This window comes from bacterium SCSIO 12844 (assembly GCA_024397935.1).
GTDB lineage: Bacteria > Pseudomonadota > Gammaproteobacteria > Francisellales > Francisellaceae > M0027.
Window position 1 is genome coordinate 747,334 of the sequence record CP073743.1, and the last position, 57,671, is coordinate 805,004.

62 protein-coding genes, 1 tRNA gene and 2 pseudogenes (2 of these 65 only partly in view) are annotated in these 57,671 nt (G+C 31.9%); 44 read left to right on the forward strand and 21 right to left on the reverse strand.

The annotated features are described in order from the left end of the window. From KFE69_03585 to KFE69_03635, 11 genes are all read left to right on the forward strand, one after another. Positions 1–81, forward strand: the 3' portion of a protein-coding gene (locus KFE69_03585) for a hypothetical protein (protein UTW43237.1). Its footprint begins 90 nt before the window's first position; only the last 81 of its 171 coding nucleotides appear in the window; its start codon lies off the left edge, out of view; the stop codon is at positions 79–81. 37 nt (positions 82–118) lie between these two features. After that, complete coding sequence (locus KFE69_03590) at positions 119–901, forward strand: hypothetical protein (protein UTW43238.1); 783 nt, start codon at positions 119–121, stop codon at positions 899–901. 192 nt (positions 902–1,093) lie between these two features. Further along, the gene (locus KFE69_03595) at positions 1,094–1,312 is read left to right on the forward strand and encodes a hypothetical protein (GenBank protein UTW43239.1); all 219 of its coding nucleotides are present in this window, start codon (positions 1,094–1,096) and stop codon (positions 1,310–1,312) included. A 210-nt stretch (positions 1,313–1,522) separates the two neighbouring features. Then, entirely contained in the window at positions 1,523–2,131 is a 609-nt protein-coding gene (locus KFE69_03600; GenBank protein UTW43240.1) for a hypothetical protein, read from the forward strand. A gap of 18 nt (positions 2,132–2,149) precedes the next feature. After that, positions 2,150–3,028: a hypothetical protein gene (locus tag KFE69_03605; GenBank protein UTW43241.1), complete on the forward strand. Its 879-nt coding sequence runs from the start codon at positions 2,150–2,152 to the stop codon at positions 3,026–3,028. An 88-nt stretch (positions 3,029–3,116) separates the two neighbouring features. Next, positions 3,117–5,477: a hypothetical protein gene (locus KFE69_03610; GenBank protein UTW43242.1), complete on the forward strand. Its 2,361-nt coding sequence runs from the start codon at positions 3,117–3,119 to the stop codon at positions 5,475–5,477. A 92-nt stretch (positions 5,478–5,569) separates the two neighbouring features. Further along, on the forward strand, positions 5,570–6,835 hold the full coding sequence (locus KFE69_03615) for a hypothetical protein (GenBank protein ID UTW43243.1): 1,266 nt from the start codon (positions 5,570–5,572) through the stop codon (positions 6,833–6,835). Positions 6,836–6,968: 133 nt separating this feature from the next. Next, positions 6,969–8,474, forward strand: coding sequence for a hypothetical protein (locus KFE69_03620; GenBank protein ID UTW43244.1), 1,506 nt, complete (start codon positions 6,969–6,971; stop codon positions 8,472–8,474). 133 nt (positions 8,475–8,607) lie between these two features. After that, positions 8,608–9,306 (forward strand): hypothetical protein, encoded by a 699-nt coding sequence (locus KFE69_03625; protein UTW43245.1) that lies wholly within the window; start codon positions 8,608–8,610, stop codon positions 9,304–9,306. A 214-nt stretch (positions 9,307–9,520) separates the two neighbouring features. Beyond that, positions 9,521–10,048: a PadR family transcriptional regulator gene (locus tag KFE69_03630; protein UTW43246.1), complete on the forward strand. Its 528-nt coding sequence runs from the start codon at positions 9,521–9,523 to the stop codon at positions 10,046–10,048. A gap of 61 nt (positions 10,049–10,109) precedes the next feature. Then, positions 10,110–11,033 (forward strand): hypothetical protein, encoded by a 924-nt coding sequence (locus KFE69_03635; GenBank protein ID UTW43247.1) that lies wholly within the window; start codon positions 10,110–10,112, stop codon positions 11,031–11,033. Here KFE69_03635 and KFE69_03640 read toward each other — a convergent pair. Next, positions 11,026–12,123, reverse strand: a complete 1,098-nt coding sequence (locus tag KFE69_03640; GenBank protein ID UTW43248.1) for an IS4 family transposase — start codon at positions 12,121–12,123, stop codon at positions 11,026–11,028. The genes KFE69_03635 and KFE69_03640 overlap by 8 nt on opposite strands. Before the next feature lie 46 nt (positions 12,124–12,169). On the opposite strand from KFE69_03640, the gene KFE69_03645 reads away from it, so the two are divergent. From KFE69_03645 to KFE69_03665, 5 genes are all read left to right on the forward strand, one after another. Beyond that, positions 12,170–12,538: a hypothetical protein gene (locus KFE69_03645; GenBank protein ID UTW43249.1), complete on the forward strand. Its 369-nt coding sequence runs from the start codon at positions 12,170–12,172 to the stop codon at positions 12,536–12,538. Positions 12,539–12,629: 91 nt separating this feature from the next. Further along, on the forward strand, positions 12,630–14,030 hold the full coding sequence (locus KFE69_03650; protein UTW43250.1) for a hypothetical protein: 1,401 nt from the start codon (positions 12,630–12,632) through the stop codon (positions 14,028–14,030). A gap of 298 nt (positions 14,031–14,328) precedes the next feature. Then, on the forward strand, positions 14,329–14,661 hold the full coding sequence (locus KFE69_03655; GenBank protein ID UTW43251.1) for a hypothetical protein: 333 nt from the start codon (positions 14,329–14,331) through the stop codon (positions 14,659–14,661). Between the two features lie 39 nt (positions 14,662–14,700). Then, on the forward strand, positions 14,701–15,120 hold the full coding sequence (locus KFE69_03660) for a transposase (protein UTW43961.1): 420 nt from the start codon (positions 14,701–14,703) through the stop codon (positions 15,118–15,120). 283 nt (positions 15,121–15,403) lie between these two features. Next, complete coding sequence (locus tag KFE69_03665) at positions 15,404–15,997, forward strand: hypothetical protein (protein ID UTW43252.1); 594 nt, start codon at positions 15,404–15,406, stop codon at positions 15,995–15,997. 250 nt (positions 15,998–16,247) lie between these two features. Here the strand turns inward: KFE69_03665 and KFE69_03670 are convergent, their stop codons facing one another. Then, the gene (locus KFE69_03670; GenBank protein ID UTW43253.1) at positions 16,248–16,439 is read right to left on the reverse strand and encodes a DUF2065 domain-containing protein; all 192 of its coding nucleotides are present in this window, start codon (positions 16,437–16,439) and stop codon (positions 16,248–16,250) included. 89 nt (positions 16,440–16,528) lie between these two features. Here KFE69_03670 and KFE69_03675 point away from each other — a divergent pair, with 89 nt between their 5' ends. Then, positions 16,529–17,833, forward strand: coding sequence for a transposase (locus tag KFE69_03675; protein ID UTW43254.1), 1,305 nt, complete (start codon positions 16,529–16,531; stop codon positions 17,831–17,833). A 143-nt stretch (positions 17,834–17,976) separates the two neighbouring features. Here the strand turns inward: KFE69_03675 and KFE69_03680 are convergent, their stop codons facing one another. Beyond that, positions 17,977–18,222, reverse strand: coding sequence for a hypothetical protein (locus KFE69_03680; GenBank protein ID UTW43255.1), 246 nt, complete (start codon positions 18,220–18,222; stop codon positions 17,977–17,979). 160 nt (positions 18,223–18,382) lie between these two features. Between KFE69_03680 and KFE69_03685 the strand changes: the two genes are divergently transcribed. Genes KFE69_03685 through KFE69_03720 form a run of 8 tightly spaced genes read left to right on the forward strand, consistent with a single transcriptional unit; the run spans position 18,383 to position 24,105 of the window. After that, entirely contained in the window at positions 18,383–18,631 is a 249-nt protein-coding gene (locus tag KFE69_03685) for a hypothetical protein (protein ID UTW43256.1), read from the forward strand. Next, entirely contained in the window at positions 18,631–20,115 is a 1,485-nt protein-coding gene (locus KFE69_03690) for a phage portal protein (protein UTW43257.1), read from the forward strand. Before KFE69_03685 ends, KFE69_03690 begins: the two co-directional genes overlap by 1 nt. Further along, the gene (locus KFE69_03695; GenBank protein ID UTW43258.1) at positions 20,090–21,964 is read left to right on the forward strand and encodes a phage major capsid protein; all 1,875 of its coding nucleotides are present in this window, start codon (positions 20,090–20,092) and stop codon (positions 21,962–21,964) included. Before KFE69_03690 ends, KFE69_03695 begins: the two co-directional genes overlap by 26 nt. A gap of 10 nt (positions 21,965–21,974) precedes the next feature. Beyond that, positions 21,975–22,160 carry a hypothetical protein gene (locus tag KFE69_03700; protein UTW43259.1) on the forward strand — a complete coding sequence of 62 codons (186 nt, stop codon included), beginning with the start codon at positions 21,975–21,977 and terminating at the stop codon, positions 22,158–22,160. Beyond that, positions 22,160–22,480 (forward strand): hypothetical protein, encoded by a 321-nt coding sequence (locus KFE69_03705; protein UTW43260.1) that lies wholly within the window; start codon positions 22,160–22,162, stop codon positions 22,478–22,480. The genes KFE69_03700 and KFE69_03705 overlap by 1 nt, the downstream gene beginning before the upstream one ends. Next, on the forward strand, positions 22,461–22,964 hold the full coding sequence (locus KFE69_03710; protein UTW43261.1) for a hypothetical protein: 504 nt from the start codon (positions 22,461–22,463) through the stop codon (positions 22,962–22,964). The genes KFE69_03705 and KFE69_03710 overlap by 20 nt, the downstream gene beginning before the upstream one ends. After that, positions 22,964–23,440, forward strand: coding sequence for a hypothetical protein (locus tag KFE69_03715; GenBank protein UTW43262.1), 477 nt, complete (start codon positions 22,964–22,966; stop codon positions 23,438–23,440). The genes KFE69_03710 and KFE69_03715 overlap by 1 nt, the downstream gene beginning before the upstream one ends. 2 nt (positions 23,441–23,442) lie before the next feature. After that, on the forward strand, positions 23,443–24,105 hold the full coding sequence (locus KFE69_03720) for a phage baseplate assembly protein V (GenBank protein UTW43263.1): 663 nt from the start codon (positions 23,443–23,445) through the stop codon (positions 24,103–24,105). Positions 24,106–24,118: 13 nt separating this feature from the next. Here KFE69_03720 and KFE69_03725 read toward each other — a convergent pair whose 3' ends face one another. Both KFE69_03725 and KFE69_03730 read right to left on the reverse strand, forming a co-directional pair. After that, the gene (locus KFE69_03725) at positions 24,119–24,424 is read right to left on the reverse strand and encodes a helix-turn-helix transcriptional regulator (GenBank protein UTW43264.1); all 306 of its coding nucleotides are present in this window, start codon (positions 24,422–24,424) and stop codon (positions 24,119–24,121) included. Beyond that, positions 24,414–24,694, reverse strand: a pseudogene (locus tag KFE69_03730) (type II toxin-antitoxin system mRNA interferase toxin, RelE/StbE family). Before KFE69_03730 ends, KFE69_03725 begins: the two are co-directional and overlap by 11 nt. A gap of 426 nt (positions 24,695–25,120) precedes the next feature. Here KFE69_03730 and KFE69_03735 point away from each other — a divergent pair. The 4 genes and pseudogenes from KFE69_03735 (at position 25,121) to KFE69_03750 (ending at position 27,685) form a co-directional block, all read left to right on the forward strand. Then, positions 25,121–26,590 (forward strand): hypothetical protein, encoded by a 1,470-nt coding sequence (locus KFE69_03735; GenBank protein UTW43265.1) that lies wholly within the window; start codon positions 25,121–25,123, stop codon positions 26,588–26,590. 70 nt (positions 26,591–26,660) lie between these two features. Then, complete coding sequence (locus KFE69_03740; GenBank protein UTW43266.1) at positions 26,661–26,945, forward strand: transposase; 285 nt, start codon at positions 26,661–26,663, stop codon at positions 26,943–26,945. An 87-nt stretch (positions 26,946–27,032) separates the two neighbouring features. Next, positions 27,033–27,410: pseudogene (locus KFE69_03745) on the forward strand (transposase). A gap of 62 nt (positions 27,411–27,472) precedes the next feature. Continuing rightward, on the forward strand, positions 27,473–27,685 hold the full coding sequence (locus tag KFE69_03750; GenBank protein UTW43267.1) for a hypothetical protein: 213 nt from the start codon (positions 27,473–27,475) through the stop codon (positions 27,683–27,685). Between the two features lie 300 nt (positions 27,686–27,985). Here KFE69_03750 and KFE69_03755 read toward each other — a convergent pair. Next, positions 27,986–28,062 (reverse strand) — tRNA-Arg (locus KFE69_03755). A 257-nt stretch (positions 28,063–28,319) separates the two neighbouring features. Between KFE69_03755 and KFE69_03760 the strand changes: the two genes are divergently transcribed. Then, complete coding sequence (locus KFE69_03760; GenBank protein ID UTW43268.1) at positions 28,320–29,627, forward strand: hypothetical protein; 1,308 nt, start codon at positions 28,320–28,322, stop codon at positions 29,625–29,627. 128 nt (positions 29,628–29,755) lie between these two features. Next, a complete protein-coding gene (locus tag KFE69_03765; GenBank protein ID UTW43269.1) occupies positions 29,756–31,054 on the forward strand; it encodes a hypothetical protein in 1,299 nt (432 codons plus the stop codon). Here the strand turns inward: KFE69_03765 and coaE are convergent. After that, complete coding sequence (gene coaE / locus KFE69_03770; GenBank protein UTW43270.1) at positions 31,034–31,648, reverse strand: dephospho-CoA kinase; 615 nt, start codon at positions 31,646–31,648, stop codon at positions 31,034–31,036. The two genes, KFE69_03765 and coaE, sit on opposite strands and share 21 nt — an antisense overlap. A gap of 152 nt (positions 31,649–31,800) precedes the next feature. Here coaE and pyrB point away from each other — a divergent pair, with 152 nt between their 5' ends. Further along, on the forward strand, positions 31,801–32,718 hold the full coding sequence (gene pyrB / locus KFE69_03775) for an aspartate carbamoyltransferase (GenBank protein ID UTW43271.1): 918 nt from the start codon (positions 31,801–31,803) through the stop codon (positions 32,716–32,718). Between the two features lie 29 nt (positions 32,719–32,747). Here pyrB and KFE69_03780 read toward each other — a convergent pair whose 3' ends face one another. Further along, positions 32,748–33,038 (reverse strand): hypothetical protein, encoded by a 291-nt coding sequence (locus tag KFE69_03780; protein UTW43272.1) that lies wholly within the window; start codon positions 33,036–33,038, stop codon positions 32,748–32,750. A 239-nt stretch (positions 33,039–33,277) separates the two neighbouring features. Between KFE69_03780 and KFE69_03785 the strand changes: the two genes are divergently transcribed. The 3 genes from KFE69_03785 to KFE69_03795 are packed head-to-tail and all read left to right on the forward strand — an operon-like array spanning position 33,278 to position 38,054. Further along, complete coding sequence (locus KFE69_03785) at positions 33,278–34,456, forward strand: SAM-dependent methyltransferase (protein ID UTW43273.1); 1,179 nt, start codon at positions 33,278–33,280, stop codon at positions 34,454–34,456. Positions 34,457–34,483: 27 nt separating this feature from the next. Beyond that, positions 34,484–36,682, forward strand: a complete 2,199-nt coding sequence (locus KFE69_03790; protein UTW43274.1) for an ABC transporter substrate-binding protein — start codon at positions 34,484–34,486, stop codon at positions 36,680–36,682. Beyond that, positions 36,651–38,054 carry a phosphomannomutase/phosphoglucomutase gene (locus KFE69_03795; protein ID UTW43275.1) on the forward strand — a complete coding sequence of 468 codons (1,404 nt, stop codon included), beginning with the start codon at positions 36,651–36,653 and terminating at the stop codon, positions 38,052–38,054. Before KFE69_03790 ends, KFE69_03795 begins: the two co-directional genes overlap by 32 nt. 6 nt (positions 38,055–38,060) lie before the next feature. Here KFE69_03795 and KFE69_03800 read toward each other — a convergent pair whose 3' ends face one another. The 4 genes from KFE69_03800 to dprA all read right to left on the reverse strand — a co-directional run bounded on the left by KFE69_03800 (position 38,061) and on the right by dprA (position 41,066). Beyond that, complete coding sequence (locus KFE69_03800) at positions 38,061–39,320, reverse strand: DUF21 domain-containing protein (GenBank protein UTW43276.1); 1,260 nt, start codon at positions 39,318–39,320, stop codon at positions 38,061–38,063. 71 nt (positions 39,321–39,391) lie between these two features. Continuing rightward, on the reverse strand, positions 39,392–39,907 hold the full coding sequence (locus KFE69_03805) for a DUF494 family protein (protein ID UTW43277.1): 516 nt from the start codon (positions 39,905–39,907) through the stop codon (positions 39,392–39,394). A 20-nt stretch (positions 39,908–39,927) separates the two neighbouring features. Further along, positions 39,928–40,230, reverse strand: a complete 303-nt coding sequence (locus tag KFE69_03810; protein ID UTW43962.1) for a hypothetical protein — start codon at positions 40,228–40,230, stop codon at positions 39,928–39,930. Beyond that, positions 40,227–41,066 carry a DNA-processing protein DprA gene (gene dprA, locus KFE69_03815; protein UTW43278.1) on the reverse strand — a complete coding sequence of 280 codons (840 nt, stop codon included), beginning with the start codon at positions 41,064–41,066 and terminating at the stop codon, positions 40,227–40,229. Before dprA ends, KFE69_03810 begins: the two co-directional genes overlap by 4 nt. A 265-nt stretch (positions 41,067–41,331) precedes the next feature. On the opposite strand from dprA, the gene fkpB reads away from it, so the two are divergent. The 5 genes from fkpB (at position 41,332) to KFE69_03840 (ending at position 45,964) form a co-directional block, all read left to right on the forward strand. Beyond that, on the forward strand, positions 41,332–41,772 hold the full coding sequence (gene fkpB / locus KFE69_03820; GenBank protein UTW43279.1) for an FKBP-type peptidyl-prolyl cis-trans isomerase: 441 nt from the start codon (positions 41,332–41,334) through the stop codon (positions 41,770–41,772). Then, positions 41,768–42,718, forward strand: a complete 951-nt coding sequence (gene ispH, locus KFE69_03825) for a 4-hydroxy-3-methylbut-2-enyl diphosphate reductase (protein UTW43963.1) — start codon at positions 41,768–41,770, stop codon at positions 42,716–42,718. Before fkpB ends, ispH begins: the two co-directional genes overlap by 5 nt. Before the next feature lie 25 nt (positions 42,719–42,743). Next, the gene (aroH, locus tag KFE69_03830) at positions 42,744–43,106 is read left to right on the forward strand and encodes a chorismate mutase (protein UTW43964.1); all 363 of its coding nucleotides are present in this window, start codon (positions 42,744–42,746) and stop codon (positions 43,104–43,106) included. A 16-nt stretch (positions 43,107–43,122) separates the two neighbouring features. Next, positions 43,123–43,932, forward strand: a complete 810-nt coding sequence (gene pssA / locus KFE69_03835; GenBank protein UTW43280.1) for a CDP-diacylglycerol--serine O-phosphatidyltransferase — start codon at positions 43,123–43,125, stop codon at positions 43,930–43,932. Positions 43,933–44,038: 106 nt separating this feature from the next. Next, on the forward strand, positions 44,039–45,964 hold the full coding sequence (locus tag KFE69_03840) for a transglycosylase SLT domain-containing protein (GenBank protein ID UTW43281.1): 1,926 nt from the start codon (positions 44,039–44,041) through the stop codon (positions 45,962–45,964). A 1-nt stretch (position 45,965) separates the two neighbouring features. On the opposite strand, the gene KFE69_03845 is transcribed toward KFE69_03840, so the two are convergent. Next, on the reverse strand, positions 45,966–46,388 hold the full coding sequence (locus KFE69_03845; GenBank protein ID UTW43282.1) for a universal stress protein: 423 nt from the start codon (positions 46,386–46,388) through the stop codon (positions 45,966–45,968). A gap of 129 nt (positions 46,389–46,517) precedes the next feature. On the opposite strand from KFE69_03845, the gene KFE69_03850 reads away from it, so the two are divergent. The 4 genes from KFE69_03850 to KFE69_03865 are packed head-to-tail and all read left to right on the forward strand — an operon-like array spanning position 46,518 to position 50,417. Continuing rightward, positions 46,518–46,931: an Rrf2 family transcriptional regulator gene (locus KFE69_03850; GenBank protein UTW43283.1), complete on the forward strand. Its 414-nt coding sequence runs from the start codon at positions 46,518–46,520 to the stop codon at positions 46,929–46,931. Between the two features lie 13 nt (positions 46,932–46,944). Beyond that, positions 46,945–48,381: a Fe-S cluster assembly protein SufB gene (gene sufB, locus KFE69_03855; protein ID UTW43284.1), complete on the forward strand. Its 1,437-nt coding sequence runs from the start codon at positions 46,945–46,947 to the stop codon at positions 48,379–48,381. Positions 48,382–48,427: 46 nt separating this feature from the next. Beyond that, complete coding sequence (sufC, locus tag KFE69_03860) at positions 48,428–49,174, forward strand: Fe-S cluster assembly ATPase SufC (GenBank protein UTW43285.1); 747 nt, start codon at positions 48,428–48,430, stop codon at positions 49,172–49,174. 13 nt (positions 49,175–49,187) lie between these two features. After that, positions 49,188–50,417 (forward strand): SufD family Fe-S cluster assembly protein, encoded by a 1,230-nt coding sequence (locus KFE69_03865; protein UTW43286.1) that lies wholly within the window; start codon positions 49,188–49,190, stop codon positions 50,415–50,417. 74 nt (positions 50,418–50,491) lie between these two features. Here KFE69_03865 and KFE69_03870 read toward each other — a convergent pair whose 3' ends face one another. The 8 genes from KFE69_03870 to KFE69_03905 form a co-directional block, all read right to left on the reverse strand. Then, on the reverse strand, positions 50,492–51,238 hold the full coding sequence (locus KFE69_03870; protein UTW43287.1) for a porin family protein: 747 nt from the start codon (positions 51,236–51,238) through the stop codon (positions 50,492–50,494). Positions 51,239–51,343: 105 nt separating this feature from the next. Beyond that, on the reverse strand, positions 51,344–52,144 hold the full coding sequence (locus tag KFE69_03875) for a porin family protein (GenBank protein ID UTW43288.1): 801 nt from the start codon (positions 52,142–52,144) through the stop codon (positions 51,344–51,346). A gap of 135 nt (positions 52,145–52,279) precedes the next feature. Further along, positions 52,280–53,035, reverse strand: a complete 756-nt coding sequence (gene lptB / locus KFE69_03880; protein ID UTW43289.1) for an LPS export ABC transporter ATP-binding protein — start codon at positions 53,033–53,035, stop codon at positions 52,280–52,282. 2 nt (positions 53,036–53,037) lie between these two features. Further along, on the reverse strand, positions 53,038–53,781 hold the full coding sequence (locus KFE69_03885) for a hypothetical protein (GenBank protein ID UTW43290.1): 744 nt from the start codon (positions 53,779–53,781) through the stop codon (positions 53,038–53,040). Then, entirely contained in the window at positions 53,756–54,349 is a 594-nt protein-coding gene (lptC, locus tag KFE69_03890; protein ID UTW43291.1) for an LPS export ABC transporter periplasmic protein LptC, read from the reverse strand. Before lptC ends, KFE69_03885 begins: the two co-directional genes overlap by 26 nt. Further along, on the reverse strand, positions 54,339–54,899 hold the full coding sequence (locus KFE69_03895; GenBank protein UTW43292.1) for an HAD hydrolase family protein: 561 nt from the start codon (positions 54,897–54,899) through the stop codon (positions 54,339–54,341). Before KFE69_03895 ends, lptC begins: the two co-directional genes overlap by 11 nt. 83 nt (positions 54,900–54,982) lie before the next feature. Next, positions 54,983–57,301: a type I DNA topoisomerase gene (gene topA, locus KFE69_03900; GenBank protein UTW43293.1), complete on the reverse strand. Its 2,319-nt coding sequence runs from the start codon at positions 57,299–57,301 to the stop codon at positions 54,983–54,985. A gap of 175 nt (positions 57,302–57,476) precedes the next feature. After that, positions 57,477–57,671, reverse strand: the 3' portion of a protein-coding gene (locus KFE69_03905; protein ID UTW43294.1) for a type II toxin-antitoxin system PemK/MazF family toxin. It continues 165 nt past the right edge of the window; the window shows 195 of its 360 coding nt (coding positions 166–360); its start codon lies beyond the right edge, outside the window — the gene reads right to left on this strand; it ends in the stop codon at positions 57,477–57,479.

The window sequence follows — 57,671 nt, forward strand, 5'->3', positions numbered from 1 at the left end:
AGACATTTAAATAAATTATATCAATTGAATAAAGTAGAAGGCTTTGGTGGAGAAAAAAAACATATAATGATGATAATTTAAAATACCACATAACTTGTATTATGCAGTTAAATTTGCAATGGAAAAGATCAAAAAAATGCCTGGAGTAGGCTATAAATCAGTATTGGATGATAAAATACATTCAAAGGAGTTCAATGATCTATTAAATCTCGATAATTTTTTTGTAACTTATCTACTTGAATATCTTAATGAAGCAAAAATTAATAAATCTAAAAGTAGATCCCCATATACTCAAGGGTTGTATGATCTTGCTACTAAGAGACCTAAATTTGATAATGCATATAATAAATTAGAAGACTTTCTATCAAAACAATTATTAATTCAAGACTGTATTAATAAGCTTTTATCTAAATGTACTCAATTGTATAAAGCAAAATATGGAGGTATAAAAGTAAAATATGATCATAAAGAATATAAAATACCAAAAAGTTTAGCTAAAGCGTTTAAAGAGGCAGAAAATAAAGCATTACGCAAGATGACAGATAAATTAGAAGATAGTCCTAATACTAATAGTATTGCAAAAAGTATAATGGAATCTCTTGCTTTAAGTCATAGTAATAAGAGTAAAGGGAGGTCTGACGAAACTCAACATTTGTATAATTTTGCTAACGAAAATAAATCAAGTAAAAATGCCTATGATATATTAATAAATAGCTATCTATCAGGACGGTTAAGAATACTAGAAGCACAGAAAAAATGCGATGAAGGAAAAAATTTAAGAATAAAAAGGAAAAAAGATAAATCGATAGTAGTAAAAAATACAGATACACCATTTTATAAAAGGGATTTAGAAGTAGGAAATAGTTCTGTATTTGAAGCTATAAATGATGCTTTGCGGTAAGCAAGTGTGCATCTTTATCAAAACGGGTAACTCTCCTCTAGTCAGCTAGAAAGGTCAGATTAAGTCTGAACTAATACACTTTATGCTATTTTTGATTTAAAGTTTGATGACAAAAAATTAGATCATAAAGAAAAAATAATACAAACTATCTTTAAACTTATATCAACTGCTTATACTAAGCTTGCAAATTCTTTGGAGATAGGTAATAAGCCTAAAATAAATGAATCTGTTAAAGATATCCAAAATATCTTAACGGATGCTTTAACAATTTCTCTTTCAAAATCTAAAAATAAGAAAAAACACAAAGATAAACCGATAGTAGAAAAAAATAACACGGATAAGTTATTTTATAAAAGGGATGTAGTAGCAAATAATCAAGTATTTGAAAGTATACAAGATTCCCAACTGTAGCGATAGTTAGGGGGTTAGCATGTCTCTTAGTGGGGCTAATAAAAATAAGCTACCAGCTTTTCTGATGGTAGTTTAATTCTAATTAATATAAAAGTAAGAGTTTATTTAAATATTTAATCAATAAAAATATCGTAAACCTTACGCTTAAAATAGGTATGCTATATCAACTATTGTAGATATTGTGAACAATATAATATGAGTATTCTAGGTATGTCTAAATATAATGATAAAAGAATTTCAGAATTATTAAAAAATAGTAATGATTTAGATAATAGTCAAAAAGAAAGCCTAAAAAATTTCGCATTTGAAAAGTTGCAGGGCTTAAATGATTTAGCTAGCATGCGAGTAATTAGACTCTTAGAGAAATATAATAGCTTAAGCCCAGCAGGGAAAGAGCAATTATCAAGAGGCTTGACAAATCATATAGGTGAAAGTTATCAAAAAGCTAAAGATGGTATTAGTCAAAGAACAGATTTACTTATAGATAATTTAGCTATTATTGGTGTTTTTCTAGAATTAACAATTCGATACGCGAGAGGAGAAAAAGAAAATTTACAATCGTTAAATGCTTTGTTTAAAAGATTACAGCTAGAAAACCCTGAATCTCTATTTGGATTAAATCAAAATAATACCTCGCCAACTATAGAAAGTGATACAAGTGCCAATAATCCAATCTTGACTAATCAAAATAACGCACAGACTAATAACAACAATAACGCAGCAAATTCAGTTTCACAGCCAGATAATTTATTTTTTGAGTTTGGTAATAATAACCAGCATGTTCCAAGTAATGATTTATCGTTACGACTTAATGGTTAAAGGGAGGATGCTTTAAAAATGGCAAATCCAAAGCTCTCATCAATCAAACAAAAACAAACAAAACTATATAAAAAGATTAAAGATAAATATCTTAGTTTAATGGAATCAGTTTCTCAAGATAATAAGCAGAAATTTAGATTAAATTTTTTAAAAAAAATAAGGGAAATGGAGCTTAATGAGTCTAATATTCAATCAATTAGCCAAAATGAAATATTAAATGCTCAAGATAACAATATTAACAATAATAAGCAGGATCTTAATAAATTATTTTTATGGGAGTTTAGCGAAGCAAAGCAATTACAAAATTATTTATCTAAAAAGAAAAAATCGGTTTATGATCATTTAAAATCTAAACGTTTGGATTATTATGATCAGTTTTTGGAAAGTAAAATTAAAAAATTAATTTCGGATAAAGACTGTAAAGTTGAAACCATAATAGCTGCGAATAAAAGAACAACAACTTACTCTTTAAAAGATATTGCTAGCCATGCAGAAGTTGTTAACTTTAAGGAAGTAGCTTCTAAGAGTGGGGCCTGGAAAGTTGAAGCAGAAAATAATAAATTTGATGCTAAATTACTAGCAAAAATAGTACAGATAAAAGGAGTAGCTAATCACTCAAAGATAAAACTTGGCGGTAATTGGAGTCAGAATCAAATCGAAAGTTTTTTAGATGAATGTGTAATGCTTGGTGTTAATTTAAAGTATTTAGTACTTGATAATAGCCTAAAAGGAAAATTCAGTGAATTGATAAAAACAAAACAAACTGAACAAATTAACCAATTTAATGCGCTTAAAAATAAAGATACGTTAGTCGGTATGCCAATGTTTGAACAATTTAGAGATAATAATAGTCAAAATAGTGTAAATAATTCAAAGAGCTTAACTTTTTCATTTTAAAGCTATATCAGGTAATTCATACGATTATAATTGAAATTTTCAAATGTCATAATAATAAATTATTAATTGTGATATTAAGGTGTCAGTTATGCCAGAGAATATTGAAGTTATATACGATAAAAATAAAGTAGAAATTAAAAATGCTAAACAATTGACACAGCTAGCACAAGATAATATTAAATTTACTACTCAAGGACAAATTTTAACAAATGCTACAATTAAACGTGCTACTAATAAGAATCTAAAAGATAAGACAGCTTTATTAGTTTATGATGTGAATGACAAGCAAAAATTTTATAATCAACTAGAAGGTGCTTTGAAAGGTGATAAGCAAAACAAAAATTATGCAAACTTAAAGAATAATTTTAATAAGCTAATTGTTGGCAGCGAGCGTTTTTCTATTACACCAATTCATACAGAAATGTATATGCATATACTAAGAATAACTAGAGTATTAACTGAAAACTATGATAAGAATAAAAGAGATTCAATAAAAAATAATTTACAACAATTGGTATTTAATCAAATTTATAAATTATTAAATCACGATTTAGCTGCCTACTTAAATTCTAAAGATAAAATAACCGTTCAGCAATTAAATGAATATTTAGATACTTTGAGAGAACCATATGCCATTTTAATAGAGTCGATGGTTGCAAGCTATAGTAAGCTCTTTGATGTAGACTATCCAAGTCATAATCAAATGAAAAAATCGCTTAAGGATAAAACAGCTGAAGATATAGATATAATTTCTACTAATCAACTATTATCTCAATTGACGTTGATTACTGCCCCTGAAAATGGTAATTCTTCACATAGTAAAAAACGTGCAAAACCGGCGCTAATGTTAATGCAACGCTTTAAGAAAGATAAAAAAGATGAGCATTCTTATCAATTAATCCAAACACAGGGTAGAGTGCCTTCTTTAACAACCCCTACTTTGAAAGACGGTACTAAGTTATCAATTGAAGAGCAACTAGAAAAAATTTTTGATTATTATGCAAAGTTTATTGACTTTAATAAGCAGTGCTCTGTTGTATATAATCTATTTACTTCACTTCCTCGCGGTTTTGATTCCTGTAATCAACAAGCATCAGCAAAAGAAATTTTTAAAGGGTTACATCGATATAATAAAAGACAGCTTGATAAACCTGAGAGTGAAAGAAAAAATAGACCATTTTGTTATGCGTTTAATTTAGCTGTCAATCAGCATACAAAAAAACTTGAATATACATCGTCTACGGATGAAGTAAAAGAAGCATTGATTTTTGCAGATATAGCATTATTTACATCAATGGAGAGATTAGGTTTTTTACCTCAAAAATGTAAGAATAATTTAAAGTTTATAGAGCACCATTATCAGAAATTTTTAAATAATAAAAATGAAAATAAGGGACTTTTTTGCCAATCTAGCTACTTTAATCAGACTAAAACTACAGTTGTAGCTATTAAAGATTATATACTTAATAATGATATCAATGAAAATCGAAATAAGGGTAAAGGAAAACAGAATCAAATAGCGAGTGCATTGTTAAAACTATATAGTGCTAAATTTCATGGTCATGATCCAAGCAAAATGAAAGGACAAAAAAAGTTTGCTTCAATTATTCAAGCAATGCAGCTATCAATCGATCAGTTTAATTTAAAAGGCTGTAAAAGTGCGAATGAGCGTTTTTTAAAAATTGAGAATATGAATGAGTTAATGCTTGCCTATGCCAATAGTACGAATATTATTTATTCAGAAAAAAATAAAAATGGTGGAACTATCAATGTCGATATATCTGCTAAAATAAATCAATGCTTTGAAGCATTTAAAAAAAATAATAATGGTAGCAAATTTACCTTTGGTTTATTAAAGATTGTTGATCAATATATTACACGTGGTTCGGGTTCACTGGTTGCTATTTTAGATTGTGGCAGTGATAAAAGTAAATCAAGCAAAAAATCGTTGTCTAATTTACCAAATAAACAACTAGATGTTGGTGGCATAAATACCAATTATCATGCTGCATTGATTAGTACTAAGACTGAATGTCAGAAACATGCAGTTGATGTGCAATCTCATAAGGGAACTAAAAAAAGACTGCCTATTATTACGAATTTAACTGATAAATGTTTTAAAAAATATTCAAATAAAAGTGATGACAATAAAATAGAACTCACGCAAAAAACATTATTGGAATTATGTATGAAGGTATTAAAAGAATATACTTCAAGCTGGGGGTTGAGACACCATTTTAGAAAAGAAGCTAAAAAAGCACATACGGCAATAGGTGAAATGAGAAGTGATGATGTAGATGTAGTTAATAAGCTAGAAAACTTAATATTTCGATTAACCTCAGAAATGAAAAATTCAGGTAAATATACTAAAAACTCTACCTATAATGCAAAACTTATATTTATAAGTACGAAAGTACAAGAGTATAAACAGCAACAGCAACTTAATTGATAGGCTATATCTCGTAAACCTTACGATATTAATCAGAAGTAATAAAATTTACCATTAAATAAACATATATAAAATATTTTGGAGGTTGTGGTATGCCAATTAAATTAAATAAAGAGCAAGTGAAAACTTGGTTAGAATACATGGAAAAGGATGCTGGGAACTTTGATGATGGTAAACCATCCTTATCCGGTGTATTGTCGAATTTAGATAAGGAAGGTCTACTAAAAAGCCAAGGCTTTTCGACTTATATTTCTGGGTTTGTTCATAAAATTATTAGAAAAGCAGGTCGTGATGACGATAATGAAGAAATCCAAAAGTTTATTAAAGAGCTTACAATACAAATAACTAAAGATAAATTATTTAAAATGATCAATTTACTAGATCAAAAGGCTAATTCAATTTATAAAAAATTGAAAGATAATAATGAAGTGAGTGATGATGACGTAAAAGAATTAAATAATTTATTAAATATAGTAGGATCTAAAAAAGCATTTATAGAACATATTAAACAGCAACAGCAACAGCAACAGCAACAGCAACAGCAACAGCAACAGCAACAGCAACAGCAACAGCAACAGCAACAGCAACAGCAACAGCAACAGCAACAGCAACAGCAACAGCAACAGCAACAGCAACAAAAAAGCAATGGTGTTAATGGTCATAATAATAACAAAATTGGTCAAGTAGCTGAGAAGAAAAAGATTGTTAATTTTAATTTTGTTGATGCAGTTGAAAAGCTAAGCTACGAAAGTGAAGGTTTTTATCAGGATGTAAAAAAGGCGCTAAATAAACAATTACAAAGTAACGTTGAGGTTGAAAAAATTAATGATAATTTTACCTATTCAATAAAAGCTCAGAATGAGCAAGCAAATGGTATCGGTGCTAATAACAACAATAATAATAATAATGATAATAACGATGGTGATGATAATGATAATGACGTGGAAGAGGAAGATAATAATAGTCATCACGTAATTCAAAATGAAAATATCACAGCAAAATATAATACGACCAATAACAGTCTTACTGTTTCTGATGGTTTTAATCCTAAGTTTATTGCTAGTGTATTGAAAGTTCATGCATGTAAACTTCAAGGAAAGATTAATATATCAGGTGATATGTTAAACAGCTTGGGAGATGATGAACTTAAAGAATTCTTTAGTGAGTGTAATAACTTACAAATTGATTTAGAGCGGTTTGAGAGTAGTAATAGCAATGTTAAAAACGCACTTAACGCTGTAATAAATCTTAATAAAAAAATAAATAAACTACCTGGACCAGTATACTTTAATTTTGGTAACAATTGTGGAAATGATAAAAAAGGCTTGGACATAGATAAGCTGTTCGAGGATTTTTAAGAAAAATCATAATATTAATTCTTGTTGTTTGTTGCCATTTTGAATAATAAATAAAAACTAAAATTTTTACCTTTCAGTTTATAGCTAGGGCTGGGAATTAGTGATTCTAAAAATATTAATTTGAGGATAATGTATGCCAAATCTAAATAAAGTTCAAAATTTTGTAGAACATCAATACAGTGATAATGATAATAATGCCTATATTATCAAAGATATTGAAAGGCATAATAAATCAATTTTAAACGAACTTAACCAAGTTAAAGATAATAAAGAGCAATATAATACATATGTTAAAAATTCTACAGAGTATTTAGATAATTTATCTAAACATATGTTTAATGAAGCTGTAAAAGGTGCTAATTTTGATGATCTAAATAAGAGTGATGTACGTAAAAATTTAGCTAAATTTAATAACTTTTTATCTGATAAAATCGTATCAAGTATTTTATTTAATCATCATGCACAAGATATTGCTGATATGTATTCATTCTGGATTGATGTTGCAGAACAAGCTTTAAAAAATAATAATTTTGAGCTAGCACAAATTGTATATTCTGCTATTACAAACATTGAAGTTCGTAGAGTTATATCGACTGAAAAATCTAAAAATGATAAAGGTGAAATTGAAATAAATAAAAAAAATATTGCTATTTTACTTAGTGATACAGTTGCAAATAAAGCTGAAGATTTAAAACACATGTTTGTATCAAATGGAAAAAATATTCGCAATAAATTAGGAGAAACTAATAGTAAAAATTTTGGCCCATTATCTTATTTTAGTGATGATATTTATAAATTAAATTTAAATAGAGAAGCTAATAAACGTACAAAAAATGAAAGCTTAACAAAGAAACTAGATGAGGTTCAATCAAGGCTTAATAATACTTTTAACTCATACTTGAAACAATCAAAGAGTGTTAAAGGCTGTAAACATATTGTGAGAACTCAACATGACTTATCTAGTGACTATATGGAAAAAAGTGATCAGCATAGAAAATTCTTAGTTCCATTTGCATATCTTAAAAAGCAGTTAAAAGATAGTTCGCATATAAGTGATTTTAGATCTGGGTTATTTAATCAGTGTCACTCATTAAAAGATTTATGCTTTGCTGCTGTAGTATCTAAAAAAAGTAGCATCTTTCATGTTGGTAGTTCATGTAAAGAATTAATTAAAATTATTAATAATGATAAGAAATTGGAGCCTCTTATAAAAATGTTAAGGCCATCTGGTGGAGATGTAAGAGTGCGCGATTTAAGAGCATTTGCGCTAGGACAAAAAGAGCCGCCTGCTAAGTGGAGTGATAAAGATAGAAAAAATGTAAAATATTTTTCATCCATTAGAGTTAAGTGTAAAAATAAGCAATATATTTGCTCAAAGAAAAATTCAAAAATATTTAAATCTGTTTTAACTGGAGCTGTAATTGGGGGAGCATCCGCTTCTGTTCTAGCAGCAGTACCATATTCTTTACCATTGGTTTTAGCTGGAGCAAAGGTTAAAGTAGCAGCAGCTAGTACTGGCTCTTTAATAGGAGCTACTTGTGGTAAAAAAATATCAAATACTCAAAAAAATCAATCTACATCAATGCCATTTTTTGATTTTGTTAGTAATGTAGATAAAAGTGTGGATAACTCTATGTAAACAGAATTAACTGTTATTACCTCTGTTGTTTTTAAGTTAATTCATAATAAAAAATAACCGTAATTCTTACCATTCAATTTATAACGATTAGATGTGAAAATATATCAAAATAAATAATTAAAGAGAAAATAAAATGCCATATCGCGGAGATGCTAAAACAAACCTCATAAATCAGTTAAGTGAATTAAATAAACCGCCTTATGATCTAGGTGATGAAGTTAAACTATTCAAAAAAAATATTAATAGTAAATTAGATAGTGATAAAGATAAAAAGCTTATAGATGATTATTTAATAGATATAAAAAATATATTGAATGCTAAAGATGCTAATAAAAGTGAACGATTAATTAATTTATCTCACTATTTGCAGTATCAAAATTGGATGTTGGGGAATAATATACCTAAGTATTTAGACATTGATGATAATGAAGAAAATATTAATCAATCTATTAACTTTGAAAGTAATTCTGAAACTGTAGCAGAAGGTTATGATGAAGAAGGTTATGATGATGAAGGTTATGATGATGAAGGTTATGATGATGAAGGTTATGATGATGAAGGTTATGATGATGAAGGTTATGATGGCGATATTGAAGATGGAGATAAAACTCAATGGAGTAGAATATTAAATAACCATAAAAAGCTTGATTTATCGGCTAATAATATAATAAAAAATTTAATGAATATTGATACTATAACCTTGATAGATACAATAAAAAACGAGTTAAATATAAGTAAAAAGAATAATTTAGAGCCAAATGATAATAATCAATTTCTATTTTATTATCGAGATCAAGATCAAAGCAATAATTCTAATGACTTTGATAGATAACTAGCGCATTAAGGTAGCATAGCTCAAATAATATTTTGTTTTCTTAATTTTTCTAATAATAAGCTATTAGCGTAATTCTTACGATATGATTGATTCTGATTATTGTTAATATTTCATCATGTAATAAAAATAAAGACTTAGACGTTTTTTTATAAATTTAACAGTCAGTTTACTGAGCTAAAGCATAAAGCTAATAGTCTAGAGGTGCTAGATGATGCCAAAAGAAAATAAAACAAAGTATGCAGTATTAGGGATGTTATGGGATAAGCATATGACAGGCTATGAAATCCAGCATCAAATTGTTAATAAAATGTTAGATAATTGGAGTGAGGGGTTTAATTCAATCTATCCTTGCTTAAAAAAATTAACATCAGAAAATCTAGTTAAATCTAGCACTACTGAACGACCAAATGTAGTTACTTATACGATTACCAGTCAAGGGAAAGAATTATTAAAACACTGGTTAAACCAGACAGACTCAACTAATTTAATTAGGAATGAAGAGCTCTTGAAGATATTTTTTAGTAATAATATAGACTCAGAACAATTTAACATATTAATAAATAAAGTAAGACAAGAAAGTGAATTACAATTAGACAAAATGCTCAAAAGAAATTTAAGTGATAATCAAGGGTCAGAAAAAATCATAATTCTTTATAATATATCAATGCTAAAAGCAAAGATTAATTGGTGTAAACTAATGATAAATAATCAATATAATTTGGATAAGTATCTGATATAAAATATTTAAATTATATTATAAATATTAATTACATAATTAAAAATAGATAAGGTGGGTTAATATGAAAGCTGATCAGATGAATAAAAAGGAAGTTGGCAATATTATTAAAAGAGCTATTAGATTTTATATTTATACTACAAAAGAAAAAATTTTAAGTTTTAAGCATGGTGCTAAAGGTATTAAAAGAGCAAGATTATTATCGAGTATCATAGATAATATGGTAAATGATGATAAAATTTTTCTTACAGATTTAGAAAATTTTATAGAAGCTTATTATTCAGGAAAGAAAAATGTAATATCAAATTATATTCATCATTTTGTAAATAAATACAGAAAAAATAATAATCTTAAGCCGCTAACTGATGCTGATATAAATCTTCTAGTAAATGGAAATGATACAAGAGAGTCATTAAAAACTTATGTTGAATTTGATTACACTAATTATAAGGCTTCAAAGGGTAGTGATGATCAGAGAAATATTAATTTACGTTTACTAGAAGCATGTAAAACTGCAATTTTGCTATATAAGCAAAAAGGAAGTTTTTTTAATTATAAACATGGAGTAACTGGTCTCAAAAGAGCAACTTTATTGCTAAAAATTATACATAGCATTACATTAAGTGACTTGAATAAATTTATAAAAGCTTATAGTACAGAAGATTATGATAAAAGGAAAAAACAATTAACGAACCTTAAGCTTGAAATAAATGGTAAGCCTATAACTGATAATGAGTTAAAATTACTTGTGAGTGGAAAAAATTGGATTGCTTCATTAAGAACTTATATTCAAAATGTCTATAATGATTATGATAAAAATATAATTAAATCAAAAGCTAGCAATAATGATTCTTTTAATAATAGTCATAAGGATGAAAAAGAACGTAGTAAGTCTCAGATAGTAAATCGCATTCAAAAGGGTATTCATAGTGAAAAATTTAAGATATCTATAAAAGAATTAGAATTTAAAAAAGATCACACTACATGACACCTACCAGAGCCATTCTTTGACTAATTGATATTTTAGGTTTAAATGTAGCTTTGATAATATTACAGATATACTCTGAAGAATTAATGGCTCTGGCTAGCGATTTAGCAATAGTTTCAGTACCAATTTTAATCAAAGACTTAGCTTTAAATCCATGCTTTTTAATTTTAATAGGTTTAATGCTTTCTAATATTTCACCTGTACGATAAGACCATATTAATGCAATGGATACAACAAACATAAGCCTTGAAAGTTTTTGCATATCAGTTAAGTGGGTATTCTCAAAATTAAAACCACGTTTTTTAATAGCTGAAAAAAATGACTCAATCTCCCATCTTATTTTATATTGATCGAGTGCATTTAGGTTAAACTCTCTAGTTACAACAATAACTAATTCACCTGTAGGCAGTCGCAGTCCTGAAACATATAAATCGCAGCCTACTATACACTTTGTATTATGAAGTGTTCTTGCTTGTGAAGCTTTAAGAGTTAGAAATAATTTTGAAATCTTTTTATTAGAAGCTAGATAATTACCTTTGGCTCGAATAACAAATTTAACTTGTTTGCTAGACAAATAAGCTATCCAATTTCCATCAATAAATTCACGATCACATAAAAGTGTTTTAATTCTAGTTGCAGGAATAAATTCAAGTAGTTGATCAAATAGTCTCTGCCTATCAATGGCTTTTGAGTTACCTCTCTTTCGCTGAGGAAGCAGTGACCAAATCACAGGAATTGCAACACCTTTATAAGCAATAGCAATCATTAGAAAATTAATATGTACCTTGCCAAACTTCCAGTTAGTTCTATCCATGCATAATATGACTTGATCAGATAGATTGAAAATGGTGTCGACTAGTTTCCAGAGGCTAAGAAAAGATATTTCAAACCTTGTGATAAAACGTTGAAGACGCCTATAACATGACGTAGTTGATGCTTTTGATGGAAAACATTTAGCAATTTGTGAAAGATTAACATCATTTATTATCTGTAGGGCAATAATAAAGTAAGTTAGGCATTCAGTATTCCAAAAAGATAAGTTAAAATAGTGCTTCAGTGACTGTTGTAATTCATTGATGTGTTTCATCATATCGCTCTTTTTTGTTTTTTGGCGATTATAAGAATGAACGATAACAATGAAAAATCAATGGGTTACACCGTTACTGTCGTGTAGTGTGAAAAAAGATAAAGAAAATGTTCAAAAATCAGCTCATATTGTACATCAATGTACCAAGAAAGATGAGCCTGGAACTACTTATTTTGTTAAGTTATTTGATCATACAGAAGAAAAAGAAAATGCAGTTGCAGAAGTAGCATTTAATGTGCTATACAGAGCCTTGATGAGAGATAGTCGAGTTTCAATATCTAACTTAATTTTTGATGAAAATAATAAGAAGATTATTGGTATTGCTTCTAAAGAGTTATGTGAATTTAAACCTTATGTAAACATGGGGCGTGATGAGAAGCTATCGACTCATGGTTCTCTTTCTCTTATAATATTCTAGTATTATCTTTCAAGAAGAAGATTTACATAATTGTAATTATGGCAAAATTAAAATAACTTCAGAGACAAACCCAGAAAAGTCATATCATGTAATGGGAAAAATTGATCATGACTTTATTGCTGCTCATTGGGATAAAATCAAAAAGAAAGACTGGTGTAACCTTATCAATTTTTCGAAAGCGCTATATAGAAATAATATATTTGATTTGCTTGGAGTGAGCAAAAAAATGAGATTTACTCCCACAAAAGCAAATAGTCTTTTTAAAAGGTTTGGACATTTTCTGCGTGGTTTATTTAATGGTGCCAATACAGTAACCACCACAACTGAAGCAAATCTTTTTCTAAGTAATTTTAGTACTATATCAAATTTATCAGAGTTTAAAGTTGTTACTGAGGAAATTAATAAAATTGATATTGAAAGCCTTAAGAAAGATATGAAGACGAGGCTTAAAATGATTAAAGCAACACTTGAGGGTGAAGATCTTCGTATTATGAACAAGGCTAATGAAATAACAACGCACCTAATAAATCGTTTTGCATGCATTAAAAATTGTATGGATTTCTATAAACTCAAGGATAATGCAAGAAACAATATTAAGTGTTTGAAACAACATAAGTTAGTTAGTCAGATTTTTACTGAAATAGTAACAGAGTTATCAAATAATATGTATACTGATCTAAAAAATCGAAGGGTATTTGACTTAGCAAACAATCAAAACAAAGTTTATGCTGATCTCCTCAAGGATATTTCAGTTAACAATTCTCAAATGAATAATAAAGAGTATCTTAATAGTTGTCTTCAACGTATTAAAGAGTTCAAAAACTGTCATAAGCTATTCTCTAAGGCAAAAAAGCAAATTAAAAATATGAAGGATGAAAATAGAAAAAACTTAGCTGAAATTATTTTTGAGAAAATATATACAAAATTATCATATAATATGACCAGCTCTTTAAAAGAACAGCATTCATTTAATATGGCAGATGATTACAACAAAGTTTATGCTGAGATATTAAATGTAATTATAAATAATAGGTATACGAATTCATCTAATCAAAGTAAGAATAATTTAGAAAACAAAAGAGAACAATATGCTAACCAATATATAGAATGTTATGAAATACGTAATAAGGTGAATAAAGCAATTGAAAATATGAAGAATAATCGTGATAAGCATTTATGCCAGGTTCTTGTGAAGACTGTATATAAAGACTTATCGAGTTTGGCTTTAGACAAGGATAAGCTAGAGGTTAATTATTATATATTAAAGAGAATTATAGGCGAAGCTCAGGAATTAAATAAGCCGTCTAAGCTTGATGAGAAGCAAGCATCATTGTTAGACACGTTACAATCAAAGAAACGTAAATCTATTGATATGGATAAAGTAAGCCATCAAAACCAGAACTCTATGGATGTACAATTACTCTTCAATGAACTCGCTAACAAACGTAGAAAGACTAGATCTGAGAGTGTGCTTTCAATGCTTTCTTCTTAATTAATCTATTGATTGGGTGTCTACTTCGTGATAGTGGAGTTAAAGAATAGTTTATTATCTGATCAAATGTTAAACCAAAATCATCTAAAACGATTATCACTTAGGTTATATCTGTTTAAGATTTTAAACAGTGATAGACAAATTTTTTCAGAAGATTACACAACAAAATAGCTTGGTAATTAATCCGACAGTTTACCTTGGTAATGAGACCATTACACCCTATTTGGCTTTAACCAAGGCAAACATTGTTTAATTTTAGATAGAACTAATTGGAAATGGGGAGATCGTAATATTAAACGTGTTATTTCTTTGTATAGCTTACAAACGAATAGCCATCCCCATATTTTGGCTTTCGCTTAATAAAAGCGGTAATTCTTCAACTCGAGAGCGTATTGCTTTAATTGAGCGTTTCATTAGTGCTTTTGGCATAAAACATATTGCTGGTATTTTAGGCGATCAAGAATTTGTAGGGAAAAAATGGGTCAGTTACTTACAAGCTCGACAATTGGCTTTTTACATACGAATCAAAAGAAATAATAAAACAAAAGACCCAAAAGATGGGACTACCGAAATTGCTCGTTTATTTAGAAACTTATCATTTCAAGAAGCAACGTTACTTAAAGGAAAATGACTACTTTATGTCCATCAAGTATTTGTAACTGGGGCAAAAATTGAAGGTGATTATCTAATTATAATTAGTAATAAAAAACTACCTAAACATAATCCATTAGAAGCCGTTGACATTTATGCAATTAGATGGCGAATAGAGACATTATTTGGGTGTTTAAAATCCAGAGGTTTTAACTTTGAAGATACTCATATTACCCATAGGAAACGAATTAAACAAATGATCGCTTTACTAACTATTGCTTTCTGCTGGGCTCAACTTACTGGGCAATGGCGTTGTAATAATGAAAAGAAAATTATAATCAAAAAGCATGGGCGTCCTCAACATAGTGTATTTAGATATGGTTTAAATTGGATTAGTGAGAAACTATTTAAGCGAGGAGCGCAGCTGAGAATATTGACAAAAATAACACTTCAAATATTTGATGTTGGGATGGATAGGGCTATGAATCAAGGGCTATAAGGAGATATGTCGTGTACAGAGTATATAAGGTTATGTATAAAATTAAAAGTCACATTATAGAAATGAAAAGTTAATGTAAAAGACTAATAATATTTTTTTAATGATGATTGATATCGTAATTTTTACTATTACAAAAATTAAACCTTTGCTTTACTGTATAGGTTGTACGGATGAAGATATAAAAATTACTGATTATAAAATTGATTTTTAAACTTCATCGGTAAAATGACAGTATTTAATGATATTGTAGGTAAAAACTAAAAATTAAATTTTGGAGGGTTGCATGCCTTTGTTTGATAAAAGTAAGACTTTGACTAAAGAAAAAATGGTATCAAATCGAAATCAATCAATTAAAAAAAGTTTGCTTAAGTATGCAGATGAAATATTATTGGATATGGTAGTAAATAAAAAAACAAGACTACCAGTGACACCGTCTACTAGCGCTCGAGCTAAATTAGTTAAGGGTGGAAAAATTTATACTAATGAAAAAAACGAAAGCAAAATTTTTCTGGATTTACTGCCAGTCAATAGTAACACTGGTGGGTACTCTCTTCGTAATACAGTGTGTGACGACTCGGTATTAGTCAACAAATTTTTAGTGTATAGAGATATGTATAATACATGTTGTACAAAGGATATGCTAGAATACGAAAAAAATAATAAAATATTTCATATAATGGTTGATAATGCAGATATTATTAATGAACACAGACGTCCTAGTTCAAAGAGCGGACTACCACAAAGTGCAAAACTTGCAAAAAAAATGAGTCAAAAATATTTATTTCTTGATAAAGATGCACAAATACAGGGGGGTGATTATAATCGTAGTGGTTCTAGTTCCTATGGTGCTCTAGAAATTGGGGATAATGATCTTTAGAGTGACTCAATCAAAAAAACCATTATCATCAAGATAGTCGCAAGTAAGCTAAGATTGATAAAGTATTGGAAAAATCGGAATAGATTCATGGAAAATTAGGAATAAGAGTGTGGATAATTCGGATTAAATAAAGCATAATTAAGGTATATACTTTATTTATTCTAAAGTGAATAGAGTGCTTAAAAGAAAATTAACTCCCATTGCCATTGAATTATTAAGAGAGTTTCTTTTCGTAAGATTTATGCATTAGCTAACCTCCAAATCCCAATACAATCAAAAGCCCAACAACCATCATGAGAATTGCAATAATACGCAATGTTTGTGGTTTCAATTTAATCACTTCTTTTAAGAAGTTTTGATATTTTTCAGGTGCTAATGCAGGGTATAGTCCTTCGATAATAAGCACAATGCCAATGGCAATTAAAAAGATTTTAACACTCATCAGCAATTCCCGCTATTAATGACACGGGTTGCAAATAAAGACTTTTAGACCGATCATATATTTATTTTTCGTAACCTAGTTATTTTACAATGAACAATCAATTTAAAAAACATCTATCTATACCAGGTTTATTACACACATTAAGAAATAGCTTTGCAAAAGCTACTGATAGGAAGTCATCCAGCATTTACTCACTTGTTGATTGTTTGATGTGTGGCATGGCAGTATTTGGAATGAAGTATCCTTCATTACTTAAATTTGATAAAGATATGCGATCAGAGGGCAGTTTGGTTAAAAATAATATTAGCTCATTATATAAAGTTGAAAAAGTGCCATGTGATACATATTTACGTGAACGTTTAGATGAAATTGATTATCTTCAATTACGTCAGTCATTTAATGCATTACTAAGCAATCTACAAAGAGGTAAAGTTCTAGAGCAATATTGTTTTTATAATGATTATTATTTGATTTCCAGTGACGGCACAGGGATGTTTTCATCACATGAAGTGCATTGTGATAATTGCTGTGTAAAACATCACCGTAATGGAACAAAAACTTATTATCATCAAATGTTGTGTGCTTCGATTGTACATCCTGATATAAAGCAAGTGATTCCATTAGCGCCTGAGCCAATTATTAAAAGTGATGGAACAAAGAAAAATGATTGTGAGCGAAATGCAGCGAAACGTTTAATTAAACGTCTTCGCCAAGAACACCCGCACTTAGCAATGATTTTTGTTGAAGATGCCTTATATGCCAATGGCCCTCATATTGATGACCTAAACAAACATAATATTCATTATATTCTAGGAGTAAAACCAAGTGATCATACCTGGCTTTTTGACTGGGTTAAAGCAAGTAAATCCGAGTTTTTGTCGATGTCACTAGAGGGTGTTAAACATGAATTTGAGTGGGTTAATCAAGCTGAATTAAATGAAACTAGAAGTGATATTAAGGTTAACTTTTTGTCTTATAAACAGACAAATAAAAAAGGTAAAGTACAGCATTTTACTTGGGTGACAGACCTTGATCTTAATTCAAACAATGTATTTAAAATAATGACAGGAGCACGTGCACGCTGGAAAATTGAAAATGAGACATTTAATACATTAAAAAATCAAGGGTATAATTTTGAACACAATTTTGGTCATGGAGCAAACAACTTATGTACAGTATTTGGCTTTTTGATGCTATTGGCATTTTTGGTAGATCAAATTCAAGAACTATGCTGTCCATTATTTAAGTCGGCATTAAAAAAATTAGAGACAAGAAGTCGTTTATGGGACAGAATAAGAAGTGCTTTTTTTATAGCACAGATTAATAGTTGGGAAGCGCTATATTTACACCTATCAGGAAAAGTTAAAGCCCAATTGATCATCGACACTGGTTAATTATATTTTGCCATGAACATCGTGTTTTTAACTATACCCGGTTATTTATTAATGAGACATAAAAATCTAATATACGGTGCATATGCTGTAGCGGTAAGTATTGTCAATGAGAATGCTAATGGAATTAATAATTAAATGAAAAATTAAGCGGGAATAGCTGAAAAATCTAAATAACCGTTGATAATCTCTCTAGCACTTTCAGAGTGGATATTATCACGTTCCCACCAATTAGGTTTTTTTTTGAAGTATGGAATTATTGGGTTATACATACCTCCCCATAAACATGTATTAATTTTAAAGATCTCAAGAATATTTTTTTGATCTGTAGGTCGTACTAAAAATACAAATCTAATAGGACGAAGTTTTAAATTCATATTTACATTATTCATGAAAGTATATCTATTTTAATAATCATGGTATTTATAGTGTAGTATGAATTATTCTGTTTAAAGGTATCTATAAATTAAATGCTACCTTTTGCTTAATTCAATCTTACCCAAACTCACCTTAATTAATCTCATACAATAACCCTAAGATATGGGGGAATGTATGGATATTGAAGAAGAGCTACAACAAAAACAAGCAGAGCTTGAAAATATTAGATCATCAATTAGTAAGCTTTTAAGTAATGGTGGGGTTGCATCTTATGCTGCTGGGGGGAGTACAGTTGGTTATCGAAACTTATCTGAATTGCGTGCTGAAGAAAGAAAAATTTTAGATGCTATAGATTCACTTGAAAGAATTAAGTCAGGTAAACAGCAATCTAATTTCATCACTTCAAGCTTTAGGGTGATGTAATGAAGTTATTATCAAGATTTAAGCGCAATAAGACAGTTAACAAGAATATTCATCATTTTTTACCACCAATATATAACCGTGGTTATGAATCAGCAACATCACAGCTATTACGTGATGTTTTTACAGGGGGCAATGTCGATGAAATAATTGAAGGCCAATCAAGTGCTATTTTAAGACGTGCGCGTGAAGCCTATGCCAATAATGATTATGTCAAAGGTTATATCTCACAAGCCTGTACCAATATTATTGGTCATCAAGGCATACGTATTCAATGTAAAACAAAACAAAAACGACTAAACGATTTAACTGAAGCTGCTTTTAACCGTTGGGCTAGAAAAGGTAACTGTGATGTCTCTGGTAGCTTATCTTTTATCGATATTCAGCTTTTGTGTGTTAGATCATTATTAAGAGATGGTGAATTTTTTATTATTAAGCATGTGATTGATGGTCAATTGCAACTACAGCTAATTGATAACTCACGTATTGATGTGACTAAACGTGCAACGCTAGCAAATGGCAAAAAAATCATCAATGGTATTGAAGTTACTCGCTTTGGTAGGCCAATAGCCTATTATTTAACGGATGATACTGAAAGTACTCAAAGAATACCTGCTAAAAATGTTATTCATGGCTTTATTTCTGAATATGTAGGTCAAAAGCGTGGTATTTCATCGATTGCAACAGCATTAATTCGTCTTGGCTTATTAAAAGAATTTGAAACATCAGCCGTTGATAATGCAAGAAGCAATGCTAAAAGTGTTGGCTTTTTAAATTTACCAGAAAATGAAATTGATTATAACGCATTAGCTGATCGTGATGATAATACATACGATAATTCATTTGAAATGAAAGCCGTTGATGATCGTGCGCAGTTTCATTTATTAAAACCAGGCTATAAGCTATCAACATTCAATAGTCAGTTTCCAAGTACTACTTTTGCACCATTTAAAGAATCTATTTTAAAAGCGATTAGCTCAAGTTTAGGTTATGGCATTAATTATATTAATTTGGGAAATGATTTAAGTAATGTCAATTACTCTAGTGCAAGACAAGGTTTATTGAATGAACGTGATGCATGGAGAATGCTGCAAACATTAATTATTGATTCATTAGTAAGACCTGTATTTGAAAGCTGGTTAGAAGTTGAATATCTGTCAGGTAGATTAGGTAATATCAGTGAGATTACTTTTAATCAGTTAATCGATACCGTTAAATTTCAAACGCGTAATTTTCCTTGGATTGACCCGCTTAAGGATGCCAAAGGCACAACCGAGAATATTAATAATAAAACAACTAGTACTTCACAAGAAATTATCAATGCTGGTGGTGATGTAGAAGAAATATATGCTCAACAAATTGCAGATGCGGAGCATCAAGTAAAGCTAAATAAAATATTAAGTTTCACTACAGATACTGAGCAAGTAACCATCCAAAAACAAATTAATGAGGGGGTAGATGATGCAGAATTACTTAAAGATGATTGAAGATAGTAAAATACTGACACGCGATTATGAGTTTAATGCAACAAAAAGTAAGATTGATATTGAAAAGCGTACGGTTGAGTTAAGTTTCTCAAGCAATACACCGTATCAGCGTTGGCAAGATGCATCAGAAGTACTAGATCATCGTACTGAATCAATTGACTTAACAAGGCTTAATAATAAAGGCGCATTATTAGTTAATCATGATTGGAATCGTCAGATTGGTGTGATTGAAGAAGCCTATCTTGACGGTAACAAGGCAAGAGCCGTTGTTAAATTTTCAAAACGTCAAGAAGCTGAAGATTTCTTTCAGGATATTCAAGATGGCATTATTGCTAATGTCTCTGTTGGTTATAGTGTCAAAAAGGCGGTAGCTGATAATGATAATAAAGCTGTGATTGCTACAAGATGGCAACCATTTGAGATATCACTTGTTAGTGTGCCAGCTGATATTAGTGTCGGTATTGGTCGTAATCTTGCCCAAACTGACAATCAAGAAACAGATAAACTAAAAGAAGTTTTAAATCATTCAAATGTAAAGTCCAAAAATGAGGGGGATAAAATGAGTCAAGCAGTCAATGAAGATAACAAAGTACAAACACGTTCATATGATGATGGTGTTAAAAGTGAAAGTAGCAGACGAGATAAAATTGATGCGCTAGCACGAGAATTTAATCAAGCTGAATTTGCCAGAAGCTATCTTACAAATGGTTCAAGCTTTGAAGTGTTTCAGAAAGATTTAATGCTGCATGTTCAATCTCAACAGAAAGAGCGATTAAGACAGTTAGAAAAGGAAAGCCCACAGATTGATGCAGTTAAATCTTGTGCCAGTAACATTGGTATGAGTGAAAAAGAAACTAGAGAGTTTAGTTTAACACGAGCGATTCGTGCAATGAGCAATCCACTAAGTCTAAAAGCACAAGAAGCAGCAAAATTTGAATTTGAAGCATCAGATACAGCAAAAAGATCAATGGGTATTTATGATGACGGTGATTTTGTTATTCCGAATGATATCTTACAAAGAGATTTTACGATTGCTAATGGTGGTGCGCCATTAGTTGGAACTGAACTAAGAGCATCTAGCTTTATTGATCTTTTACGTAACAAGTCAATTATGATGAATATTACACAGAGACTATCAGGTTTAAGGGGTAATATTGCAATTCCAAGACAAACACAAGGCTCTAATATCACTTGGGTCGGTGAAAAACAAAATGTGGGTGAAGGTGAATTAACCGTTGATCAGATTCATCTATCAGCAAAAAGATTAGGAGTATTTTTAGAGATATCACGAGAATTATTAACCAATAGTTCAATTGATGCTGAGACAATGGTGAGAAATGATTTACTAGCAGCAGTAGCACAAGGTATTGATACGGCAGCTCTATATGGAACAGGTGCAGATTTTCAACCATTAGGGTTAACGGGTGTCAGTGGTATTACCGCAGCACAATATGCAGGTGAAAATCCATCTTTAAAAGACTATATCGATTTAGAGACAAGCATTGCATTACAAAATGCGGATGTTGCCAATATGCGCTATTTGATTAATCCATCATTAAGAGGTGCAGCTAAGACAACACCAAGGCTACCAGATAGTGAATTAACTGTCTGGGAACAAGGCAATACGATTAATGGTTATCAAGTAGAAGTAACAAATCAGATTAAACCTAATCAAATTATTTTTGGTGATTTTAGTCAGTTGTTGATTGGCCTTTGGGATGGATTACGTTTAACGGTTAACCCATTTAGTTTAGATAAATCAGGGGCGATACGTATTACGGTAATGCAAAGTGTTGATATTGCCGTACGTCGTCCAGAATCATTTGCCATTGCAACGAAACAAGCTTGAGGGGGAAGATATGAAAGCAGTATTATTACGATCAATTATAGCAGCGGGAAAACCACGTAAAGTTAATGATGTGGTTGATATGAGTCAGGCTGAATATGATTTTCTAGTTACTCGAAATTTGGTTAAACCCTATGAGGAAAAAGTTGACGATAAAAAGATAGATAAAAAAGCAGATAATAAAAAGAGTGCTAAATAGTGGCACAGTATCTTGAGAACTTTAATTGCTTATTTAATGATTCTGGCGAGCCTGCAGTGATTGTTAGAACGGGTGATAAAATTACAGTTAGGCATGAGGTAGTAGATAATATTCATGTACTTGGTTTATCGCAATATAAGAATTGTTCTGCCATTGCTTGGTTAAGATACGATGATCGAAATAAGATAGTGCGTGATGATGTCATTACATTAATCAAAAGCGCACAAAGTTATCAGGTTGAACATAAATTATTAAGTGGTTCTGGGTTAGTAAAGTTAGTTTTAAGTGATGTGGTAGAAAATGACTATATCGATTTCTGATCAAGAGGCGATGAGTATTGCTGAGGCGATTAATGATATTCAGGCAACAGAAAAGCAAATTAAAAATGCCTATCATCAGTCAGTTGGTAGAGCTGTTAGACTATCATCAAACCGTGTTGCACATGATATTGCTAATCAACTAGATATACCACTTAAACTAATTAGAAAACGTATTTTTGTTTATAAGACGATTGTTACTAAAGGTTCATGGAAAATCTGGGCTGGCTTAAATGATTTACCAATTGATAAATTAGGAAGGCCAAAGCGTATTGGAGCTGATGTTGTTGTTAAAGGTATTACAGCAAGTAATGCCTATATTACTAAAAGCGGTTATGTTCGTTTAAGAGAATCAGGTCAACGTGCAACAGTTGAGATTGATGAACAGGCAGAGAATCTATTACAAAAGCTATTGCCATATTATTTTTATCAATACTTTGAAAAAGAGTTTCGGCAATTATTAAAGTTTAAATATGGGGTTAATTAATGCTTAATAACACACGAGAATTAACGGAGTTTATCTTATCAAAATTAAAATATAAGTTACCGCAAATTAATTGGCAACTATATCCTAATATTCAAGATTTAAAAGAGCTTCAATTACCCATTGGTAATCTAGCATTACAGCAGTTTGACTTTACACCGAGAGTGACAACAGATTTAAAAGCGGTTGATTGTACATTTAACATTCGGCTTCTTTTTAATGACACATCACTTGCACAATTAAATATCCGTGATGCAGCATTGGCGGTTGCAAGTTATTTACATAGAAATTACTTGAGTGAGCAGATTGAGTTAATCGAGGTTATCTCTAGTAATCAAGACTATTTTACGCCTGAAGTTAATGGTTTTGTTGCTTGGGAGATTTTATTTATTACTCGCTTTTATTGTGGTGATTCTATTTATCAATTAAACGGTATTTCACCCGATGTTGAATTAAATATTAACAATAATTTGGTGTAGTGATGGATGTAGTACAGCATTTAGTCGATATGCAAAGACGCTTAAATAATTTAATTAGAATTGGTACCGTGGTTGAAACTAATGAGACAAGATTACGTATAAAGTTAGGTGATAATATTACAGGTTGGCTACTTTGGTTAACTCAACGAACGGGTGACTGTCAAACATGGTGGAAACCATCAATAAACGAACAAGTACTTGTGTTAAGCCCTTCAGGAGAACTTAATAATGGTGTTGTACTATCAGCAATCTATACGCAAAACCAGCCGACTTTAAATCCAAATGAGCAAAAAACCGTCTATAAAGATGGTACGACAGTTAGTTATAACTATGAAAAAAGTAAGGTAACAGTTGATTGTGTTGGTGATGTTGAAGTCATTGGTGCTAAGAATTTAAACGTAACCTTCGATGGTAATATTGATATTAAAACACCACTTCAAGTTAAAGTTGATGCACCTAATACAATATGTACCGGTAATTTATTAATACAGGGAAGCTTAACTTATATGCAAGGTATGAATGGCTTTAACCAAGATGGCGGAGCAACAGCCATGATTCAAGGTAAAGTACTAGTTTCAGATGATGTGGTTGCTAATGGTATCTCGCAAGTTGGACATACGCATATTGGGGATAGCGGTGGGAGGACTTCAAATCCAGTTAAATAAAGAGGTTGTGATGTTAAGCAGCACCATGCAGTTCAACTTTATAGTGTAAATTTTCACGATTAACAACATCTTGTAAAGCAAGGGTAACAAATGTTTTAGGGTTCATTCCTAATGCTTTAGCAAAACTAATTGCAAGTTTCACACCAACAGGACGGCGCCCATGCTCAATATCACATAACTGTTGCTTTGAAATGCCAATTTTTTTAGCAAAATTAGCTTGTGATATTTCTTCACATTTGCGTAGAGCAAGTAGTGTGTTACCAATGGTTTCTGGTTCATCGATTAGGTTATCTAAATACTTTAATGTGTTAGTACTCATGTTTATTTACCTCATCAATTTCAATATAGTTTTGCCGTTATCATATTCAGTATAAATTGCTCTGTAAGCTTTATTTAGTCTGATTGAACGTTGGCCAGCACGTTTGCCATGTAATGGCTCATCATGATAACCAGGCGTTTTTCTTACTTCTGTTAGGCCAAAGGTGATGATATCTCTAACCCATAATCTCAGTTTTTTAACAATATGAGATGGTACTTTCTGTAAATCTTTTTTAGCTTGTTTGCTTAAATTTACTTTGTAAGCTTCCATTTCATATTTTCCATCATTTGTTATTTTTAATTGTACTCATATGATGAGTATTTGTCAAGAAGTTGTAAAAAACATTAAATTAATCTACTTAGCAATATTTCTAGGCCAAAATGAATAATAACTAGATTTGTCATAAAAATACGTAATATATCTTATCAGTATTAAAATTTCACTTTTCATATAATTACCTAAAGTTTAAATCAGGTAGATTTTGAGGGTGATCAAGTAAATTAATTTATCATATTATTTCTTGAGAATTGATGACGTGCATTTGTTTTAATGCCTTGGTGTATTGAAATTGAGTAAGAAAATATAGGTACTTTATCCTAAATCAATTTAACAACCTTAGTTGTAGAATTGACTAAGTTATAAACAGAATGATTTTCAAATAAAGCAATTTAAAGTAATTATAGGGGAGAGCATCTGATGCCAATTAAATATAATGAAGCTGAGGTGATAAATTTAGAACACCTAAAAGATCAGGATAATTGGCGTACAGATGGCCTTAAATTATATGCAAAGAGTAATGAAGATAAAATTCAATTAAGTCATGAAGCTGTAGGTGACTATACAGAAGTAGAAAGTGGCTTAACACAAATTAAAGATGTAGGCGATGAAAATCGAAAATATCAAGATGCTCTTTATAATTTTTTAGTAGAAAAACTAGATGAAAAGGATAATCAATCTAAGAAGTTATCTGAAGTAGGGTGGGTTAAAACATTTATTGATGCTTATGAACAAAAATTACAAGCAGAAAATAATGAGAAGCTAGAAAGTATTGAAGATATAACTAAAGTAAAAAATACTTTATTTTTTAGCAATAAAAGTAGAATTTTTTGTATTGCTGACCAAAAACCAGAGGGTTTTGAAGAAAGCTTGTATTCTGAGGATGAGCAAAGCGATTTTGAGGAACAATTTTTATATAATCTATTGATATCTGAAGGTCAAGTAAAAACCTTTTATCAAGCAATAGAAGCTGAAAAACAAATTTGGCACAAAAGTTTTCGAGATTTATATATTGCTAAACAATATGTAGAAGGAAAAGAAATCAAGGACTTAAAAATTTTTTATGATCCTAAAAAAGCGGATGATATTGCAATTGGAGAGGCAAAAGGTGAAGCTAAACAAAAGCATGATTTAAGTCAAATAAAAGATGGCAAAGAGCTTTATATAAATATAAATGATGCTACAAGAAAAAGGCTTGCAGAGTTAATAGAAAAAACTAAACACGATACTAGACCTCAGTGGCAAACAGATTTTTTAGAGTTTCATAATAATTATACAAAATTTACGTCTATTTCATTTGATTCATCAGAAGTCTTCAAAGATACAAATAAATTTAAAAATTTTAACGACTTAAAAACAAAAATGGGTAAGGCAGTAGAAAGTACTGGTTTAAAAAGTAAAAATGTTACTGGTTACAAGAATGGTCAAGGAGGCGATACTCAAGATGTGGCTGATCTTGAGAAGTTTAAAATTACTAGCTCTTCAAAGAAAGTTGATATCGAAGTAACAAAAGATAAAATCATTGATAAAAGCTTAAATGAACTATCAGAAAAAACTGCAGACACTATGGCAGCTGTTGCTAAAACAATGGTAAATGAAGGTAGTAATATATATATTCATGCCAATACTGAGAAAGAATATCAACGAATGTTTACATCTTTCCATAAACAAGGATTTAAAAAAGAGCAAATTCAGTATGCATATATTGACGATACAAAAGCAAATTCACCTAGTTATAAATTATTTAAAGATTCTTTAAATAAATTTTATCCAAGAGATAAAGAAGTTAGAAATCAGCCAATTCAATCAAACCCTCAACATTTATTTTGGGATCAATGGCATCAAGTTAAAGAGCAACAACCTGCCCCCAAAATGCCTGGAATGGGGTAATTTATCTTACCCAAACTTCCAATCCCTTTTGCCTTACCATATGGATATAAAGGTAAATTAGGTAACATTTATGAAGGGCATAACAATATCCTCAGCTGCTAAACGATTTTGTATTGGTACCACAACATTGAAACACTGGCTTAAAAATCCAATGCTTAAAACGACGAAGAATAGATCCTCAACTAAAATAGATTTAGAAGCTCTAAAAGCGCATATTGATTCAAAGCCAGATGCTTACCATTATGAACGCGCCAATGATTTTAACTGTAGTGCTTCAGGGATAGCCTATGCAGTAAAGAAACTAAAAATAAGTAATAAAAAAAACACTAATTCATCCCAAAAGAAGCGAAGATAAACGACTTATTTTCAGGCACGAATAAATGAGCACAAATTAGCTGGAAGAACTATTATACCCCTTGATGAGTCTGGTTTTGCTCATGATATGCCTAGGATGCATAGTTATTCAAAAATAGGGCAAAGATGTTATGGTAAACATGATTGGGGAGCTAAAGGATGAACCAATGTAATTGCTGCTTTAGTTGCCGTGACTTTATTTACATGTAATATTGATTCTGATGTATTTCATCAATGGGTAGAATATTGCTTATTGCCAAACATTCCTCAAAATTGTGTTATTGTTATGGATAATGCCACATTTCATAAGCGCCATGATACACAGCTTCTGATAGAGCAATCTGGTCATATTATTGAATACCTAGCGCCATACTCACCTGATTTAAATTCTATTGAAAGACAGTGGGCAAAAAAGAAAAAACTAAGAAGAAGGTTACAATGTACAATTGATGAACTATTTAAATAAGACCATATTATACTGAGTTAGCTATACTAAATGAAAAAGATAAAAATACTAAAGATGAAGATATGCCAGAAATAAGTTTAAGCTTAGATCAGATATCACAGCTAACATACTCAACCCAACGAGAGGCTAAATTTAGAAGTATAACAGCGAAATATCATGATATAGATACAGCAGAAACTAAACAGGTAACAATAGGTAACGGCCCACCAGAATTTATATTGTCATACACGTATGAAAATGAACAAGTAGCAAAAGCAATAGCAAAAAAAGTATGAGATGATTACACACAAGATACAGATACACTAAATATTACGATAGTTGGGAACCCAGAAATCATTGCTGGGGTACCAGTTAGTATTAAAGGCTTGCATGATGATATTCCGCAACAGTGGTATGTAAAGACTGCTACACATAGTTTGAGCAAACAGGGATACCAAACGATTGTCCAGTTAACATTAAAATAGACCAAAAAGTCAGAAATTCTTGTTACCTATACGTTAACTTTAAATAAAATTTAGGTTAACATTGGTTAGTTAAAATGTTAGATAAATTATTGAAGTATAATATAAAAATTTTGGCGCGCCCGGAAGGATTCGAACCTCCGACCGCCTGGTTCGTAGCCAGGTACTCTATCCAGCTGAGCTACGGGCGCGTCGTGAAAACGAGGTCAATTCTATTGATCTTTAGTGATACTGTCAACGCTTTTTTGATGATTTTTACTAATTAATGTGGTGAAGCGTCTATCAATGGGTTTAATTTATTTTATCCTATCCTTTTTGAGGGATAAGTTTATAAAATTGTGTATATTATATTCAAGATAATCCATGGGTATGCTATAAATAGCTTGACAATAAATTTGATTATTTTATGTTTTAATTGTTGATTAAAAGTTAAATATAAGGGGTTGCTATGAAATTTCATGCAGTGATAGATATGGATGATCTTGAGTATCGTAAACCTTTTTTTAATTCATTAGCTTCAGATGATGTCACAATTGAATTACCACAACCAATTATTAATCCTAACGTTCATATGACAGGTGTTCAATGGGTAAATAAGCTAAAAGAAAATAATTTAAATGTTGAAGAACGGCAGTATGTCGATCATATGAGAGAAATTGCTAAAAAATATGATGCTTTAGCAATACCAGCTGGTAGTTGGGATGGTTTATCTAGTCAAAACTACTCAGAACATAGAAATAGAAAAGCAGGAAGTAATTTCTTTTTATACTTACCAAAGCCTGAAACATTGACATCACAAGAAATGGCAGATCTAACAGCAATCCATTGTCATAAAGAGTTACAACATCCAATTGTTGGTGAATGTCATGGTTTACAGGCCTATCATTTATATCATGGAGGTAAGCTTGGCGTTTTTGAAGCAGGTATTATTCTTGAATGTAACGAAGATCCAAGCTTAAGGTTAAATGATGGAAAGTTTGAGCATAAACCAAATCAGTGTGCTGATAGCGTTAGTAGTCCAAATAGTAGTTGGCATCAAGATTGGAATCATAACACTTTTGCTTTATGCACAGATGGTGTTGACTATCAGGAAGTAGTGACATCACATCCTTTGCAATCAACACAGCTTACTTGGAGCGCAAAACCAAGTAAAGTTGAAAGTAGTGGTATACATGTTATTAATGGTTTGAATCGTTGGTTAGCTAGTTATGAATTAGAAGATGACTTTAGAGTAACAGTTAAAAAGCAAAATATAGGGCTAAGTGGATGTTATTTAGTACTTGAAAAAGATGAAGACTATGAAAGTGATGGTGAAAGAGGAAAGGGTGACTATACCAGTAAGTCAGAGAAAATATATCATGCAGCAAATTGGGCAAAAATGCATGATACAGCGGATGATATGTCAAAAGAATATCAAAGTATTATAAATACAGTTGCTATGTTAAAAGGTCTTACTTTTGAAGCAGTAGAAAAAAACTTTAAAGAGACAATTTTTAATTATATTGCAAAAGCATATATAGAAAAAATTCCAGGTGGTATTATTTCTCGTATTGCTAATAATAAAGATTATTTAACACAATACCATCCTTCAAAATCAGCTGAACTTGGATGTGGTGCTAATGAATTAGGACAAAGAAATCAGCTAATGTTAGGTGTTAAGCCAGATGGTAATCCTGGATGTTTATTTTATGCTGAAGATAGGGTAATGGATAAAAAGAATGGACTAAGTGGAGATAAGGCATATAGTTTAGTCTGATCAATTCTTTAATAAATAATTAGGTTTGAAACTTAGTTATTTTAATATGGATTAAATTTAGCTAGTATAATAATCAAACTTTTTATGTTTAATTTTGATAACCAGGATGTATAAGTGAGTATAGAAAATTGAGATTTCATACAGTAGTCAATCAGGATGAGAAAGTACGTCGTCAATTTTTTTTTGATACATTAGCGCCTAATGAAGTAATTCAAGAGGCTCCAAGGTCAATTATTCAAAGAGAAAGTATTAATTATACGCTAACAGGCATACAGTGGATAAAAAGGCTTAAGGAAAATGATTTAAATGCCCAAGAGCAACGATATGTTGATCAAATGAGAGAAATAGTTAAAAAACATGATGCTTTAGCTATTCCTTCAGGTGGTTGGGATCGACTTTCTAGTCAAAATTATTCAGATCATAGAAATAGAAAACTAGGCAGTGACTTTTTTTTATATATAGCAAAGCCTGAAACATTAACAGCACAAGAAATGGCAGATTTAACCGCAATCCATTGTCATCGTGAGTTAGGTCATCCAATTATTGGAGAATGCCATGCTTTACAAACCTATCATTTATATCATGGCGGTAGGCTAGGTGTTTTTGAGTCTGGCATTATTTTAGAATGTAATGAAGATCCAACATTAAGATTAGTTGATGGAAAGTTTCAACATAAACCAAATCAGTGTGCTGATGGCGTTAGTAATCCAAATAGTAGTTGGCACCAAGACTGGAATCATAACACGTTTGCGCTAAGTACAGATGGTGTGACTTATCATAAGGAAGTAACAGTTCACCCATTACAATCAAAAGAACTTAGTTGGACGGCAAAACCAAGTAATATTGAAAGTGCAGGCATACATGTGATTTATGGCCTTAATCATTGGTTAGCTAGTTATGATTTAGAGGATGACCTTAAGGTAACACTAAAAGAGCAAGCAATTGGTTTAAGTGGTTGTTATTTAGCAGTTGTAGAAGATGATGATTATAAAAGTGATGGTGAAAGAGGAGAAGAACAGTATATCAGTCGATCTGAAAAAACATATTATGCCGCTAGTTGGGCGAAAATGCATTCTGATCCAAAAGCAATGTCTCAAGCATATAGCAGTATTATAAAAACAGTTTCAATGATCAAAGGAATTGCCTTTGAAAAAGTAGAAAAAAACTTTGAAAATACGATTTTTAAACATATTGCAGATGCCTATATAGAAAGAATTCCAGGGAAAATTATTACTCATATTAATCATGGTAAAGACTATTTGGTACAACACCATCCATCGAAATCATTAATGATTGAATCTGCACAACAAGAGATAGTTTTAGCTAGGGAAGCTATGCACTCTAATAGCCCTTTTTATACTTATAGTAGCAACGAAAAAGAAGCAGATAATAGTAAATCTTATAAGTTAGATGACTTTATTAGCTAATTCTAATAAATGTTTATGAATGGACTCTACTTGTGGTTTGAGCATGCTTTTTTCATTTATATTTTGGATAATGTAGTCAGAGATTAAGTATCGCTCTGCTCGTTTAGGTTGTGAATCAATGATTTGGTAAGCCTTTTCAATTGATGTATTATCACGGTTAATTAAGCGTGTAATTTGAGTATTTATAGAACAATCAACCGTAATTATATAATCCAGATAGTCATATGAATGAGTTTTAGGTAAAAGTGGAATATCAATAATACAATAAATAGATTGACTTTTTTTAGCTTGGGCTATAATTTCTTCTCGAATAACAGGGTGCAATAAATTTTCGAGCCATTGTCGCTTTTGTGGGGATATAAAGATAATTTCTCTTAATGCTTTGCGGTTTAATGTACCATCTGATTGTAAAATACCATCACCAAAATATTGAATAATCTGAGTTAATAAATGCGTATTTGGCTTAACAATATCTCTTGCGATATGATCTGCAGAAACAGTATGAATATTTAATTGTTTAAACAGTTGAAGTACCGTCGTTTTGCCACTGGCAATACCACCTGTTATACTGACACAAAATAAATTTCCCAGCATAGGAAAAAAATCCTTCTTATTAATTCTGTTAAATCAATGTTCTCCAAACTAATTGATTTTTTTTGAAGGTGCAAGTTAGCGCTTTATTTTTTCTGATGATTCGATATGATATAGAGCGAATAGTTTTGATATCATTAAAAGGATATAAAAGAATGGTTTCATTTTCGAATCTTATTTCGATTAACGATTTATCACGTAAGCAAATTGAATTCATTATCCAAGTTGCACATCAATTAAAATACTCGCCTGAACCCAATTTATTATCTGGCAAGGTTATTGCTAGTTTATTTTTTGAAGCTTCAACTCGGACTCGCTTATCATTTGAAAGTGCAGTTTATCGATTAGGCGGTCAAGTGATTGGTTTTTCAGATAGTGGCAATACCTCATTAAAACAAAAAGGCGAGTCATTAGAAGATACCATTATTATGATTAATGGTTATGCCGATGCAATTGTTATTCGCCACCCTGAAATCGGCTCAGCAAAAATAGCTGCAACCATTGCAGATATTCCTGTAATTAATGCAGGTGATGGTGCAAATGAGCACCCAACGCAAACTTTATTAGATTTATTCACGATTAATGAACACCATGGTGGCTTAGATGGGCTTCATATTGGATTAGTAGGTGATTTAAAATATGGTAGAACCATTCATTCATTGATTAAAGCACTATCTTTATTTGATCATATTCAGATTTCACTGATTGCTGAAGATGGGTTTAAGTTACCTCAAGATTTAGTAGAATTTATTGATCAGTCATCGATGAAAGTAGATTACCTTGACTCAATTGAACAAGCACTACCAAAATTAGATGTATTATATATGACACGACTTCAGAGGGAACGATTAGGTGATTCAACATTAAAAGTGCAGTTAAAGCATTGTATTACTGATAAATTAATACAAGCTTATGCAAAAGAAAGCTTAGCAATTTTACATCCCTTACCAAGACTAGAAGAAATTGATATTAGCGTTGATAAACTTAAACAAGCGCGCTACTTCCAACAAGCAAATAATGGATTATTTGTTAGAGAAGCACTATTAAAACTCTTATTAATTGACAAAATATAATTTAAAATTAGATAAAGGTGATAGTATTTTTAGTGTATAACCTCACCTTCATTTGATAGCCATCGACGTGAAAGAAAGTTATGAACATTAATCTTATTATTAAGAAAGTGCTCATCTTCTGAATACATTTTAACTGGGTCTGGTTGAAAAAATGTAAACTTATATTTTCTAGCGATTCTTCTTAGATTGCTGACGCTGCAGTTAATCATTTCTGCGATATCGGCTGTATCCATGCCATCATCAACACATTGCTGGAAAAAATCTACAATTGAACAGCCATATTCATGTTCAATACGGTTTTCAACAGTGATTGCAGTCATAAGATAACTCCTGTTTTTTTATTCCATTTTAGTTGTCATCAATTCCTTTGATGACAAGTTTAAGTTACAATAAAAATTGATAAAAATCTAGTACTCAATTTAAGCTATATGAAAACACGACCCTCCTTTTAATTTTATTTTGTAACAGGCTCTGAAATTAATTGTATTCAGAGTAATTCATATTTGTTACAATCTTAAAATTATTATCCTTATTTTTTAGTATAGACGGTATTTATACTATGATGCATACAGCTATTGAGCTTTCTGATTCAAACTTAATTTTGCAAAGCAAAAAATTACTTGAATTAATTAAAACTAAAATAGAAGAAAAAGATAAATTATTTTTTGATGAATACATGCAAATGGCTTTGTATACACCAGAATTAGGTTATTATGCATCTGCAGCAAATATACTTGGAGAAAGGGGAGATTTTACCACAGCACCTGAGTTAACGTCACTGTTTGCAGCATGTTTTGCAAATTCATTTATGACTGTGCTTGAAGAAATAAGTGAACCATCGATATTAGAACTTGGTGCTGGCAGTGGTCAATTTGCATTAGCATTACTAAAGTCATTAAAAGAGAAAAATTTATTACCAGAGAAATATTACATTTTAGAAGTTAATGCTTATTTGAAAGCTCGACAACAAGAATTATTAAAACATGCTTTGCCAGAGTATTTTAATCATATTATTTGGCTTAATCAACTACCTGAAAAAAATTCATTTAAAGGGGTTATTTTTGCCAATGAAGTACTTGATGCAATGCCAGTGACTCGCTTTGTTAAAAGTGAACAAAAAATAAAAGAAGTCGCTGTTGGCATAGAAGATGATCAGCTAAAATTAATCGAAGTTTTAGCACGTAAAGAAGTCGTAGACAAAGTATCTACAATAGAAGAAAAACTTGGTGTTTTGAATGATGGCTATACTTCTGAAATTAATTTATGGATAGATCATTGGCTAAAGTCATTAGCAAACATATTAAATCAAGGCGCATTGATTCTTGTTGATTATGGTTATGATCAAAATGACTTTTATCGACCTGATCGATTAATGGGGACCATGCAGTGTTATTTTCAACATAAGGTACATGATGATGTGCTTTGGTATCCAGGTATTCAGGATATTACAGCTCATGTTAATTTTACCGAAGTAGCCCAAGCTGGGGTAAATGCAAATTTAGAATTTGAAGGTTATACAACCCAAGCTGCATTTTTATCTAGTTGTCATTTAGATCAGCTTTATCATGCACATTATAATTGTTTATCCACTAAACTACAGTTAGAGTTAGCAAGTAAGATAAAAACCCTTTTAATGCCTGGTGCAATGGGAGAAGTTTTTAAAGTAATTGCATTTAGTCAAAACATACAAAGTGATTTATTGGGTTTTGAGTTAAATGATTTAAGCTACAGGCTTTAAAGGGAAGTTAAGGGATGAAGCACCTTTATGGTAAAACAATTCATTGGTATTAGTTATATTATAATTATGTGTCTATTTTCAGTAGCACATGCACAGATTAATGATCCGTACCAAGCTGAAGATAAAGATAAGTCTATTTTATATAGTGTGTTTTCAGCACGTCCAAAGCATTTAGATCCGGCAAAATCTTATTCTAGTAATGAGGCAATTTTTACCGGTCAAATTTATGAACCACCACTACAGTATCATTATTTAAAACGCCCCTATACATTGACTCCTTTAACGACAACTAAAATGCCTGAGGTTATTTATAAAAATGCTCAAGGTAAAGTCCTGGTACAACCAACATCAGATGACCAGATTGCAACAACAACATATTTAATTACACTACGTGATGATATTATCTATCAATTACATCCTGCTTTTGCTAAAGATACAGATGGTAATTATATATATCATAATTTGTCTGATGAGGATTTAGATGGAATTTATACATTAAATCAATTTGAGTATCAAGCTAATCGTTCAGTGACAGCAAGTGATTATCAATATCAAATTATGCGTTTAGCTGACCCTATTAATCACTCACCTATTGCTGGCATTATGTCAAAGCGTATTGTTGGATTTAAACAATTACAAAAAAAGTTAGCATTATGGAGAAAAAAGAACCCTCATGCACCTCTTCCAATGGATTTATTTCAAGTTAATGGTGTTGAAGTAATTCATCCAAATCAATACAGTATCACTATTTATGGAAAAGACCCGCAATTTATTTATTGGTTGGCAATGCCATTTTTTGCACCAATGCCTTATGAGGCAGAAGCTTTTTATCGACAAGAGGGGATGAAAGATAGAAACATTTCATTGGATTGGTATCCAGTTGGTTCAGGGCCTTATTACTTAAGTGAAAATAATCCTAATCGTAGAATGGTATTAAAGAAAAATCCATACTATCATGCAGATTTTTACCCACAAGAAGGGGAGAAAAGTGATTTAGATAATGGCTTTTTAGATCGAAAAGGAGAGCACTTACCACAAGTAGATACGATTATATTTTCCTTAGAAAAAGAATCAATTCCAATGTGGAATAAGTTTTTGCAAGGCTATTATGATCGATCAGGTATTAGCTCAGATGTATTTGATCAAGCGGTATATTTTGATCAACAAGGTGAAGTTTTAGTTACTGAAGAAGTTGCAAATAAAGGGATTCAATTATCTACAGCAGTTGAACCAAGTATTTTTTATTGGGGATTTAATATGTTAGATCCTGTTGTAGGTGGATATTCTGAAAAACAAAAAAAACTACGTCAAGCTATTTCAATTGTTTTTGATGTGGAAGAATTTATCTCAATCTTTATGAATGGTAGGGCTTTAGCGGCACAAGGACCAATCCCACCAGGTATATTTGGTAATCAAGGTGATATGAATCCAGTTATTTATAATTTAGCAACGAAAAAGAGAAATTCGCTTTTAAAGGCAAGGCAGTTATTAGCGCAGGCAGGTTATTTAAATGGAATAAATCCGAAAACAAAGGCACCTTTAGTTTTATATTTAGATGCCATTGGTAGTGGCTCGCCTGATGAAAAGGCCAAATTTCAATGGATGAGGCAGCAGTTTAAAAAACTTGGTATTCAATTGAATATTCGAATTACACAGTATAACCGTTTTCAGGAAAAAGTAAGAAACTCTCAAGTACAGATGTTCTTTTGGGGATGGAATGCTGATTATCCTGATCCGGAAAATTTTCTAATGTTGCTTTATGGGCCTAATGGTAAAGTTAATTTCCAAGGAGAAAATGCAGTCAACTATCAAAATAAATTATTTGATCAACTATATGAGCAAATGATTAAAATGGATAATTCTCCACAACGATTAGCAATTATTCAAGAAATGACTGATATACTGCGTGATGATGCACCATGGATCTGGGGACTTAATCCAAAAAGTTTTGTGCTAAGTCATGTGTGGTATTATCCAACTAAACCGCATTCAATTGCTAATAATATGCTCAAATATGCCAAGATAGATACTGACTTAAGAAGCTCATTACGTTATAAATGGAATCAACCATTATTTTGGCCAGTTTTAATAATTTTTCTTATACTGTTTTTGTTTGCTTTGCCTGTTGTGGTAAGCTATTGGCGAAAAGAGCATAAGAAAGTACAAGTTTTAAAATTAACGAAGGTAAAACAAAATGGCTCAAGAAAGCGAACAACTAACCATTAATGTCCCTGAGCATATATTTCGCGCTTATGATATACGAGGTATTGCGTTTAAAGAATTAACAGAAGAAGTCGTTGAACTAATTGGTCAAGCACTGGGATCAAAAGCGATAGAGCAAGGCGAAAAAACCATTATTGTTGGGCGTGATGGGCGCCTATCAGGTGCACAACTAATGCAGTCTCTAAGAAGTGGTATGTTATCTACAGGTTGTGATGTGATTGATATTGGCGTTGTGCCAACGCCAGTTTTATATTATGCAGCGCAAGCAACAGGAACTGGCTCTGGAGTCATGTTAACAGGCAGTCATAACCCTAAAGAATACAATGGTATTAAGATGGTTATTGCTGGAGAGACATTAGCAGCAGATGAGATTCAAGGATTATTAATGCGCATAAAATCCAATGAATTTTTTCAAGGGAAGGGGCTTCTACATGAAAAATCAGTAAGCTGGGATTATATCAATTGCGTTGCTAATGATATTAAAATTATCCATCCACTCAAAGCCGTTGTTGATGCGGGTAATGGCGTGGCTGGTAGTATTGTACCTCAACTATTAGAGACACTAGGTGTTGAAGTTGTTAAGTTATATTGTGATGTTGATGGTAATTTCCCAAATCACCATCCTGACCCTTCACGCCCTGAAAACCTTCAAGATTTAATTGATCGGGTTCAGAAAGAAAGAGCTGATGTTGGTCTTGCTTTTGATGGTGATGGTGATCGCTTGGGAGTGGTTACTTCAAGTGGTAAGATTATCGATCCAGATCGCCAATTAATGTTATATGCCTTATCTGTATTAAGAGAGATGCCAGGGGCAAAAATTCTCTATGATGTTAAATGCACTAAAAATCTAGCGCCATTTGTTAAAGCACATGGTGGTAAACCGATCATGTATAAAACAGGTCATGCATTAATTAAACGTCAGATGAAATTATTAGATGCAGCATTAGCTGGTGAGATGAGTGGTCATATTTTCTTTAATGATCGTTGGTTTGGGTTTGATGATGCATTATATGTCGCTGCTCGTCTATTAGAAACTGTATCTAATGAAGATCAATCGATTGATCAATTATTTGAAGCAATCCCTGAAACAGTTAATACACCTGAAATTATGGTTAAAGTTAGTGATCATAAAAAGTTTGATTTAGTTAAACAATTACAAGCAAGTGCATTAGTAATATTTTCTAATGCAACAGACATTATTACTATTGATGGTGTACGAGTTGAGTTTGAAGATGGCTGGGGTTTGGTTAGAGCATCTAATACAACTCCATGTTTATCTTTACGTTTTGAAGCTGAAAGTAAAAAAGCACTGATAGATATTCAAAATCGATTTAAGACATGGTTTAAGTCAATTGATGATGAGTTGGTATTTTGATTTTGATTACAATGTAAGCGGATAAATTCGAGCTTTTTCAATCATGTTGTGGCTTACCTTTGTCACTTCAATAACTCGATTAGCTATTTTTAAGCAGCAAGGTGCTGAAGGGATGGTTTCTAAATGTTCTGTAATTAGGCCTGATAAGGTATTAGGGCCTTTGGTTGGTAATTTTAAATTTAAATGACGATTAAGCTCACGAATGGTAATACTGCCTGATACTAAATAAGATTGATCTGATAGTTTTGTTATTAATTCAGAATACTCAAAGGTATCAGCAAATTCACCAACAATTTCTTCAATAATATCTTCAATTGTAATAATACCTTCAAATGAGCCATATTCATCTACAACAATGCCAAAACGTTCACCACGTTGTTGAAATTTTAATAATTGAGTTTGTAAAGTTGCCGTTTGTGGGATGAAGTAAGCTTCTTGGACTAATTTTAAGATATCTGCTTTAGATGTGTATTCACGATGACTAGAAAAACCTAACACTCGATGTACATTTAAAACACCAACGATATGATCAACGCCACCTCGATAAGCAATAATCTTTCTATGTTGGCATTGTGCAATGATTTTAAGAATTTCATTAACAGGTAAATTTAAATCTACGGCATCTACTTTTTTTCTAGGCAGCATGACATCAGATACTGTAATTGACTCTAATTCAAGTATGCCTAATAACATATTGCGATATTTTCGCGTTAATGTTGCGTCAGATTCTGTTACTACTGAGTGTAATTCATCTTTTGTTAATGGATCATTTGAAATTGACTTAGGAATATGTACACCAAAAAGCTTAAGAATAGAATTAACAACCGTATTGGCTAACCAAACAACAGGATATAATAACCATAATAAGAATTTTAAAACCAATGATGCAGGAAATGCAAAACGTTCGGGATAGATAGCTGCTAATGTTTTAGGCATAACTTCTGCAAAAATAAGTACAACAAGTGTTAATAAGACAGTTGAAATTAACAAGCCTATTTGACCAAACCACTTATCGGCTAACATAGTCGCTAAGGCAGAAGCTAAAATATTGGCAAATGTATTACCAATTAAAATAATCCCAAGAATTCGATCAGGGCGTCTAAGTAGTGTAATGGTACGCTTTGCGCCACGATGTTTTTGTTTGGCTAAGTGGCGTACACGATAACGATTTAATGACATAAGCCCTGTTTCAGAGCCTGAAAAAAATCCAGAGCAGCCAATTAGTAGAATGATAAAAATAATGGGTAGGATAACATCTAAACCCATGTTGCATCCTTATAAAGAGTTTAAAGTTGTATTTATTTTAAATAAATCTAACGGTTGTCGTTTAATTAAACTTAGTGCAGTACAGTATTATCTTTTTTATGATCACGCGAGTCAATGACATCTTGTATCAATAACTCAAGCATCTGTTCAGGTCCTTCATGATTTAATTTGGTCATTGAAAGAATCCATTTCACATGCTCTAACGAAATATTAGAAACATCTAATCTAACAATTTGATCTAAAATAAATTCACGTACATGTGGTTTTAATTTTCCACCTTGTTCTAATTTGAGTAAGTAACTTAAAGCAGATGGCTCAATTCTTTCTAACTCTCGATCATGGAAAATACGAAAGCCATTGCATTGATTTAGTTTTGATGATTGAGAGTTATTTTGTTCTTTTGCATTAAATGATTCTAACCATTCAAGTAGACGATTAACTTCATTTTTTTCATAGCCAGCTTCTAATAAACCAGATTCAATTTCATCTGGAGTTGTAAAAGCAGGCTCATTTGAAGCTATCTCTTTTTCTTGACTGAGACGTTCAAACAAATACATTAACGTGTCTAATAAATTTCTACTATTCATCAGTTGTCATACCTATGATCTTATATTTTTCGATAACCCCCAGGGGTAACTTCTATTTTTTGCATTAGCTCTAATGTCAACAAATGCTCATGAATTTCCCCCGGCGAAAGATTCATTTCTTCTATAATAATATTTATTGAGGTAATTTGATAGTCAATATGTGATAAAACTTTCCTTTGTATTTCATTAAGAGATGAATCATCTGTTGTTTCTTGAGTTATTTTTTGTTCATTAGCAGATGATTTAGCTAAATGATGTAGTGGATCAATTTCTTGAAGTATGTCTTCTATATCAGTTACAAGTGTAGCACCATCTCTAATCAGTTGGTGACAGCCTTGTGTATTTTTTGATCAATATTACCAGGAATAGCAAAAACTTCACGATTTTGCTCTAGTGCGTAGTTTGCTGTAATTAATGAACCACTTTTAAGCGAGCTTTCAATAACTAGAGTACCTAGAGATAAGCCACTGATAATTCTATTTCTTCTTGGAAAATTAAAGCGATCAGGTCTGTTAAATAGTGGAAACTCAGAAATGACAGCGCCATTATTTTGACAGATGTTTTCAATCAGTGGCTGATTAGTTTTAGGATAAATATAATTAAGGCCTGTGCCTAATACAGCAATGGTTTTCCCAGGTGCATCTAGTGTTCCTAAGTGTGCTTGCGTATCGATACCAAGTGCAAGCCCACTAGTTATTCCATAATGCTGTAATGCTAGTTCTTTGGCAAATGAAAAAGCATTTTTTAAGCCATAGTAACTGGCTTTTCGAGTACCAACAATAGCGATTTGAGGCATTGATATTGCATCAAGTGAACCTTTAACATATAAAATAGGCGGTGGATTATGAATTTGAAGTAAGCGTTTTGGGTAATGAGGACTTTTGATTGTTAAAAGATGATGTGATTTTGATGCATCAAGCCATTGTTGTACTTGTTGATAATATTGAATTTGTTCTTTAGTAATACCTTTTTTTAATTCTAAGTAAGTTTGATAAGGTAATTGTAATGATGATTGGTAGTGGTTTAAATGATTGAAAAAATCAACAAGCGATGGTGTATTGTCTATTATTTTTAGTGCAAGTTTTGCCCCAACCCCTTTAATTTGGTCAAGTATAATCCAAAGTGCATGTTCATTTGATAATATTTCTGATGATGTCATTGGTGATTACTTCCTTGTTTTGCATTGTTATTTATAACTATTATTTGATAAAATCATAAAAATTAACAGATTGATATATTTTTTGGTTTTAGTTGATGTTAAATAAATTTATTAATCTAAATTAATTGCGCAAATGAAATTAAAAAATGTTAAGTCTTCATTTGATTTCGTAAGTAATTTGTACATAGAAGAAAAATCCCTTAGAATATCAATCTTGAAATATAAAGTTAGTAAAATAAATGACCGTAAGCCGTCAAGGTATATTATGAAAATTACATCAACAAGCTTTGTGAGTATGCACTTTATGATTCGTCTTAAAGATGGCTCTATTGCAGAAGATACAAAAGCCTACAATAAGCCTTTTAGCTTTACTATGGGAGAGGCTATTTTTTCGCAACAATTTGAAAATGAATTATGTGGTCTTAGAAAAGGAGATCATAAAAAAATTATGTTAATGCCTGAAGATGCATTTGGAGAAGTACATCCTGCTCTTATTTATCAAGTACCAAAGTCTAAATTTCCAAAAGATATTGAGATAGAGCCAGGTGTATTAGTCGCTTTTAGTCAACCAAATGGTGCAGAGCTACCGGGCTTAATTACTCAAGAAGATAAAAATGAAGTTACGGTTGATTTTAACCACCCATTGGCAGGGAAAGTAGTATTATTTGAAGTTGATATTATAGAAGTTAAGGAATGTGATGATTGATGTTGTATTAGCTAATCCACGTGGATTTTGCGCAGGTGTTAGTCGAGCAATTGATATTGTAGAGCAGGTGTTAGAGTTGGTAAATGAGCCTGTTTATGTCCGTCATGAAGTAGTACATAATCGTTTTGTTGTTGAAGACTTAAAGCAAAAGGGTGCAATTTTTGTTGATGAGTTGGATGAAGTACCTGATAACGCAACTGTAATTTATAGCGCACATGGCGTATCACAAGAAGTAAGAAATCAAGCTCAAAAGAAGCGTTTAAAAGTATTTGATGCCACCTGTCCTTTAGTAACCAAAGTTCATATAGAAGTTGCTAAAGCAGCAAAAGCAAACCATGAATGCATTCTAATTGGTCATAAAGGTCACCCGGAAGTTGAAGGAACATTAGGTCAATATCTAAATTCTAATGGTCAGATATACTTAGTTGAATCAGTAGATGATGTCAATGAACTTGATGTTAAAGATCCAAGTAGGCTGTCGTATTCAACACAGACAACGCTCTCTGTTGATGAAACTCGCGATATTATTAATACTTTACGTCAAAGATTTCCGAGCATAAAACAACCAAAAAAAGAAGATATTTGCTATGCTACGACAAATCGTCAAAATGCAGTTTATGCACTTTCTAAAGAAGTTGAGGTTGTTTTAGTTGTAGGTTCAAAAAATAGTTCTAATTCAAATCGTTTAAGGGAGCTAGCTGAAAAATGTGGTGTTTGTGCCTATTTATTAGATGACCCTGAACAAATTGATCAAAACTGGTTTAATAATGTAAAACGTATTGGTATTACAGCAGGCGCATCAGCGCCTGAAGTGTTAGTTAATCAGATTATTGATAAAATTAGATCCTATTTTGGCAGTGATATTCATGTTACTGAACTAAATGGAGTTGAAGAAAATGTGACTTTCCCATTACCGAAAGTATTAAAAATGTTAAAACAGAAATAACCTTAAGGGGGATATTGTTATGTTAATGTGTCGTGGTGTTCGAGGAGCGATTACAATTGAAGAAAATACAAAAGAAGCAATTGAATTAGCAACAATTGAGCTATTAGAAGAAATGGTCAAACGTAATCAAATTGATATTGATATGTTAGCAAGTGCTTTTTTTGCAGTAACGCATGATATAACAGCCGCATTTCCACCAACTACAGCAAGAAAGATTGGCTGGCATAATGTGCCATTATTAAATTGTATGGAAATGAGTGCAGAGGATGGCTTGCCTCTTTGTATCCGTGTATTATTACACTGGAATACTGATAAAACGAACACTGAAATCAAGCATGTTTATTTAAGAGAAGCTGCTAAACTAAGACCAGATATTGTACAAAAATAAGAGGTAATCTTTTAAAATGGATCACGAAGATAATGATAAAATAGAAGCCAATAAAAGTAAGGGAATTTATTTATTACCAAATCTTTTTACATCAGCAGCTTTATTTTCAGGATTTTATGCGATTGTAGCAGCGTCTCAACACCACTTTAGAGCAGCAGCCATTGCAATATTTGTTGCTATGATAATGGATGCACTAGATGGACGTGTTGCTCGTATGACCGGTACTCAAAGTTCATTTGGGGCAGAATATGACTCATTATCTGATATGGTTTCATTTGGTGTAACACCTGCATTGGTCATATATTTTTGGGCTTTGCAACCACTAAAACAAATTGGTTGGCTGATTGCGTTTTTATTTGTTGCTTGTGTGGCGTTGAGATTAGCTCGTTTTAATACATCACCAACATCAAGTGAAAAGCGTTATTTTTACGGATTGCCGTGTCCAGCTGCAGCTGCTGCAATTGCTAGTTACGTTTGGTTGGGGCAGTTATACCACTTTTCAGGGCTAGCAAACTCAGTTGTTGTTGCACTTATTGGTATTTATCTGTCTATTATGATGGTTAGCAGCGTTAAATTTAGAAGCTTTAAAGACTATGATTTTAAATCGAGCGTACCATTTACAGCTATTGTACTAATTGTGGTTTTTATTATTTGTATTGCTTTAGATCCAGAGCATGTATTATTTGTTGTCTTTGCACTTTATGCATTATCTGGGCCTTTAGGGGGAATTACAGTAAAATATTATCAAAAGCTAAAAGCAGCTCGTAAAACGCAAAAAAAGAAAAAAGTGGATCTAAAAAAAGCCTCAAAGTCAGATATTAAGTAATAGCTATATTTTCTAAAAAAAGTTCATGCATAAACCTTAAGCCTATTGTATAACTAAATAATAGGGAATAGGAATTTATTAATTATTAAATAGGTTTAAGATCATAATGGCTTTCTTTAGAGTATCTGTTTTATTGGTAGTTTTTGTATTTAGTATTTTTTATCAAACTGCTTTTAGTCGTACTCAGTTAACACAAACACAATATCAAAAGCTTTTTGTTAAAGCTAGAAGTCATATTAATGACTTGAATTTAAATCAATACTATAAGCTAAAAGCTAAACTGAAAGCTTATGCTTTATATCCTTATTTACGTTATCTTGAAATTGTTAATCATTTTGATGATTATAAATCACAGACAATTGAAAATTACCTTAAAGAGAATCAAGGAACATTTTGGGCAAAGCTTTTAAAACCACAGTGGTTAAATTATTTAGGTGAGAATGAAATATGGGATACTTATCTAAAAGTAGGTTCTAATACTGGTAGTTTTACTCATCGCTGTTGGTATGCTAGAGCTTTATATGAAAATAAGCAAAAAACCAAAGCATTAAAAACATTTAATTCAATTTGGCTATATGGACATTCATTGCCAGAAGCTTGTGACTATATGTTAATACGTTGGCAAAAATCTAAATATGATACTGAAAGCTTACGTATGCAAAGGATTAAGCTTGCTATGGCAGAAGGAGAGTATGACTTAGCACGTTATTTAAGTTATCAGTTAGATAAATCTGATCAGAAATTTATTCAAGCTTGGGTGAATGCTGAGATTGATCCGCACTTTTCAATTAAATCATTAATGAATAAATATGCAAAACATAAATGGTATCAGTATGCATTAGTACAAGCTTTTGATGTTTTTGCTAATGAAGATATTACAGGTGCATTGCAGTTATTTGAAAAATATCAAAAACAAATACCTTCATCTGTACGTGATACGATTATGGCAGATATAGCAATGGAGTTAGCTCGAGAACATTCACCTCTAGCTATGAAATGGCTTAGAAGAGTTCCAGATGATGAGGCATCATCTTTATTATGGCAGTGGCGTGCAAGAACTGCCATTTTATGGCTAGAGTGGTCAGATTTAGTTAAATGGATTGATACAATGCCCTCTACTTTAAAAAATAAATTACAATGGCAATATTGGTTGGCTGTTGGTTTGTATCACACAGGGAAAAAAGATCAATCAAATATCATTTGGCAAAATTTGGCTAAAGAACGCGACTACTATGGTTTTTTAAGTGCTGATCAAATTGGTGCTAACTATAACTTAAAAACAAAAAGTCATACGGTATCAAAAGAATTATTAGAAAAAGTAAATCAAATGCCAGATATTCAGCAAGTCTATCAGCTATATCAATTGGGTGAATTAAGGTTAGCTGATTATTATTGGCGCTGGATCTTAAATCGCTTTAATCGTTATCAATCATTAGCTGCAGCAATTATTGCAAATGATTGGGGTATTGATAGTATGAGTATTTATGCTTATGGACGTTCAGGCTATTATGATGACTTAACACACCGTTTTCCGCTTGCTTATAAAAACGATATTTTAAAATATTCAAAAAAATATAAGTTGAACCCAGGCTGGGTTTGGGCCTTAACGAGACAAGAGAGTTATTTCCACCCTGAGGCAATCTCTTCAGCTGGTGCGCGTGGCTTAATGCAATTAATGCCATCAACGGCATCATTTATAGCTTCACGTTATAAGATTTCTTATAATGGTGCGCAATCACTATTTATTCCGCATGTTAATATTAAGTTAGGTGTTGCTAACCTTTCGCATGTTTATGATTACTTTGATCAAAACATGGTATTGGCAACTTCAGCTTATAATGCTGGGTTTGGTAATACTAGAAACTGGCTACCAAAAACACCACTTAAAGCACAGCGTTGGATTGAAACGGTACCTTATTTAGAAACTAGAAATTATATTCGCCAAGTATTAACCTATACAATTATTTATGATAATGTTCAACTTGATCGTAGTATTCGCCTTGAGGATATTATGAAGACGGTTCAGTCTTAAATTAATTATCTGGTGTGACAAAAATAACATCACATAAACTATTATTTAAAATGGAATCAGATGTTGAGCCAGTTAAAAGTTTAATTAAATGGTGATGACGTCTATTACCCAAAATAACTAAATCAATTTGCTTTTCTCGAATATAGGTTACGATATTAGACTTTGGATTACCTTTTATTAATTGATAGTCTTCAATTACAAGTGATAAGTCATTTAAAATATTTTTCATTGTTTGATTAACACTTTCAGTGATTTGCTTTTCACCGTCAAATGATAGTAGATTACTAAAAGTAACTTCAGCAGGAATAACGGATATTAAACTAAAGCGCGATTGGAAGGCTTTGACAATTTGTTTTGATTTATCAATTAAATAGTCATAATCATCGCTAAGATCAACAGCTAATAATATATGTTGATAGATCATCACTATTTCCTTTAAAACCCTATCATTTTAACCATAGCAGTAAAGTGTGTTAATTACCAATAACCTTGACAAAATAGGCATTTGCAGGTATCTTTGGCGCACAATATAAGACTAAAAAAGTACCAGTTTGTGATACGTGTAAATAAACTTGTTGACTATGGTGTGGTTATTCTTATTGCAATAGCAAAACACAACCACCAATTACTAAGTGCAAGAGCATTAAGTGAGATAACAGATATTACCTTATCAATGACACAAAAAGTACTTAAGCGTTTAAGTGCTGGTTTGTTAGTTGAATCTACAATCGGTAGTAAAGGAGGTTATCAGCTAAAACGCAGTTTATCAGAAATTTCGTTAAAAGATGTAGTCGATGCACTGGAGGGTGATCAAACACCAAAGATTAAATGTGGTCAATTAAGTGCGTTGGTTCGATGTGAAAAATCAGCTTGTTTGAAAAAGGGTCACTGGTTTGAAGTTGAAGAAGCAATTAATGAAATGTTAAAAACATATCGATTAAATCGTTTACTGGATTGTTATAAATAAGGTTGGATTTTTAATGAGTAAATATGAACACCTAGTTAAAGGTGATTATGAACATGGATTTGTAACAGATATCGAACAAGAGTTATTTAAGCCAGGTTTAAATGAAGAGACAATTTGTGCACTTTCATTAAAAAAGAAAGAGCCAGAGTTTATGCTTAAATGGCGTTTAGAGGCCTATCATAAGTGGTTGAAAATGTCAGAACCAACTTGGGCTCATGTAAATTATGAACCAATCGATTATCAGTCAATTAGCTATTATGCAGCACCAAAATCTGATGAAAATAGACCAAAGAGTTTGGATGAAGTTGATCCAGAATTATTGGAAACTTATAATAAATTAGGTATTCCCTTACATGAACAGGAGATGTTAGCAGGCGTTGCAGTTGATGCAGTATTTGATTCAGTATCAGTTGTGACAACGTTTAAAGACAAGTTAAAAGAGGCGGGTGTTATTTTTTGCCCTATCTCTGAGGCATTGCAAGAGTATCCTGAATTAGTACAAAAGTATCTAGGTTCGGTTGTCCCTCAAGGAGATAACTATTTTGCAGCACTTAATTCTGCTGTTTTTAGTGATGGTTCGTTTGTTTATATTCCAAAAGGTGTGCGTTGTCCATTAGAGTTATCAACTTACTTTAGGATTAATGCGCAAAATACGGGTCAATTTGAGCGTACTTTGATTATTGCTGATGAAGGAAGTTATGTTAGTTATTTAGAAGGCTGTACAGCACCTATGCGTGATGAAAACCAGCTACATGCAGCAGTCGTTGAATTGGTTGCATTGGAGAATGCTGAAATTAAGTACTCGACGGTACAAAATTGGTATCCTGGAGATAAAGAAGGTAAAGGTGGTATCTATAACTTTGTAACTAAACGTGGTATTTGTAAGGGAAATCATTCAAAGATTTCATGGACGCAGGTTGAAACAGGTTCATCGATTACTTGGAAATATCCAAGTGTGATATTGAAAGGGGATTATTCTGTTGGAGAGTTTTACTCAGTTGCATTAACAAGACATGCTCAACAAGCGGATACTGGTACGAAAATGATTCATATGGGTAAACATACAAAAAGTACCATTATTTCAAAAGGGATATCAGCAGGTAAAGCTCAAAATGCTTATCGAGGTTTAGTTAGAATATTACCAACGGCAGATAATGCACGTAATTTTTCACAGTGTGACTCATTATTAATTGGTCATCAATGCGGTGCTCATACGTATCCATATATTGAATCTAAGCATCCAAGTGCACAAATTGAGCATGAAGCAACAACTTCAAAAATATCAGAAGATCAAATGTATTATTGTCAACAAAGAGGTTTATCTGAAGAGGATGCAATTGCAATGATTGTAAATGGCTTCTGTAAAGATGTGTTTAAAAAGCTACCATTAGAATTTGCTGTTGAAGCACAGAAATTAATGGAAGTTAGTTTAGAAGGTGCAGTTGGCTAAATTAAGGTTTTTTTAATTTTTTAAAGTTTGCTAATAGGAAAACAAAATGTTAGAGATAAAAAATTTATATGTAAATGTTGATGGTAAAGAAATCCTCAATGATTTAAATTTAACAATACAACCAGGAACTGTACATGCAATTATGGGGCCTAATGGTGCTGGGAAAAGTACTTTAGGCAATGTGCTTGCAGGTCGTGATGGCTATGACATTATAAAAGGTGAAATTCTATTTGAAGGTGAAAATATATTTGAATTATCGCCGCAAGCGCGTGCAGCTTTAGGTATTTTCCTTGCTTTTCAATATCCAGTAGAAATTCCAGGTGTTAGTAATACTCAATTTTTAAAAACGGCTGTCAATAGTTTACGAAAATTTCGTAATGAAGATGAGCTAGATGCAGTTGGTTTTATGAAAACGCTTAAAGAGAAAATGGCATTATTAGAAATGCAGCAGAAATTTATGCAGCGTGGTGTTAATGAAGGCTTTTCTGGGGGAGAAAAAAAGCGTAACGAGATGTTGCAAATGCTTATGCTTGAACCTAAACTATGTGTTTTAGATGAAACAGATTCAGGTCTTGATATTGATGCATTGCGCATTGTTGCAAAAGCCGCAAATATTATGCGTAATAGTCAACGTAGTTTTATTGTCATTACACATTATCAGCGACTATTAGACTATATTGAGCCAGATTATGTGCATGTCTTAGCAAATGGTCATATCGTTCGTTCAGGTGATAAGTCATTGGCATTAGAGTTAGAAGATAAAGGCTATGCTTGGCTAAAAGAAATGCTTTAGAGGGATATAAGTAATGGCTGCAGATATTTTAAACCAAAAACCAACTAGTAAAGATTCAGAGAAAAATCAATTGAAAACAACTGAAGCGTATAATTTACCCACTCGTCATAGTGAGCGTTGGAAATATACGGATTTATCTCGTCTATTAGCGAACTTACCTTTCAAAGCTGTGACAGATGGTATGTTTGAATTAATAGATGAAAAAGAAATCGAAGCACAATTATTAGAGCATCCAAATAGGCTTGTATTCATTGATGGTATGTTCAGTGAAAAGTATTCTCAATATGACCATGCTATTATGCTAAAGCTAGCTAGGGTTAGTGACTTTAAATCAATTGATTATCAAATACACCCTATGGTTGAGCAAATACAGAAAAATAATGAAAATATTACTTCTGTATCAATTAATAAAACACAAGATACACCTTTTATCATCTTTCATGTGTTTAGCAATCGATCACAACGTAAATGGGTTGAAGCTCAACTAACAATTTCAGTAGCAGAGCAATGTAATGTTGAAATTCATGAAAAGTGTATTTTATTGCATCAAAAAGATGTTGTATTAAATGGATTAACATTACTTAATTTAGCTCAAGCATCTAGTGTTGTTTATACAAGTGACCAAGCAGTTGATCATAAGAGTTTATTTGCTATTAATGGATTACATGTATATCAGTGTAGAGATAGTCAGTTTAGATATAATAATATTGCACTAGAAGCAAGCTTATTGCGTGAAGATATTCATATACATTTAAATGAAGAAGGTGCTAATTGTAATCTTGCTGGTGTGGCATTTTTAAAAGATCATTCACACATTGATTATCATATTATTGTTGAACATAGCGCATCTTATACTACGAGTAATGTTGACTTTAAAGCAGCAGCTGCAAATAAATCAATTTTTGTTTGTAATCCTAAAGCTATTGTCCATTCAGATATTAAGGGTATTTCAGCCCATCAAAACTTAGGTAATTTATTATTCGATACGACAGCTGCAATCGATACAAAACCTGAGCTAGAAATTTATTCAGATGATGTTCAATGTACACATGGTGCAACCATCGGCCAGCTAGATGAGAAAGCACTATTTTATATGCAATCGAGAGGCATCTCAGAGTCTTGCGCAAAAGAATTATTAACGGAAGCTTTTCTAAATATTGTAATTGATGATTTTTATTGCACAAATAAAGCACAACAAAAACAGTTAATGATAAGAAAAATCTCGGATTACTATAAAGCTTAGTAATAATTCAATAGTTAGTAGAGACGTTGATTTATCACGTCTCGAAAATATATTTACATTGTTATTTGTGTTTACTAGAACTGAATGGCGCTAGGGAAGGTATAAGTAACACCCAATGTTAATGCATTAATTGGGAATGTTGCACTATCACTTGATGGATTACTACTACCAGCAATATAGTCATACTCAACTTTGATATTGAAGTTATTAATGAAATAGCCAGCGCCTAAGCCAAATGCAAAATTAAAGGCATTAGCAGTACCATCACCATTTGAGACAGTTAAAGTTGTACTATCAAAGCCTGAGTTAGACTCTCTTACATAAGCACCACCAATTTTAGCAAATAAGTTAAATCCAGTAGAAAACATCAAGCTACCAGTTAAAAATACTGGTACAGTGCTAACACTAATATTTGCTGATTTGCCTGAAACACTTAATTTATTTAATTCATAGCCATAGTTATAGCCTGTCTCTACACCTAAGCCAAACATATCGTTTAATGCATAATTAAAACCTACAATAATTCCGGTATATAAATTACCATTATCTTTAGAGATATCACTTGATGTGTTTGTTGAGAAAGAAGAATTATTTGAATTTAGCGTTGCACCACCAAGTTGGGCGCCAATATAAAAACCTGAAAGTTGTTTGGTTTTCTTTGGTGCATATAAATACTGGTCATTATCCAAATTTCTTTGAGATAAATCATATGAGCTTAAGCTGACTTGATTGCGTGAGACGATTGCATCTCCTTGATCAGCTAATGCTAGCGTACTTGTGCTTAGAATTAAAACAGAAGCAATGGCAGTTTTTCTAAACATTGAAAGTCTCCTTGTTTAGTTAATCAAAATTAGATGCTTCAAGTATACAAAAGCCACTGGTGTTAATCTAGTGGCTTTTTAATGAGATTTTAAAGCATTTTTTAATTAAAATGGAAATGCATAGCTTAAGCCTAAGGTTATAGCATTAACAGGTAAAGTTTTTGCTTGATCACCAAATGCACCTTCATCACCAAATACATACATATATTCAGCAAATAAATCCCAGTTATGCCAGCTGTAACCAACACCACCGGATAAAACGCCATTATAATTAATATGAGATTTATCATTTATATCTTGATTAACATAAGCGACCCCACCTTTAAGAAAAACATTAAAGTTCCATGGTAAGAGTACTTTTGCAGTTGCTAGTAAAGGCACAACCATCGTATCTTTTACTTTAGCATCACCAAGGCCGCCATTGCCTTGATATTTCAATAAATCATGACCATAGTAATAACCAATTTGAAGTCCTGTTGCAAAGTGTTTATTCCACATATAGTCACCACCTACAAAAATACCACCAAAAAGGTTACCGTCATTGTCAGTTGTATAACCACTAACATCATCAGAACTTAAAAATCCATAACCCATTTGACCACCAACAATCAAGTGGAATGATGGGGGAGGAACGTAACGCTTAGGTTTTGGTAGTTCACCATAGTTGTAATACATCGACTGATGCTGCATTGGTTTTGCAGAGGCAGAACTCATATTTTTAGCAGTATTTGCGGAACTTGATGCAGATTTTGCGCTAGATGCTGATTGAGCACTGTCATTAACCATTTGTGTGCTTGCTGCTGAAGAAGATGCTACAGGAGCAATGACTTCTTGGTCTGCATAAACAAGTGAGCTTGTTATGAGAAATGCAGGTGCTATAACTAGGTATGATATTTTTTTTAGCATTAGTCTGCCTCCTTTTGACAGTTTTTCAATCTTCCCATTTAAAAGTAGTATAAGAATAGTGAAAATGCCAAATAAGTAATTGAATTTTTAATTTTTTATAATAGATAAAATAGAAATGACTACAAATGATTTAAGTTAAAGGCTGAACTGTTCACCCAGATAAACACGTCTAACTTGTTCATTATTTAAAATATCTTCAGGTGTGCCTGAGGATATAATGCTGCCAGCATTAACAATATATGCACGTTCACAAATATCTAAAGTTTCTCTAACATTATGATCAGTAATTAAAACACCGATACCTTTATTTTTTAAGTAAGTAATATTTTTCTTAATATCAATCACTGAAATAGGGTCAACACCTGCAAATGGCTCATCAAGTAAGATGAATTGAGGAGAGGTAGCTAATGCTCTTGCAATTTCAGTGCGTCGTCTTTCACCACCAGATAAACTCATTCCTAAGTTTGTCCTGATATGATCAAGACTAAATTCATTTAATAATTCATCTAGGCGCTTTTTACGTTGAGCTTTAGTTAACTCTTTACGTGTTTCTAAAATTGCCATGATGTTTTGTTCAACAGTTAATTTACGAAACACAGAAGCTTCCTGAGGTAAGTAGCCAATACCTTGACGTGCTCGCCAGTGGATTGGTGCACTTGTAATATCGTTGCCATCTAAAAAAACACTGCCTCGATTAGCTCGAATTAAACCAACAATCATATAAAATGAAGTTGTTTTACCAGCGCCATTTGGGCCAAGTAAACCAACGATCTCACCACTGGATATTTCAATTGATACATCACGTACAACCCAACGTTTTTTATAACGCTTGGCAAGTGCTTCAGCTTTTAGGGTGTGTGCTGCATTTTGATTTATGGTTGTTGTGTTCATATTTATTTGGCTCCCTTGACTTGGTTGGTTTCTTCTTGGGAGATAATCATTGTGGCACGTTGGAAATCTTGTTTAGGGACATTGACAACCTCTGTTTGAGTATTATAAGTGATTTTTTCACCTGAAAAACTATTATTTTTTTGCTGGACAAATGCATTTTTCTCAAGAGTAAGTAAGTTTTTTTTGGGTTGAAATTGCATAATTTTACTATAGGCATAAGAAGGCGTTTGTTTATTTTTTTTATCAGTTGACAAGGAATAATATTTAGCAACTGGAAGTTTAGATTTTTGATCATTAACAAGCATTTGTATCTGTTTTGCTTGGCCAGCTTCATCTAAAAAGACAATTAATTTTTGTCCGCTCATATAACGGCATTTGCCTTGTTGTTTGCATAATGATTTTGCAATATTCAATTCTTTTTGTTGAAGTGTATTGTAAGATTTTTCAGAAGGAGGAACCCATAGTGAAGCTTTTGATATTTGTTTAGTTTGGTTATGATTATTTAAAGGGTCACAAGAAAGTTTAATGTCTTTAATTTGCATAATAATAACATTGCCTTCATAAATTAAAACATTCTTACCTTGATCATAATGTAATGAGTCGCTGCAGATTGTAATTGGACCATCCTCTGCAGCATCCTTACCAAAAAAATTGCTCGATTGATCTTCTTGGGCGAATAACGTTAAAGGAGCTAAAGATAACAGCGTTATGTTAAGTAATTTAATTATCGTTTTTGCTGCTTTCATAATATGATTTTACCTTGGATAATAGTTGTATTTTTTCAGGGTGCATATGCGCTTTCATACCTACGCCGGTAATAACGTTTTTGCTGCCAACTTGTTCCATTTTAACGAATTTATCAGTTTCTGCATAATCTTTATTAGGGTAGACATATAAAACGGAAGTTGTAATTTTTAAGGGTGGTTTTTTTTTGCCACTTCCAGGGCGTGTGATAATAACATTTCCCCATAATTTTAATTTGTTGTTTTGATCAGATAAATAACCATGATCAGAGACAATATTCCAAGGTAAGTCACCTGGCTTTTGAGGCTCCATTGTCATATTAACTTTGCTCATATCTACGTTACCATTTGCAAACTTCTTTAAAAAGGTTGCAAATGCTTTATAGCGAAGATTACCTGTTTCATTCATTTGGTAGAGTGTTGTATCAGTGGCAGTGTTTTCAATAAAATCATCAGGTAGTTTTTGTTTGCTGCTGTAGTTACTAGATGATTCAATGGTAAGCCAACTGGTAAAGCCAACAAGCGCTGCTAATACAAGTGTTGATACAACAGAGCGTTTACTAAAGAACATTAACTTTAGCCTCACCAAATTCAATATAGTCTTTTATGATTTTTTCTTTCAAATCATAAGCGCATAAGATCATATCTGAGATTTCTCTTACAGCACCTTTGCCACCTTTAGCTTGAGTAATATAATCAACATAATCATAAAGCCATGGATGTGCATTTTTAACTGTAATGCTAACACCAGAGCGCATCATTAAGGCTAAGTCAGGTAGGTCATCACCAACTGTAAGAATTTCTTCAGGTTTGATTTGAAATGATGCGACAATTTCTTCAAATGTTTTAACTTTATTACTTTTTCCTTGATATATTGCATCAACACCCAAATGTGAAAAGCGCTTTTCAACAAGTTCGCTTTGCTTGCCTGTTAGGATAACTTGTTTAATGCCAATTTTTTGTAGTAATTTAATACCAATACCGTCTTTAACATTAAAGTGTTTTAACTCATCATTTGGATGATTGCCTATAATGATTCGACCATCAGTCATTACACCATCAACATCATAAATAATAAGCTTAATTTTTTTTAATTTATCGGATAAGTCAGAATTGTTCATATAGATGGCTATTATTAAGTGGTTAAACGATGCTATTTTAGCATAAATTTAATATAGATGTAGCATGGTTTTAAAGAAAAATATTATTCTTTTTCTTTCTCTTTTGCCGACTCTAGTACTTCATTAAAGTCACAATCTTCTTGTGGGCAAAGTTTTTCTACACCACGTTTTTTGGTAGTTTTTATAATGACAATAGGCCATTCGCACTTAGGGCAAGCTTCGTTATGTGGTGGGTACCACAAGGAGTATTTACATTTAGGGTAGCCATTGCACGCATAAAATATTTTGCCGCGACGCGACTTTTTCTCAACAATGACACCTGTTTTACATTTAGGACAATTAACGCCAGTATCTTTCGGTTTTTCTAACGGTTCCATGTGCTTACAATTTGGATAATTAGAGCAACCAATAAATTTGCCATAACGGCCTTGTTTAATTAATAAATCATGCTGGCATTTAGGGCATTTACGATCTGCTACAACTTCAGGCTCATTCGATTCTTCATCTTCTTGGCCATCTGTTTGCAAGTTTCTTGTATAATCGCACTCAGGGTAGTTTGAACAACCTACAAATCTGCCTCGTTTACCTAAACGAATCATTAGTTGGCTACCACATTTGGGACAATCTTCATCCATTGCTTCTTGGGTAACATCACTTTTTTTAACAGACTGATCGATGGTTTCAACTTGAGATTTAAATGGTTTCCAAAAGTCATGCATTAATGGGATCCATTCTTTTTCACCACAGGATATTTCATCTAGTGCATCTTCAAGTTTGGCTGTAAATCCATAATCAATATAACGTGGGAAATACTCGACTAAAAATTTATTAACGATACGCCCAATATCTGTTGGATGAAAACGCTTTTGTTTTATTTCAGCATAGCCGCGTTGTTGTAGCGTTGAGATAATTGCAACATAAGTTGAAGGTCTACCGATACCATATTCTTCTAACGCTTTAACTAAACCTGCTTCACTATAACGTGCTGGTGGCTCAGTAAAGTGCTGTTTAGGAATAATTTCTAATAAATCAACCAAATCACCAATAACTAAATTTGGCAGATTTTGTTTATCCATTTCTTCAGAATCTTTTTTAGCTTCTTTGGTTTCTTGATAAACTGCCATAAAGCCAGGTTCTTTAACGGTTGAGCCAGAAGCTCTAAAAATATGCTTATCTTTAGCGCTAAGGTCAATACTTAGTGTATCAATAACAGCATGCATCATTTGACAAGCAACCGTACGCTTCCAAATTAGTGAGTATAATTTTAACTGGTCAGCACTTAAGAGCGACTTTAATTCATCAGGGTGGCGTAAAACACTGCTTGGTCTTATTGCCTCATGTGCTTCTTGCGCACTTTTAGATTTTGTTTTAAATGCTCTTGGATTATCTGGGAGCATTGTGCTTTTAAAGTTATCAGTAATATATTGACGAATTTCATCAATTGCATCATTAGAAAGATTAACTGAGTCGGTACGCATATAAGTGATCAAACCAACAGAGCCTTCACCTTTTAGGTCAATACCTTCATAAAGCTGTTGTGCAACCATCATCGTGCGTTTGGTACTAAAGCCTAGCTTACGTGATGCTTCCTGTTGTAAAGTTGATGTGGTAAAAGGTGGCGCTGGTTGGCGTTTGCGTTGTTTTCGCTCAACATTAGAAACAGTTAGTTTGCCTTCAGCCGTTTGGTCAATTGCATCAACAGCGGTTTTTGCTTGATTTTCATCAGCAATATCAAATTTCTCAAGTTTATTACCATTAAAAATAGTTAAATGTGCATCGAATGGTTGATTCTTAGCGGTTACATTCGCATGAATACTCCAATATTCTTGAGTAATAAATGCATCAATTTCAATTTCACGTTCAACGATGAGGCGTAGTGCTGGGCTTTGTACACGACCGGCGGACAAACCACGCTGAACTTTTTTCCATAAAAGTGGTGATAGATTAAAGCCAACTAAAAAGTCTAATGCGCGTCGAGCTTGTTGTGCGTTAATCATCTCATTGGATAGGGTGCGTGGATGTTCAATCGCATCTTGGACTGCTTTTTTAGTAATTTCATGAAAAACGATGCGTTGTACAGTTTTACCTTCTAATAGGCCTGCATCTTTTAATACTTCACAGACATGCCAGGAAATAGCCTCACCTTCGCGATCCGGGTCAGTTGCAAGATAAATGGTTTCAGCTTTTTTAGCTGCCTTTTTAATTGCATCTAAATGGCGAGCATTTCGTTCAATGATTTGATAATGCATCAGAAAGTCATTATCAGGTTCAATGGAAGATTCTTTTGATGGTAAATCTCTCACATGGCCGTATGAAGCAAGGACTTCAAAATCTTTGCCTAGGTATTTTTCAATGGTTTTTGATTTTGCCGGTGATTCGACAATCACTAAATTTTTACTCATAATATTATCAGGTCAATCTTATTTCTCTTAAGTTAAGTGGTTTTTTAGCGTATTTTTAAGGTTGATGCAATGCCTTTTATGAAATTTATTTAAATTAACTTTTTTATCATGGTTTGGGTTTGTTTGCTTTTTAATCAATAAAGCTATACTCAATTTTTCATTTTTACAAAAATAATTATAGCGCCTTGAAAAGATTTTCGGCACCAATTAATGGAATAATTCGATAAAGCACTTGATTTATTACATCAGTATCAGCTTTTGTAATAAATTTTGCTTTCCTTTCTTTCCAAGAGAGAGTTTGAATTAAACTTGCAGCAATTACAGAAGGTTGTTCAAGATTAGAGATTGGTACTTCAGTTTTTGTGCCACG

Bases quoted from the DNA above. Each gene is read 5' to 3' on its own strand.
- KFE69_03590 (UTW43238.1), top strand. From the start codon at position 119: ATGGAAAAGATCAAAAAAATGCCTGGAGTAGGCTATAAATCAGTATTG.
- KFE69_03600 (UTW43240.1), top strand. From the start codon at position 1,523: ATGTCTAAATATAATGATAAAAGAATTTCAGAATTATTAAAAAATAGT.
- KFE69_03605 (UTW43241.1), top strand. From the start codon at position 2,150: ATGGCAAATCCAAAGCTCTCATCAATCAAACAAAAACAAACAAAACTA.
- KFE69_03610 (UTW43242.1), top strand. From the start codon at position 3,117: ATGCCAGAGAATATTGAAGTTATATACGATAAAAATAAAGTAGAAATT.
- KFE69_03615 (UTW43243.1), top strand. From the start codon at position 5,570: ATGCCAATTAAATTAAATAAAGAGCAAGTGAAAACTTGGTTAGAATAC.
- KFE69_03620 (UTW43244.1), top strand. From the start codon at position 6,969: ATGCCAAATCTAAATAAAGTTCAAAATTTTGTAGAACATCAATACAGT.
- KFE69_03625 (UTW43245.1), top strand. From the start codon at position 8,608: ATGCCATATCGCGGAGATGCTAAAACAAACCTCATAAATCAGTTAAGT.
- KFE69_03630 (UTW43246.1), top strand. From the start codon at position 9,521: ATGCCAAAAGAAAATAAAACAAAGTATGCAGTATTAGGGATGTTATGG.
- KFE69_03635 (UTW43247.1), top strand. From the start codon at position 10,110: ATGAAAGCTGATCAGATGAATAAAAAGGAAGTTGGCAATATTATTAAA.
- KFE69_03640 (UTW43248.1), bottom strand. From the start codon at position 12,123: ATGATGAAACACATCAATGAATTACAACAGTCACTGAAGCACTATTTT.
- KFE69_03645 (UTW43249.1), top strand. From the start codon at position 12,170: ATGAAAAATCAATGGGTTACACCGTTACTGTCGTGTAGTGTGAAAAAA.
- KFE69_03650 (UTW43250.1), top strand. From the start codon at position 12,630: ATGGGAAAAATTGATCATGACTTTATTGCTGCTCATTGGGATAAAATC.
- KFE69_03665 (UTW43252.1), top strand. From the start codon at position 15,404: ATGCCTTTGTTTGATAAAAGTAAGACTTTGACTAAAGAAAAAATGGTA.
- KFE69_03670 (UTW43253.1), bottom strand. From the start codon at position 16,439: ATGAGTGTTAAAATCTTTTTAATTGCCATTGGCATTGTGCTTATTATC.
- KFE69_03675 (UTW43254.1), top strand. From the start codon at position 16,529: ATGAACAATCAATTTAAAAAACATCTATCTATACCAGGTTTATTACAC.
- KFE69_03680 (UTW43255.1), bottom strand. From the start codon at position 18,222: ATGAATAATGTAAATATGAATTTAAAACTTCGTCCTATTAGATTTGTA.
- KFE69_03685 (UTW43256.1), top strand. From the start codon at position 18,383: ATGGATATTGAAGAAGAGCTACAACAAAAACAAGCAGAGCTTGAAAAT.
- KFE69_03690 (UTW43257.1), top strand. From the start codon at position 18,631: ATGAAGTTATTATCAAGATTTAAGCGCAATAAGACAGTTAACAAGAAT.
- KFE69_03695 (UTW43258.1), top strand. From the start codon at position 20,090: ATGCAGAATTACTTAAAGATGATTGAAGATAGTAAAATACTGACACGC.
- KFE69_03700 (UTW43259.1), top strand. From the start codon at position 21,975: ATGAAAGCAGTATTATTACGATCAATTATAGCAGCGGGAAAACCACGT.
- KFE69_03710 (UTW43261.1), top strand. From the start codon at position 22,461: ATGACTATATCGATTTCTGATCAAGAGGCGATGAGTATTGCTGAGGCG.
- KFE69_03715 (UTW43262.1), top strand. From the start codon at position 22,964: ATGCTTAATAACACACGAGAATTAACGGAGTTTATCTTATCAAAATTA.
- KFE69_03720 (UTW43263.1), top strand. From the start codon at position 23,443: ATGGATGTAGTACAGCATTTAGTCGATATGCAAAGACGCTTAAATAAT.
- KFE69_03725 (UTW43264.1), bottom strand. From the start codon at position 24,424: ATGAGTACTAACACATTAAAGTATTTAGATAACCTAATCGATGAACCA.
- KFE69_03735 (UTW43265.1), top strand. From the start codon at position 25,121: ATGCCAATTAAATATAATGAAGCTGAGGTGATAAATTTAGAACACCTA.
- KFE69_03740 (UTW43266.1), top strand. From the start codon at position 26,661: ATGAAGGGCATAACAATATCCTCAGCTGCTAAACGATTTTGTATTGGT.
- KFE69_03750 (UTW43267.1), top strand. From the start codon at position 27,473: ATGCCAGAAATAAGTTTAAGCTTAGATCAGATATCACAGCTAACATAC.
- KFE69_03760 (UTW43268.1), top strand. From the start codon at position 28,320: ATGAAATTTCATGCAGTGATAGATATGGATGATCTTGAGTATCGTAAA.
- coaE (UTW43270.1), bottom strand. From the start codon at position 31,648: ATGCTGGGAAATTTATTTTGTGTCAGTATAACAGGTGGTATTGCCAGT.
- pyrB (UTW43271.1), top strand. From the start codon at position 31,801: ATGGTTTCATTTTCGAATCTTATTTCGATTAACGATTTATCACGTAAG.
- KFE69_03780 (UTW43272.1), bottom strand. From the start codon at position 33,038: ATGACTGCAATCACTGTTGAAAACCGTATTGAACATGAATATGGCTGT.
- KFE69_03785 (UTW43273.1), top strand. From the start codon at position 33,278: ATGATGCATACAGCTATTGAGCTTTCTGATTCAAACTTAATTTTGCAA.
- KFE69_03790 (UTW43274.1), top strand. From the start codon at position 34,484: ATGGTAAAACAATTCATTGGTATTAGTTATATTATAATTATGTGTCTA.
- KFE69_03795 (UTW43275.1), top strand. From the start codon at position 36,651: ATGGCTCAAGAAAGCGAACAACTAACCATTAATGTCCCTGAGCATATA.
- KFE69_03800 (UTW43276.1), bottom strand. From the start codon at position 39,320: ATGGGTTTAGATGTTATCCTACCCATTATTTTTATCATTCTACTAATT.
- KFE69_03805 (UTW43277.1), bottom strand. From the start codon at position 39,907: ATGAATAGTAGAAATTTATTAGACACGTTAATGTATTTGTTTGAACGT.
- dprA (UTW43278.1), bottom strand. From the start codon at position 41,066: ATGACATCATCAGAAATATTATCAAATGAACATGCACTTTGGATTATA.
- fkpB (UTW43279.1), top strand. From the start codon at position 41,332: ATGAAAATTACATCAACAAGCTTTGTGAGTATGCACTTTATGATTCGT.
- aroH (UTW43964.1), top strand. From the start codon at position 42,744: ATGTGTCGTGGTGTTCGAGGAGCGATTACAATTGAAGAAAATACAAAA.
- pssA (UTW43280.1), top strand. From the start codon at position 43,123: ATGGATCACGAAGATAATGATAAAATAGAAGCCAATAAAAGTAAGGGA.
- KFE69_03840 (UTW43281.1), top strand. From the start codon at position 44,039: ATGGCTTTCTTTAGAGTATCTGTTTTATTGGTAGTTTTTGTATTTAGT.
- KFE69_03845 (UTW43282.1), bottom strand. From the start codon at position 46,388: ATGATCTATCAACATATATTATTAGCTGTTGATCTTAGCGATGATTAT.
- sufB (UTW43284.1), top strand. From the start codon at position 46,945: ATGAGTAAATATGAACACCTAGTTAAAGGTGATTATGAACATGGATTT.
- sufC (UTW43285.1), top strand. From the start codon at position 48,428: ATGTTAGAGATAAAAAATTTATATGTAAATGTTGATGGTAAAGAAATC.
- KFE69_03865 (UTW43286.1), top strand. From the start codon at position 49,188: ATGGCTGCAGATATTTTAAACCAAAAACCAACTAGTAAAGATTCAGAG.
- KFE69_03870 (UTW43287.1), bottom strand. From the start codon at position 51,238: ATGTTTAGAAAAACTGCCATTGCTTCTGTTTTAATTCTAAGCACAAGT.
- KFE69_03875 (UTW43288.1), bottom strand. From the start codon at position 52,144: ATGCTAAAAAAAATATCATACCTAGTTATAGCACCTGCATTTCTCATA.
- lptB (UTW43289.1), bottom strand. From the start codon at position 53,035: ATGAACACAACAACCATAAATCAAAATGCAGCACACACCCTAAAAGCT.
- KFE69_03885 (UTW43290.1), bottom strand. From the start codon at position 53,781: ATGAAAGCAGCAAAAACGATAATTAAATTACTTAACATAACGCTGTTA.
- lptC (UTW43291.1), bottom strand. From the start codon at position 54,349: ATGTTCTTTAGTAAACGCTCTGTTGTATCAACACTTGTATTAGCAGCG.
- KFE69_03895 (UTW43292.1), bottom strand. From the start codon at position 54,899: ATGAACAATTCTGACTTATCCGATAAATTAAAAAAAATTAAGCTTATT.
- topA (UTW43293.1), bottom strand. From the start codon at position 57,301: ATGAGTAAAAATTTAGTGATTGTCGAATCACCGGCAAAATCAAAAACC.